General features: G+C 58.0%; 52 protein-coding genes, 1 pseudogene and 1 riboswitch (2 of these 54 only partly in view). Of the genes and pseudogenes, 23 read left to right on the top strand and 30 right to left on the bottom strand.

Annotated features, from left to right (window positions below):
* From ACR2R1_RS14790 to ACR2R1_RS14780, 3 genes and pseudogenes are all read right to left on the bottom strand, one after another.
* Window positions 1-1940, bottom strand: the 5' portion of a protein-coding gene (locus ACR2R1_RS14790; protein ID WP_156879920.1) for an EAL domain-containing protein. 295 nt of this gene lie to the left of the window's left edge; 1940 of the gene's 2235 nt are visible here — the first part of the coding sequence; it begins with the start codon at window positions 1938-1940; its stop codon lies off the left edge, out of view.
* Window positions 1937-2182, bottom strand: coding sequence for a GDCCVxC domain-containing (seleno)protein (locus ACR2R1_RS14785; protein ID WP_086134458.1), 246 nt, complete (start codon window positions 2180-2182; stop codon window positions 1937-1939). The genes ACR2R1_RS14790 and ACR2R1_RS14785 overlap by 4 nt, the downstream gene beginning before the upstream one ends.
* Before the next feature lie 123 nt (window positions 2183-2305).
* Window positions 2306-3139, bottom strand: a pseudogene (locus ACR2R1_RS14780) (TrmH family RNA methyltransferase); the annotation flags it as partial.
* Window positions 3140-3177: 38 nt separating this feature from the next.
* Between ACR2R1_RS14780 and ACR2R1_RS14775 the strand changes: the two are divergent.
* The 3 genes from ACR2R1_RS14775 (at window position 3178) to ACR2R1_RS14765 (ending at window position 4448) form a co-directional block, all read left to right on the top strand.
* On the top strand, window positions 3178-3729 hold the full coding sequence (locus ACR2R1_RS14775; RefSeq protein WP_434110700.1) for an rRNA large subunit pseudouridine synthase E: 552 nt from the start codon (window positions 3178-3180) through the stop codon (window positions 3727-3729).
* Window positions 3730-3845: 116 nt separating this feature from the next.
* Complete coding sequence (locus tag ACR2R1_RS14770; protein WP_086134445.1) at window positions 3846-4220, top strand: 3D domain-containing protein; 375 nt, start codon at window positions 3846-3848, stop codon at window positions 4218-4220.
* A gap of 84 nt (window positions 4221-4304) precedes the next feature.
* Complete coding sequence (locus tag ACR2R1_RS14765; RefSeq protein WP_077728224.1) at window positions 4305-4448, top strand: DUF3309 family protein; 144 nt, start codon at window positions 4305-4307, stop codon at window positions 4446-4448.
* 68 nt (window positions 4449-4516) lie between these two features.
* On the opposite strand, the gene ACR2R1_RS14760 is transcribed toward ACR2R1_RS14765, so the two are convergent.
* The gene (locus ACR2R1_RS14760; protein WP_434110698.1) at window positions 4517-5971 is read right to left on the bottom strand and encodes an amidohydrolase family protein; all 1455 of its coding nucleotides are present in this window, start codon (window positions 5969-5971) and stop codon (window positions 4517-4519) included.
* A gap of 164 nt (window positions 5972-6135) precedes the next feature.
* Here ACR2R1_RS14760 and ACR2R1_RS14755 point away from each other — a divergent pair, with 164 nt between their 5' ends.
* Entirely contained in the window at window positions 6136-6795 is a 660-nt protein-coding gene (locus tag ACR2R1_RS14755; protein ID WP_133716370.1) for a hypothetical protein, read from the top strand.
* 852 nt (window positions 6796-7647) lie between these two features.
* Here the strand turns inward: ACR2R1_RS14755 and ACR2R1_RS14750 are convergent.
* Window positions 7648-7974 carry an RNA recognition motif domain-containing protein gene (locus tag ACR2R1_RS14750; protein ID WP_434110696.1) on the bottom strand — a complete coding sequence of 109 codons (327 nt, stop codon included), beginning with the start codon at window positions 7972-7974 and terminating at the stop codon, window positions 7648-7650.
* Between the two features lie 462 nt (window positions 7975-8436).
* Here ACR2R1_RS14750 and ACR2R1_RS14745 point away from each other — a divergent pair, with 462 nt between their 5' ends.
* On the top strand, window positions 8437-9321 hold the full coding sequence (locus ACR2R1_RS14745; protein WP_434110694.1) for a DMT family transporter: 885 nt from the start codon (window positions 8437-8439) through the stop codon (window positions 9319-9321).
* Here the strand turns inward: ACR2R1_RS14745 and ACR2R1_RS14740 are convergent.
* The 7 genes from ACR2R1_RS14740 to rpmH form a co-directional block, all read right to left on the bottom strand.
* Window positions 9304-12336: a bifunctional diguanylate cyclase/phosphodiesterase gene (locus ACR2R1_RS14740; protein ID WP_434110692.1), complete on the bottom strand. Its 3033-nt coding sequence runs from the start codon at window positions 12334-12336 to the stop codon at window positions 9304-9306. The two genes, ACR2R1_RS14745 and ACR2R1_RS14740, sit on opposite strands and share 18 nt — an antisense overlap.
* Before the next feature lie 124 nt (window positions 12337-12460).
* Window positions 12461-13762 (bottom strand): MFS transporter, encoded by a 1302-nt coding sequence (locus ACR2R1_RS14735; protein ID WP_434110690.1) that lies wholly within the window; start codon window positions 13760-13762, stop codon window positions 12461-12463.
* Between the two features lie 109 nt (window positions 13763-13871).
* Window positions 13872-15218: a tRNA uridine-5-carboxymethylaminomethyl(34) synthesis GTPase MnmE gene (gene mnmE / locus ACR2R1_RS14730; RefSeq protein ID WP_434110688.1), complete on the bottom strand. Its 1347-nt coding sequence runs from the start codon at window positions 15216-15218 to the stop codon at window positions 13872-13874.
* Window positions 15219-15342: 124 nt separating this feature from the next.
* Window positions 15343-16980 carry a membrane protein insertase YidC gene (gene yidC, locus ACR2R1_RS14725; protein ID WP_434110686.1) on the bottom strand — a complete coding sequence of 546 codons (1638 nt, stop codon included), beginning with the start codon at window positions 16978-16980 and terminating at the stop codon, window positions 15343-15345.
* 2 nt (window positions 16981-16982) lie between these two features.
* Entirely contained in the window at window positions 16983-17207 is a 225-nt protein-coding gene (gene yidD / locus ACR2R1_RS14720) for a membrane protein insertion efficiency factor YidD (RefSeq protein WP_077728215.1), read from the bottom strand.
* Window positions 17162-17557: a ribonuclease P protein component gene (gene rnpA / locus ACR2R1_RS14715; protein ID WP_077728214.1), complete on the bottom strand. Its 396-nt coding sequence runs from the start codon at window positions 17555-17557 to the stop codon at window positions 17162-17164. Before rnpA ends, yidD begins: the two co-directional genes overlap by 46 nt.
* A 3-nt stretch (window positions 17558-17560) precedes the next feature.
* The gene (gene rpmH, locus ACR2R1_RS14710) at window positions 17561-17695 is read right to left on the bottom strand and encodes a 50S ribosomal protein L34 (protein WP_077728213.1); all 135 of its coding nucleotides are present in this window, start codon (window positions 17693-17695) and stop codon (window positions 17561-17563) included.
* A 184-nt stretch (window positions 17696-17879) separates the two neighbouring features.
* Between rpmH and dnaA the strand changes: the two genes are divergently transcribed.
* From dnaA to thyA, 6 genes are all read left to right on the top strand, one after another.
* On the top strand, window positions 17880-19205 hold the full coding sequence (gene dnaA, locus ACR2R1_RS14705; protein WP_086134437.1) for a chromosomal replication initiator protein DnaA: 1326 nt from the start codon (window positions 17880-17882) through the stop codon (window positions 19203-19205).
* Window positions 19206-19278: 73 nt separating this feature from the next.
* On the top strand, window positions 19279-20382 hold the full coding sequence (gene dnaN / locus ACR2R1_RS14700; RefSeq protein ID WP_347257533.1) for a DNA polymerase III subunit beta: 1104 nt from the start codon (window positions 19279-19281) through the stop codon (window positions 20380-20382).
* 81 nt (window positions 20383-20463) lie between these two features.
* Window positions 20464-21534: a DNA replication/repair protein RecF gene (gene recF / locus ACR2R1_RS14695; RefSeq protein WP_133716377.1), complete on the top strand. Its 1071-nt coding sequence runs from the start codon at window positions 20464-20466 to the stop codon at window positions 21532-21534.
* A gap of 14 nt (window positions 21535-21548) precedes the next feature.
* Complete coding sequence (gyrB, locus tag ACR2R1_RS14690) at window positions 21549-23966, top strand: DNA topoisomerase (ATP-hydrolyzing) subunit B (protein ID WP_077728344.1); 2418 nt, start codon at window positions 21549-21551, stop codon at window positions 23964-23966.
* Window positions 23967-24283: 317 nt separating this feature from the next.
* Entirely contained in the window at window positions 24284-25093 is an 810-nt protein-coding gene (gene lgt, locus ACR2R1_RS14685; protein ID WP_077728209.1) for a prolipoprotein diacylglyceryl transferase, read from the top strand.
* 57 nt (window positions 25094-25150) lie between these two features.
* Complete coding sequence (thyA, locus tag ACR2R1_RS14680; protein WP_077728208.1) at window positions 25151-26047, top strand: thymidylate synthase; 897 nt, start codon at window positions 25151-25153, stop codon at window positions 26045-26047.
* A 45-nt stretch (window positions 26048-26092) separates the two neighbouring features.
* Here thyA and ACR2R1_RS14675 read toward each other — a convergent pair whose 3' ends face one another.
* On the bottom strand, window positions 26093-27943 hold the full coding sequence (locus ACR2R1_RS14675; RefSeq protein ID WP_168175319.1) for a PAS domain S-box protein: 1851 nt from the start codon (window positions 27941-27943) through the stop codon (window positions 26093-26095).
* 141 nt (window positions 27944-28084) lie between these two features.
* On the opposite strand from ACR2R1_RS14675, the gene ACR2R1_RS14670 reads away from it, so the two are divergent.
* A complete protein-coding gene (locus ACR2R1_RS14670; protein ID WP_168175318.1) occupies window positions 28085-28342 on the top strand; it encodes a hypothetical protein in 258 nt (85 codons plus the stop codon).
* Between the two features lie 9 nt (window positions 28343-28351).
* On the opposite strand, the gene ACR2R1_RS14665 is transcribed toward ACR2R1_RS14670, so the two are convergent.
* Window positions 28352-28987, bottom strand: coding sequence for an MEDS domain-containing protein (locus ACR2R1_RS14665; RefSeq protein WP_077728206.1), 636 nt, complete (start codon window positions 28985-28987; stop codon window positions 28352-28354).
* 211 nt (window positions 28988-29198) lie between these two features.
* Between ACR2R1_RS14665 and ACR2R1_RS14660 the strand changes: the two genes are divergently transcribed.
* Window positions 29199-30362 carry an alkene reductase gene (locus ACR2R1_RS14660; RefSeq protein WP_077728205.1) on the top strand — a complete coding sequence of 388 codons (1164 nt, stop codon included), beginning with the start codon at window positions 29199-29201 and terminating at the stop codon, window positions 30360-30362.
* A 3-nt stretch (window positions 30363-30365) separates the two neighbouring features.
* Complete coding sequence (locus tag ACR2R1_RS14655) at window positions 30366-30854, top strand: dihydrofolate reductase (protein ID WP_077728204.1); 489 nt, start codon at window positions 30366-30368, stop codon at window positions 30852-30854.
* 69 nt (window positions 30855-30923) lie between these two features.
* Here ACR2R1_RS14655 and moaC read toward each other — a convergent pair whose 3' ends face one another.
* Window positions 30924-31406, bottom strand: coding sequence for a cyclic pyranopterin monophosphate synthase MoaC (moaC, locus tag ACR2R1_RS14650; protein WP_077728203.1), 483 nt, complete (start codon window positions 31404-31406; stop codon window positions 30924-30926).
* A gap of 71 nt (window positions 31407-31477) precedes the next feature.
* On the opposite strand from moaC, the gene ACR2R1_RS14645 reads away from it, so the two are divergent.
* Complete coding sequence (locus ACR2R1_RS14645; protein ID WP_077728202.1) at window positions 31478-31975, top strand: flavin reductase family protein; 498 nt, start codon at window positions 31478-31480, stop codon at window positions 31973-31975.
* 22 nt (window positions 31976-31997) lie between these two features.
* On the opposite strand, the gene ACR2R1_RS14640 is transcribed toward ACR2R1_RS14645, so the two are convergent.
* Both ACR2R1_RS14640 and ACR2R1_RS14635 read right to left on the bottom strand, forming a co-directional pair.
* Window positions 31998-32711, bottom strand: coding sequence for a DUF2490 domain-containing protein (locus tag ACR2R1_RS14640; protein ID WP_077728201.1), 714 nt, complete (start codon window positions 32709-32711; stop codon window positions 31998-32000).
* A gap of 77 nt (window positions 32712-32788) precedes the next feature.
* On the bottom strand, window positions 32789-33682 hold the full coding sequence (locus tag ACR2R1_RS14635; protein ID WP_434114246.1) for a phosphoribosylaminoimidazolesuccinocarboxamide synthase: 894 nt from the start codon (window positions 33680-33682) through the stop codon (window positions 32789-32791).
* A gap of 165 nt (window positions 33683-33847) precedes the next feature.
* Here ACR2R1_RS14635 and djlA point away from each other — a divergent pair, with 165 nt between their 5' ends.
* Together djlA and ACR2R1_RS14625 are read left to right on the top strand one after the other, a co-directional pair.
* The gene (gene djlA / locus ACR2R1_RS14630) at window positions 33848-34675 is read left to right on the top strand and encodes a co-chaperone DjlA (protein ID WP_347257688.1); all 828 of its coding nucleotides are present in this window, start codon (window positions 33848-33850) and stop codon (window positions 34673-34675) included.
* Window positions 34676-34717: 42 nt separating this feature from the next.
* Complete coding sequence (locus ACR2R1_RS14625; RefSeq protein WP_347257687.1) at window positions 34718-35200, top strand: YajQ family cyclic di-GMP-binding protein; 483 nt, start codon at window positions 34718-34720, stop codon at window positions 35198-35200.
* A gap of 170 nt (window positions 35201-35370) precedes the next feature.
* On the opposite strand, the gene ACR2R1_RS14620 is transcribed toward ACR2R1_RS14625, so the two are convergent.
* Window positions 35371-37659 (bottom strand): nitric-oxide reductase large subunit, encoded by a 2289-nt coding sequence (locus tag ACR2R1_RS14620; RefSeq protein WP_434110680.1) that lies wholly within the window; start codon window positions 37657-37659, stop codon window positions 35371-35373.
* Complete coding sequence (locus ACR2R1_RS14615; RefSeq protein WP_434110678.1) at window positions 37652-38329, bottom strand: hemerythrin domain-containing protein; 678 nt, start codon at window positions 38327-38329, stop codon at window positions 37652-37654. Before ACR2R1_RS14615 ends, ACR2R1_RS14620 begins: the two co-directional genes overlap by 8 nt.
* 146 nt (window positions 38330-38475) lie before the next feature.
* Between ACR2R1_RS14615 and norR (ACR2R1_RS14610) the strand changes: the two genes are divergently transcribed.
* Window positions 38476-40041 carry a nitric oxide reductase transcriptional regulator NorR gene (norR, locus tag ACR2R1_RS14610; RefSeq protein ID WP_347257685.1) on the top strand — a complete coding sequence of 522 codons (1566 nt, stop codon included), beginning with the start codon at window positions 38476-38478 and terminating at the stop codon, window positions 40039-40041.
* On the opposite strand, the gene ACR2R1_RS14605 is transcribed toward norR (ACR2R1_RS14610), so the two are convergent.
* Window positions 40027-40422, bottom strand: coding sequence for a hypothetical protein (locus tag ACR2R1_RS14605; protein ID WP_077728196.1), 396 nt, complete (start codon window positions 40420-40422; stop codon window positions 40027-40029). The genes norR (ACR2R1_RS14610) and ACR2R1_RS14605 overlap by 15 nt on opposite strands.
* 350 nt (window positions 40423-40772) lie before the next feature.
* Entirely contained in the window at window positions 40773-42347 is a 1575-nt protein-coding gene (locus ACR2R1_RS14600; RefSeq protein ID WP_156879939.1) for an efflux transporter outer membrane subunit, read from the bottom strand.
* A 506-nt stretch (window positions 42348-42853) separates the two neighbouring features.
* Between ACR2R1_RS14600 and norR (ACR2R1_RS14595) the strand changes: the two genes are divergently transcribed.
* Complete coding sequence (gene norR / locus ACR2R1_RS14595) at window positions 42854-44404, top strand: nitric oxide reductase transcriptional regulator NorR (RefSeq protein WP_077728194.1); 1551 nt, start codon at window positions 42854-42856, stop codon at window positions 44402-44404.
* 143 nt (window positions 44405-44547) lie between these two features.
* Here norR (ACR2R1_RS14595) and ACR2R1_RS14590 read toward each other — a convergent pair whose 3' ends face one another.
* Complete coding sequence (locus ACR2R1_RS14590) at window positions 44548-45276, bottom strand: 16S rRNA (uracil(1498)-N(3))-methyltransferase (RefSeq protein WP_434110672.1); 729 nt, start codon at window positions 45274-45276, stop codon at window positions 44548-44550.
* Window positions 45277-45278: 2 nt separating this feature from the next.
* Window positions 45279-46625: an adenosylmethionine--8-amino-7-oxononanoate transaminase gene (locus tag ACR2R1_RS14585; RefSeq protein WP_434110669.1), complete on the bottom strand. Its 1347-nt coding sequence runs from the start codon at window positions 46623-46625 to the stop codon at window positions 45279-45281.
* Window positions 46626-46700: 75 nt separating this feature from the next.
* Here ACR2R1_RS14585 and ACR2R1_RS14580 point away from each other — a divergent pair, with 75 nt between their 5' ends.
* Window positions 46701-47243 carry a Uma2 family endonuclease gene (locus tag ACR2R1_RS14580; RefSeq protein WP_077728191.1) on the top strand — a complete coding sequence of 181 codons (543 nt, stop codon included), beginning with the start codon at window positions 46701-46703 and terminating at the stop codon, window positions 47241-47243.
* 3 nt (window positions 47244-47246) lie between these two features.
* Here ACR2R1_RS14580 and metF read toward each other — a convergent pair whose 3' ends face one another.
* The 4 genes from metF to ACR2R1_RS14560 form a co-directional block, all read right to left on the bottom strand.
* Entirely contained in the window at window positions 47247-48104 is an 858-nt protein-coding gene (gene metF / locus ACR2R1_RS14575) for a methylenetetrahydrofolate reductase [NAD(P)H] (RefSeq protein WP_077728190.1), read from the bottom strand.
* Window positions 48105-48217: 113 nt separating this feature from the next.
* Window positions 48218-49636, bottom strand: coding sequence for an adenosylhomocysteinase (ahcY, locus tag ACR2R1_RS14570; RefSeq protein ID WP_077728189.1), 1419 nt, complete (start codon window positions 49634-49636; stop codon window positions 48218-48220).
* Window positions 49637-49707: 71 nt separating this feature from the next.
* A riboswitch (S-adenosyl-L-homocysteine riboswitch) is annotated at window positions 49708-49784 on the bottom strand.
* 35 nt (window positions 49785-49819) lie between these two features.
* Window positions 49820-50989, bottom strand: coding sequence for a methionine adenosyltransferase (metK, locus tag ACR2R1_RS14565; RefSeq protein ID WP_086134422.1), 1170 nt, complete (start codon window positions 50987-50989; stop codon window positions 49820-49822).
* A 118-nt stretch (window positions 50990-51107) separates the two neighbouring features.
* Complete coding sequence (locus ACR2R1_RS14560; protein WP_139841090.1) at window positions 51108-51593, bottom strand: hypothetical protein; 486 nt, start codon at window positions 51591-51593, stop codon at window positions 51108-51110.
* Between the two features lie 166 nt (window positions 51594-51759).
* On the opposite strand from ACR2R1_RS14560, the gene ppa reads away from it, so the two are divergent.
* Both ppa and ACR2R1_RS14550 read left to right on the top strand, forming a co-directional pair.
* Window positions 51760-52308, top strand: a complete 549-nt coding sequence (gene ppa / locus ACR2R1_RS14555; protein ID WP_077728186.1) for an inorganic diphosphatase — start codon at window positions 51760-51762, stop codon at window positions 52306-52308.
* 46 nt (window positions 52309-52354) lie between these two features.
* On the top strand, window positions 52355-53197 hold the full coding sequence (locus tag ACR2R1_RS14550; RefSeq protein WP_086134420.1) for a 23S rRNA (adenine(2030)-N(6))-methyltransferase RlmJ: 843 nt from the start codon (window positions 52355-52357) through the stop codon (window positions 53195-53197).
* A 117-nt stretch (window positions 53198-53314) separates the two neighbouring features.
* Here ACR2R1_RS14550 and ACR2R1_RS14545 read toward each other — a convergent pair whose 3' ends face one another.
* The 3 genes from ACR2R1_RS14545 to ACR2R1_RS14535 all read right to left on the bottom strand — a co-directional run bounded on the left by ACR2R1_RS14545 (window position 53315) and on the right by ACR2R1_RS14535 (window position 54941).
* A complete protein-coding gene (locus ACR2R1_RS14545) occupies window positions 53315-53620 on the bottom strand; it encodes a HigA family addiction module antitoxin (protein WP_077728184.1) in 306 nt (101 codons plus the stop codon).
* 10 nt (window positions 53621-53630) lie between these two features.
* Window positions 53631-53909, bottom strand: coding sequence for a type II toxin-antitoxin system RelE/ParE family toxin (locus tag ACR2R1_RS14540; RefSeq protein WP_086134419.1), 279 nt, complete (start codon window positions 53907-53909; stop codon window positions 53631-53633).
* Window positions 53910-54092: 183 nt separating this feature from the next.
* Window positions 54093-54941, bottom strand: a complete 849-nt coding sequence (locus ACR2R1_RS14535) for a hypothetical protein (RefSeq protein WP_434110665.1) — start codon at window positions 54939-54941, stop codon at window positions 54093-54095.
* A 568-nt stretch (window positions 54942-55509) separates the two neighbouring features.
* Here ACR2R1_RS14535 and ltrA point away from each other — a divergent pair.
* Window positions 55510-55844: the start of a group II intron reverse transcriptase/maturase gene (gene ltrA, locus ACR2R1_RS14530; protein WP_205780748.1), read on the top strand. It continues 1000 nt past the right edge of the window; only the first 335 of its 1335 coding nucleotides appear in the window; the start codon lies at window positions 55510-55512; its stop codon lies off the right edge, out of view.

Below are 55844 nucleotides of genomic sequence, written 5' to 3'. Positions count from 1 at the left end.
AGATAGGCCAGGGAAGAATATCCGGTCCCGAAATCGTCCAAGGATAAACGCACACCAGCCTCTTTCAGCTGCCGCATCTTCTTCAGCGAGCCTTTGAGATCCTCCATCACGACGTTCTCGGTCAGTTCGAGCGCGATCAGGCGAGGATCGACTCCCTGCTGGGCCAAGATCCGCAAGATCGTCTCCACGAGCTGCGGATGGCGGAACTGCACCGGGCTGAGGTTGACCGACACGGTGCGGATGTCGGCGAGCAGGCCCGTTTGTTCCCAGCAGCGCAGATATGCGGCCGTTTGCCCGACGATCCACTCGCCGATGGGCAGTATCAGGCGGGATTCCTCGGCGAGGGAAATCAAGTCCGATGGGCCGATGAGCCCCCTTTCCGGATGCAGCCAGCGCATCAGCACTTCCGCGCCCGAAGGCCGGCCGCTGTGCAAATCGAATTGCGGCTGGAAGTGCAGGCGCAATTCGAGTCGGTCGATTGCATCTCGGAGCTCCTGCTCGAGCGCAAGTCTTTGCTGAGCGTTTTTGTGCATCTGAGGATTGTAGAACCGGATGGCGTTTCGGCCGTCGTGTTTCGATCGGTACATCGCCATGTCCGCATGCTTGAGCAGATCTTCGCCGTTCCCGTCCGCATCGGGAAAAAGGGCGATGCCTATGCTCGAGGTCACATGATAAGAATGATCCCCCAGCCGATAAGGCTCCTCCAGCGAGGCAAGCACTTTCTCGGCTATTTTCCAGCACTTGTCACGGGCGTTCTCGGGTCTATCCGCCAGCTCGCAGAGCAATATCACGAACTCGTCGCCGCCGTACCGCGCTACGGTGTCCTCGCTGCGAACCAGCGAGACCAGGCGATGGGCTATCTGCTGCAATAGCGTGTCTCCCGCCGAATGGCCCAGCGAGTCATTGATGTTCTTGAAGTTGTCGAGATCCAGAAAGAGCAGCGCGCCGTGCCAGCCGTGCCTTCTCGACGCGGCCAATGCTTGCTCGATCCGAACCTGGACGGAGCGGCGATTCTCCAGCCCGGTAAGCTCATCGAAGAGCGCCAGTCGCTCGGCCTTGGCTTCGGCCGCCATGCGAATCTCGACTTCGTTTTCCGCCTGCCGATAGGTGGAATACATGTTGATCATAAGACCGGTCAGTACACAAACGTAGCTGGCGCATTTGAGCACATGGGCCAGATTGAATTCGAGGTCGAACAGGCCACTCGACAAGGGCATGAAGACGGCTTGGGATTCGAAGCTCACGATCAACGACAGTATCATCCAATGCTCGAAACTGTCGGTCTTCCATCGGCCTTTTCTCAGATAACCGATCAAGGCGAGCAGAAAGAGGATTGCCGGAAAGAATTCCTGAGGGCGAAAAAACGGACTCAACAACACAAAATGATGAGACGGCGGGAGCGGTACGAACGCGAAGAAAAGAAAACTCAGCAACGCGGCCCCGGCAGCCGTCGAATAAACGGTTTTTTCGTCGAATCGGCCGGCTGCGCCGAGTTTCGCCTCGCGGCGCCAAATCCACCCGCTCAACAGCAGCGCCGCAGACAGAAAGAAACGGGATGCCATCCAGCTCCACGGTATCAACGACGATAACGCCGAGGGCAAGCGCTGACTCAGCCACTCCGAGGTCACCAGGGCGTGGTGCCCGTCGAGGAGGCCGGTGCCGAGGAAACCGGTGCCGATAACCAGAAAGGTATTGCTCTTGCGGCTGTAGTAGCGGACCAGGGCCATGGCTCCGACGACGAACGCCAGCAGCGTCGCGACCGTTTCCATAATGGTGTGCAGATGCGCCGAGCCGGTCCACGAATGGCCGCGCAACGCGAGGTAGCCGGCGACGAGAAGCAAGGCCACGAGCCCGTAGCTGAACAGACGGGGCCTGACCGGAATATCGGAGTGGATATTGTTCAAGGCAAAGGACGGTTTAAATTGATTAACTTTAGTCAACTATCGTCGACATGATGGTTCGCCTTGGAGCAACAATCCGGATCGTGGGTTTGTACCGGCGGGCACGGTACGCTGCCGTAGGAGCAGAAGACGCAGCAATCCCCCTGCTTGGGCCTCAGCATCCGTCCGCAGCCGGCGCATTCGTAGAACCACTGGCAGGCATCGACGGGCATTTGTTCCTCCCGCGAAAATCCGCACGCCGGGCAGGTGATGATCGATAAGGTTTTCGGTGGCGTTGTCATAAGTTTTTTCCGCTGGAAACCGCCGACCGGGCGAATCAAGCCGATTTTCTCGGGCGGCTTTTCGGAGTGCCGGCGCCTCTCGATTTTCCACGTGGAGGGTTCGGGCGACGCGTAAGCCAGGATCGCCGCAGTCGCCGACACGTTGAGGGATTGTACCTGGCCGGAGCCCGGCAGGGTCACGACGGCTTCGCAAGCCGCCAGCGTCGCCGTCGGTAGCCCATCTTCCTCGTTGCCGAGAACGACGGCAGCGGGGCGCGGGTCTTGCGTCAGCGTTTCCATGGAAACGCCGCGCCCCAGGGCCGTGCCCACGACGCGGTAATCGCGTCTCAAGCGCTTCAGTGCCTCGGGCAAAGACGTGGCCTTGCGGATTTGCAGGTATTCGAGCCCGCCCTCTGCTACCCGATAGGCCGATTCGGAGAGTCCGGCTTGAGCCGGGTGATCGGAAATCACCAGATTCTGAAATCCGAAAAAAGCCAGCGTGCGGGCGATGGCGCCGAGATTATGAGAATTGCTGACGCCGTCCAGGATGAACAGGGGCTGCCCGCTTTGAGCCCACTGATGGGCTTCCCCGAGATCGAGGGGTGGAATCGGGCGCGGCTCGGCAACCGCGACGATACCGCCGTGCAGCATGGTGCCGGCGATGCGTGCCAACTCCTCGGTGTCGACCATGCGGTAGGGACGACGGAGCCGTGCCATATAGGCGCAGAACTCGCCGACCAGGGGCACCATGTGCTCTTCATAAAAAAACCGCAGTACCCGGTCGGGATCGCGCTTGAATAAGGCGGCAACTGCGGGCAGCCCGGCGATTCTGATCGTCCGCTCGGGCGGGTGGGCGATCGGTTTCTCCAGCTGCGGGCGTTTAGGCGCGCGTGATTGGCGGGGTGAGCGGTCCGAGGGACGCGGCGTTTTCGGTTTGGACACGGAAGGAATTGCATAGTAGTTTCTACGGTTTTCCATTCTACCCATTCCGCACCGTCCGCGGTGAGCCAAGACCCGTGTCCCGCCTGATACTTTTCAATAAGCCCTACGACGTTCTGTCTCAGTTTACCGACCGCGCTCACGACCGCGCGACGCTCGCCGATTACATTCCGCTCAAGAACGTGTACCCCGCCGGTCGGCTGGACCGGGACAGCGAAGGACTTCTCCTGCTGACCGACGACGGCCGCTTGCAGGCGCGCATCGCCGATCCGCGTCATAAGTTGCCTAAGGTTTATTGGGCGCAGGTGGAAGGGGTTCCGGACCAGGCAGCGTTGGAGCGGCTGCGGCGCGGGGTGCTGTTGAAGGACGGTCCGACTCGGCCGGCCAAGGCGCGCGTCATGGAGGAGCCTCCGGGTCTTTGGCCGCGCGATCCTCCGATTCGCTATCGTGCCGCCATTCTGACTTCGTGGATCGAACTGACTTTGCGGGAAGGACGCAATCGTCAGGTACGGCGCATGACCGCGGCGGTTGGATTTCCCACTTTGCGTCTCATTCGCTGGGCAATCGGGCCTTGGACGCTGGGCGACCTCAAGCCGGGAGAATGGCGCGAGGCTGAACCGCCCCGATGAACACAGACCTCGCTTCGATCTTCCCGATCGGCGAGGTGAACCCGAAAGACGAACAAATGTCTACAAGATTATGGCTCCGGAAACGGGCCTGAAGGATTCAATGGAAGATCAACGGTATGGATACGAAGCGCGCATCATTTGGCGCTTTGCTGCTTGTAATAGTGCTATGGCTGGCCGACCCGCTGCAAGCGAAATCCATGACTGTAACTGCCACCGCGTACAATTCCGTCGTTGAGCAAACCGACAGCACACCTCATATCGGCGCCTGTAACAAACCCATTGAATCCAAACGCAACGTCATTGCTGTCTCACGCGATCTTTTCGAGATGGGGCTCAATTGCGGAACGAAGGTTAAAGTCCATGGCATGGGTGAATTCGTCGTGCTGGACCGTATGCACGACAGATGGGAACGGCGAATCGATATTCACATGGGCAAGAAGTTGGGGAAAGCGGTAGCTTGGGGCGAGAGAAAAGTCAGAATCTCGTGGTAGGCTCCGATACCGATCCACGCAAACGAATCCGACCTTCGGCTTTGGCCGTGGAACTTAAGGGATGTTTCTATATGGAGATTTTCGATGGAAACGATTCTACTGATTGTTCTGATCCTGCTGATTTTCGGGCTCCTTCCCACGTGGCCGTACAGTAGAGGATGGGGTTATTACCCGAGCGGCATCGTGGGCATCATTCTGATCATCATCGTATTGATGATTTTGTTGTAATCATCGGACCTTCGGCGAAAAGCGGTACTTGAATCGGGCTTCGGCCGAGCGAGACTCTAAACTGCGGCTCACAACGGTCCTCCCCTGAGCCGCAGCAGGTCGAAAAACTCCCGCCTCGTCTTCGGTCCGTAGCTGGCGAAACTGGGCTCTGGGTGTTCCAGGTACTCTTGCTTGATGCCGGCGACGCGGTCGGAAGCGGTGCGCCTTTTTATTTCCTCCGTCGAGATGCCGTAGGGCTTGGCGGCATTCAAGCCGAACACTTTGGTCCGCAATTCCGCAGTAATCTCCGGATAGCCGTGGCGTTCTCTAAGGGGTTCGCCGATCTGGAACGCACGGAAAGCCTGAATCTGGTCTTGGGGGCTGCCGTACCAGATCGAATCGGTTCCCCACAGCACGTTGTTTTCGCCCACGTATTTGAACAGCTTGCCGAGCACATGGGCGGCCTGGCCGGGGTCTCGCATCAGCAGCTTCCAGGTGCTGCCGAGTTCCGCGTAAACATTGCTGTTCGGCGGAATGCCGTTGTCCTGGACGCTCTTGATGAGCGAATCCACACCTGCCGAAGCGTTATTGGGATCGTAGCGCCCTTCCTTGCGTTTCGGCTCGTAGCCGGAGTGATAGACGATAAAGGCGACGTCCGGAAAGCGTTTGGCCACCACGCCGATGTCGCGGCAGGTGGAATGCGTATAGTCGAGGCCGAACAGGGGAAGCCCTTTGTGTATGCAAATCACTTTCACGCCCAGACTGCGCGCTTTTTCGATGAAGGGAATCCCGACGTTGGGATCGTCCAGCCAATACCCTTTTCCCGAGGGTCCCCACTGGGTATAGGTTTTCCAGGCGGCGACGCCGTATTTTTCCTTTTGCATGGACATCGCATCGATTTCGCCCGGCAGGTTGGGACGGACCAAACCGTGGATCAGCAACCGGTGCGAGCCTTGCAGGGCGTCCACCGTGGTCCGCGTGGCGGCGGCGTCTTCTATGGTCAAGGGATCGTCGCCCGGGGCTGCCGGAACGGCGGAGAGGACCGCCATGGTGGTGTCGCTGTCCAGGAATACTTCGCGGATGAAATGCTCCGCCGAGAAGCACTCGATGGCGCCGTCGCCGCAATCGGATTGCGGAAAGAACCGGAGGCTATACGTCCAGCGATTGGTCGGTCTTCGCCACGGCCCCTTGGGATTCACGTGGTGTCCCTGAATGTCAAAGATGAACTCTTTTCCGCCCAAAGCCGCTTGGGCCAGCTCCGGTTCGTAAGCCGCTTCTACCGGAATTTCGTATCGTCCTCCGGTTCGGCCGAAAGCGGCGAACGCCTGGTTCATGGCCAGCAGCGTCGTCGCTGCGCCCGACACCGATTTAAGAAATGTCCGTCGGCTCATGCCGAGCCGCCGCGACACCGTCGAAACCTGGTCGTGCGCTAATCGCTTCGCCATGAATACCGGTTCGGTCAGCGGCATCGGCAGGTATTCGCCATTGGTGGCGGTATCCAGTTTGACGGGCAAACGTCTACCCTCCGGATCGATAGGCGCCATGAGGTTCTCCTTGCTCGATTCGATTCACCGTTTCGAAATCTATTTATGAGACTTGCGATCAAAATGCTTTGTTTCACCTGAAGGCGATTTCTGCCGTTCGCCCTAAGCTTTGCTTTATCATGCAGAGACAAGTCGAAGATCCATAACGTCCGGGAGACACTTTCATGCCCATCAGATTCACCCTCGCTATCGTCGCGTTGATTCTGCTGCTATTCGGCTGCAGCCGCGACGAGCTTGAATTGAAGTTACAGCTCGACGCGCCGGGCGGTTTGCAGCCGGGAGACGCTGTTGTCATTCGGAACCAGAGCGTGGGCAGGGTCACGGACGTGGAAGCAACAGGGCAAAGCGGTTACGTGGCAAAGCTCGCCATCGAGCCCGGGTTTGCTGCGGAGGTCACTCAGAGCGCCCGTTTCGTAGTGGACGAAGACCCTGATAATTCCGAACGGCGTCGTGTCGAAATTCAGCCGGGGAACGCGGGTGACGCGCCTTTGGCGGATGGTGCCACGGTTCGGGGTTCTGTCAGACAGACGCCGCTTTTTCCTCTGGGGGAAATCTTGCGCGGCTTCACCGAGGGGCTCGGTATTCTTCGCGAGCAGGTGGAGCGCTTCGAGTCCGATATGCGGCGGGTGCCGGAATCGGAGGAGGCACAAAAGCTGCGGGACGAATGGGCACGGTTATTGGGCGAGATACAAAGAGCGCAGGCTGCTACCGAAGAGTCCATCAAGAAGGATTTGTTGCCCAGGCTTCAACAGGAACTACAGCAGCTGGAAGACCAACTGCGGTCTCTTGAAGCAACGCCCGGAAAAAAGCCGCAGACGATATGAGGCCGGAATCACGGTTTTTTAGGGCATTTCCGGAGCGAAGCGACGCAAAAAACGTCTTCGGAATTCCGTTTCTTGCTCCGACTCATGTCTAGCTTTCGTACATACGAAGGCGTACGTATTTGTCTTGGAGCTATATGCGGGTTTAATGAAGCCACCTGAAACCGGGAGCGCAGGGTTTCGGTTTCAGGTCCGGAACAGTGGACGTTCCGGTAGGGATTAGGATGTTGCGAAGGGACTTAGGGATGTCGCGAGGAACAGGATGTTCCGAACGGAATAAGGATATTCCGTGCAGGATTTGGAACGCGAACGGACTTAAGGATATCGCAGTAGGAAAGGGATGTTCCGAACGGACTCGGGATGTTTCGAAGGGAGTCGGGGCATTCTGATCCGGAATTCTTCAGCGGACCAAACTTATTTCTTAGTGACAGCGGATGTCGACCCTGAACAGGGATGTTCCCCCTATGGCTGTCTCGTCGGAAGCGCGCTGGTTTTCCATAAAACGCCGATGCGACTGAGATGTCGCCTATTGTTGGGTTCCTGAGACAACTATAACTGCCGGTCCACCGTATCCCGCGCCGGAGCCGAGGGCCGCTGGTCCGCGGGGATTGTTTTTTCGATCCGACAGTCGACCGACCCTACTCGGCCTGCGTGGTAAGCCGCAAAAGGCTTGGTACGGTCAAGCTTCGATATTTGCTTGATGGCCTAGGGCAACCGACAAGCGAAAACAATGGTACGCAAGCCCGAAACTGTTTCTGAACCGTTTTAGCGGTCGGTAGAAAGCAGTTCGGGCCAGCGTTGCAGAGCAGGCCGCATCGAAACAACCTGCTCTTGAAGATGTTTCTCGGCTACCGGTTAGTAACCGCGACGCTGACCGCCGAAGCCACCACCACCGCCACCACCACCACCGCGACGTTGAGTAGAACCGCCACGGTTGTTTTCGCGGGGACGCGCTTCATTGACGGTAATGGAACGGCCGCCGAATTCGGTCTGATTTAATTTATCAATAGCTTCCTGCCCCCCCCGGCTGTCCATCACGACAAAGCCGAAGCCCTTGGATTGTCCGGTAAAGCGATCGGTGATCAGATTAACCGATTGAACCTCGCCATACTGGGAGAACAGCCCACGAAGCTCGTCTTCCGTGGTCTGGAATGATAAGTTGCCTACATAAATATTCTTCATTTGAAAATAACTCCCGCTCCGACACGCGCCGGAACATCAACAAACAAAACCGGCCTCCAAGGCCGAGGACAAACCTACGAGTTACTTCTTGAGGTATGAGGCGAGGACTTCGGGAACAGAGCGAGAACGACGCCGGATCCAGGAAGGAATTACCAAATGCCGCTGAAGGAACGTGTCAGGTTCCCGAACTCTAGCATGAGGATATGGCTTTGCCTATGGTTATTTCTACGAATCCCGCATCGGGCAAAAGTATGTTTATGCCGGTTATGATTTGATTCGATCCGAGGGAAAATCCGGACGATGATGGTGGATTTGCAATCCGTCCCGGTATCGGGAAACATTCGCTCGATCGAAAGCCTTCATCTCTCATTCGCCCAAGCCCTCGAAACTCTTCCTAAAACAGATCCGCTCTTGATTTCCAACCATCCCCATCGAACCGCCTGTTGCGCGGAAGGCGGCCGTATGTGGCAAGGACGAATGCGCGGACTGGCCTACATGGTCATTGCCGCTTTCCTGTTTTCGGTGATGGGAGTAGGTGTGTACGGCGCGGCCCTAACCGTCCCTCCGGTTGCTGCGCCTATGGTTAGTTTCATTCGGGTGACGGTGAATCTCGTCATCCTCGTGGCGCCGGCACTGTGGTTCAAGCAGGGATGGGCCTTATTCGGCGACCGGCGGGCTTCGCTGTGGTTGCGCGGTCTATTCGGTGCGGTCTCGCTGATGCTCTCGTTCGCGGCTATTCAGCGGATCGGGCCCGGCGAGAGCGCGTTTTTGTCGGCGAGCAGCGGCATGTTCGTGGCTCTGTTGGGGCCCGCCGTTTTATCGCAGCGAAACCCGCTGTCCGTCTGGCTGGCCATATTCGGCTCGCTCGCAGGCCTTTTTCTGCTATTTCAGCCGAGGCTCGGCCCTTCGGACTTTCTCGGGCGGGCTATGGCGCTGGGGTCCGGATTTCTGGCCGCTCTGGCGTACTTGATGGTTGCCCGCGCCGGCCGGAGTAATCCGCCGCAGGCCGTGGTTTTCTATTTCTGCCTGGTCGCTGTGGCGATTCATCTGGTTTATTTCGGAATTTATGGCGTCCTTTGGCCGTCCACGCAGAATGCTTGGGGCTGGGTGATGCTCGCGGGGATTTCCGGCAGCGGTGCCCAGTTGTACATGACGCGAGCCTATCAAATGGCCCCGGCCGCCTTGGTCAGCTCCGTGGGCTACATCGGTCCGGTTATGAGCGTGATTTGGGGCGTGTTGCTGTTCGCGAAGGTCCCCGATCAGAAAGCCCTGGCCGGTTGCATGCTGGTCTTGCTTTGCGGAGTCTTCCTGCCGTTCTCGGCCGTCCGTTCACGTGCCGAGAAATGAGAGGTCGACTGCGTTGGCGGGCACCGGGCGGGGGGCGAAACTGAACTCGGAAGACGGAACCGACTTGCCGAATAAATAACCCTGGCCCAGTTGACACCCTTCTGCGGCGAGAAACGCGTGTTGCGCCGCCGTTTCCACACCCTCTGCGATCAACTCCAGGCGGAGCGAGCGAGCCATTGCCGCAATCGCCCGAATGATCGCGTCATTATTCTCGTGCGGCACATCCATGACGAAGGATTGGTCGATCTTCAGGCGATGTACGGGTAATTGTTTCAAATAACCCAGGCTGGAATAGCCGGTGCCGAAATCGTCGACTGCAAGATTCACGCCGAGTGTGCGCAGGTCTTCGAGAATGCGCAGCGTTTTCTCCATCTGCTGCATGACGACGGTTTCGGTAATCTCGACCTCCAGATATCGTGCGTCGAGACCGGTTTCCGCGAGTGTGCGGGAGACGAGTTCGACCAGATCCGAATCGTGTAATTGCTGACTGGAGACATTGACGGCGATTTGCTGGAAGGAAAACCCGTGATCGAGCCAAGTCTTGGCCTGGCGGCACGCTTCGCGAAGCACGAATTCGCCGATTTGGCAGATGATTCCGCTTTCCTCGGCGAGCGGGATGAATTTGGTGGGCGATACGAGACCGATTTCCGGATGGCACCACCGTACCAGTGCTTCGGCTCCCGATACGGCGCCGTCGAGCAAATTGATTTGGGGTTGATAAAAGACTTCGAGCTCGCCCCGTTTGAGCGCCTGGCGTAATTGGGTTTCCAGCCGGACTTTTTCCAGGATCTCTTGGGTTAGCGATTTGCTGTAGAACTGGAAGCGATTCCGTCCCAGCCGCTTGGCGTGATACATCGCCGCATCGGCATGTCGAATCAGGTCGTCGGTGCCTTTCGCATCGTCCGGATAAATGCTGATGCCGATGCTGGGGGTGATGAACAGCTCGTGTTCGTCGACACGGACCGGCTCGCTGAGCGCGTTGACCAGCACTTCGGCGAGCATTGCCGCGCACGCCGGGGTCTTGATGCGCTCCTGGGCGATGGCGAATTCGTCGCCCCCCAGTCTGGCTACGGTATCGTTCTCGTGGACGGCGGAAGTCAGTCGCGATGCAATCTCGCACAGCAACTGATCGCCCACGGCATGGCCCAGGCTGTCGTTGATGTTCTTGAAACGGTCCAGGTCTATGAAGAGGACGGCTACCCGATGTCCTTCGCGATGGGCGTGAGATAAGGCGTGATCCACCCGATCCGTGAGCAGCAGGCGGTTGGGCAATTGGGTGAGGGCATCGTGGTGCGCGAGTTGGAACAATTGCTTCTCGAATTGCTTGACGCCGCTGATATCCGAAACCACGGCGACATAGTTCAGAATTTGGCCGTCCCGATCGCGAATTGCGCTGACGTTCTCGAGGGCAGGAAAGATTTCGCCGTTCTTGCGCCGGTTCCAGAGCTCGCCGCGCCATTGCCCGGTTGTCCGGATCGCGGCCCAAAGTTCTTTGTAAACAGCGCCGTTGTGTCGCTTGGACTGCCAAAGACGCGGCGTCTTGCCGAGCAAATCGGATTCGGGATAGCCGGTAATCGCGGTAAACGCTCGGTTGACGGCAACGATTCGAGTTTCGGCATCGGTAATGACGATCCCTTCGGTGGTATTTTCGAATGCCGCTTGGGCGAGACGGAGCTCGGTTTCGATCCGTTTTTCCGCGGTTATGTCGCGGGTGATGCCGTCGAGTCGGGTGCGTTCTCCGGCCGCATCGGTGACTGGATAACCCATATCGTGGACCCAACGGATCTCTCCGTCGGCGCGAACGATCCGGTACACGGCATCGAAGTTGGCGCCTTGGAGGAGATCGGCGAATCCGGCATGAACGAACGGGCGGTCGTCCGGGTGGACAACATTCAGCCAGAGTTCCGGATCGGCATAGAATTCCTCCGGTTTGTGGCCGTAAATATTTTCGACGACTTTGTTGACGAACAGCACTTTTCCGCCATCCGGAGAGACGCTCCACACGGCATCTCGCATGTTGATCAGAATGCTCTCCAGATGTTCGCGCTCTTCCTCGAGCTGCCGCGTCGATTCCACGACCCGTTGCTCGAGAAGCTCTCCGCGGTTTCGTAGCATGGACTGCGTGGACTTTTGCTCGGCCACCAACGCCGACATGACGTACGTGGTGCCGCCGACGATGAGTATGAAGGCGTCGAGCAGCAGAAAAGAGGCGTTCGTCGGGTACTGGGAAAATGGCCCGATTCCGTTCGCCGTGCTCGCCGACGCGATCAGAACGTTGAGGGCCAATGTCGAAGCGATGGCGAGCGGGCCGAGGCGGAAAGCCGCCCAAATGAGAGTGGGAATGGTGAAAAAGACCAACGGATAGTGAGCGGTATCCGGATGCAGCCATCCACCGAAGGCATAAAGCGCGGTCAATACTGTCAGCACTGTATGGAGTGCTTGTTCCAAGCTTAAAGCTTCAAGCTTAGAGCGAGCGGCCAACGCCAGAAAAAGCGGGGTCACCACGAGCGCTCCGCATGCATTGCCCAGCCACCAGGTCCACCATAGATCGCAAATCGAGCGGGATGCATCTGGTTCCAACAGCATCACGCTCAAGCTTCCAATGCCGGCGCTGACAAGAGGAGCAGCCAGCACGCCGAACCTCAAAAAGCGAAATACGTTCCGAACCGTACAAAAAATCCGGTCCGAGGGCACGGCGCGGGCGATCAATGTGGCTCCGGCGACGGCCTCGAGCGTGTTGCCGACGGCGATCGGGAATGCGGAAAGCCATGCACCGGTCGTGAGATTGACTGCCAGGGCGCCGAGAAAAACGCCAGGCCACCAGCGCTGGCCGAAGGCGAGACACGCGGCCAGGGCGAGGCCGGTCGGAGGCCAGATGGGAGTGACTTTGACGTGGACTGTCGCCAGCAACAGAGCGGATTTCGCCGTCAGAAAATAGGACGCGGCGAAAATGACCAAGCTGAGCGGATAAGTGAGCCGCCCGCTCGTAAGCTTGGGTCGGGAGACGGATGCCATCGTTTTTGAATGTCAGATGCTAAACGAGCCGCGAGGCGGAGTTATCGGCCGAAGACTTTAAACATAACCCGCGATAAATGAAAGCTCGTTTCGCCCGGAAACCAGATTTGGACTTGCCGGGGACTCAGGGGTGTCGTCGTTTACCGGAACGGCGTTTCGGTTTAATGCTGTTCCTCTTGTCGGAAGACGGTGTTTCGACGATGCGGTGCGGGAAACGATCCATTGTGCGCAAATCGGGAAAGCCGTACATCCAAACTATGGCGACGGCCAGTGTGACCGCTCCCCCGACGATAATGGCGGGAGTGAGGCCGAACCAAGCGGCGGTCAGGCCGGATTCGAATTCGCCCAGTTCGTTCGAAGCGCCGATGAAGACCGAATTGACGGCGCTCACTCGCCCGCGAATCGTGTCGGGCGTTTCGAGCTGGACCAGCATGTGGCGGATGTAAACGCTGACCATGTCACCGGCGCCCAGCAAGAAAAGCGCGGCGAGCGACAAGGGAAAACTCGTCGACAGGCCTAGCACGATGATAGCCGCCCCGAACACAGCGACGCCGCCGAACATCCAGCGTCCGACATGTCGGGAGATGGGCGCGAAGGCGAGCAACATGGCAGTCAGGGCGGCGCCGGCTCCGGGTGCGGTGCGAAGCAGGCCCAACCCGGTCGGGCCTACGTGCAGAATATCGCTGGCATAGGCCGGCAGTAGCGCCGTGGCGCCGCCGAACAGAACGGCGAACAAATCGAGCGAAATGGCGCCGAATACGGTGGGCCGCGAACGTACGAAGTGCAAGCCGTCCAGAACGGTATGCCAGCTCATGGGTTCGCGGCCGTTGGTCCGCCAGGGAAGGCTGCGCATCGACAGAATCAGGATTGCCGAGAGTCCGAGCAGCACCGACACCGTCGTGTAGACAGTCATGGGCCCCGCAAGATATAGGACGCCGCCGAGTGCCGGACCCGTAATCACCGCCAGTTGAAAGCTCGATGAACTGAGCGCTACGGCATTGCTGAAGCTTTCGGCGGGGACCAGATTGATTACGATCGCCTGGCTGGACGGCATCATGAACGCCCGCGCCGATCCGTAGAGCGCCATGACGGCAAATACCGGCCACACGACCTTTAGGCCAGTTAGGGTGAACCCGATCAGCAATAGGCCGCATAGCATTTCCACGGCATAACAGAGCATGATGATGCGGCGCCGGTCGAAGCGGTCCGCCAGTTGGCCGGCTATCAACACGAGCGGCACGAAAGGCGCGAACTGGGCGAGCCCTACAAGTCCGAGATCGAGCGCGTCGCCGGTAAGCGCGTAGACTTGCCAACCCACGGCCACGCTTTGCATTTGCACCGCAACGGCGCCGAGAAATCGGGCGCACAGGTAAAGCACGAAATTGCGATGGCGGAGTGCGGACGTTTTGGTCGTGGATAATGACATGTATTCCGGAGAAAGTTGTCAGCGCGCGTGGATGGTTGGGGTCGAGCTTGCGCCCCGGTGGGCGAGCGGAACGCCTTCCGGAGGTTCGGAGCGCGAACTCGACAGCCCGCTACTTGCCAATGCAAAAACTGGCGAAAATCCGGCCTAAAAGGTCTTCGTTCGTGAATTCGCCGGTGATTTCCGATAAGGCGTTTTGAGCTTCGCGAAGGTCTTCGGCGAGGAGTTCGGCGGCGCGGATTTGGAGTTGCGTTTCGGCGTTCTCGATGAGGCTTTCGGCACGGCTTAGCGCATCGAGATGGCGGCGGCGGGCGATGAAAACATCGTTCGCCTCACTGTCGTAGCCCATCGAGGCTTTGAGGTGTTTACGAAGATGTTCGAGGCCTTCGCCGGTCTTGGCGGATAGATACACGGCGGGACCTTTCCGTTCTTCGATGAAACCGGCCGGTTTTCCGGTGAGATCGATCTTGTTGTAGACGCGGGTGAGCGGGATGTCTGCGGGCAGGCTCTGGAGCAGGGCTTCCCCTTCTTCCGGAGTGCGATCATCGATCAACAGCAATATCCGGTCGGCCTTGTGAATTTCGTCTCGGGCCCGCTTTATGCCTTCGCGTTCGACAATATCCTCGCTCTCCCGCAGACCGGCGGTGTCCACCACGTGCAGGGGCATGCCGTCGATCTGGATATGTTCTCGCAAGGTATCGCGGGTGGTACCTGCGATTTCGGTGACGATGGCGGCTTCACGTCCCGCCAATCGGTTGAGTAGGCTGGATTTTCCGGCATTTGGGCGGCCGGCGATGACAACGGTCATGCCTTCGCGCAATAGACAGCCCTGTTGGGCGGAATGGCGGATATGCCGGAGCGTCGCCGAGAGGTCTGCGAGCTTTTCGGCAATACGGCCTTCGGACAGGAAATCGATGTCTTCGTCGACGAAGTCGATGGACGCTTCCACGTACTGCCTCAGTTCGATCAGGGCTTCGACGAGTTGGTGGATGCGGATCGAGAACTCGCCCTGAAGAGAGCGCTGCGCGGACCGGGCGGCCTGCTCTGTCGTGCTTTCGATCAAATCGGCGATGGCCTCCGCCTGCGCAAGATCGATCTTGTCGTTGAGGAAAGCCCGTTCGCTGAATTCTCCCGGGCGCGCCAGCCGAACGCCTGAGGCCAGGACGCGACGCAGCAGCAAATCGAGGACGACCGGACCGCCGTGCGCGTGCAACTCGAGGACGTCTTCGCCAGTAAAAGAATGGGGTGACGGAAAGTACAGGGCTAATCCGGTATCGAGGACCGAACCATCCAAATCATAGAAATGACCGTAGTGGGCGTAGCGCGGCTCAAGTTCTTTGCGTAGCAGCGCGCGCATCAGTGTGGGGACAGCGTTGCCGGAGATGCGGATTACGCCGATGCCGCCCCGGCCGGGAGGCGTGGCAATGGCGCCTATGGTGTCGCGAGATAATGTGTTCATAGAGTGGATTCCGGAACAAGCATTCGTTCCGGATCAAAGCAGAGAAGCCGGCGTATCGCATCGTCGCAAGGCGAAAGGTGCGCGGCAGGGGTGCGGAGCCAGCCCTGCCGCGCGAGAGATCGCGCTAGGCGTGTACGTTCCTTTCGATCTGCCGGGTGATATGCCACTGCTGGAGGATGGACAGGATGTTGTTGACCACCCAGTAGAGCACGAGTCCGGACGGGAAAAAGGCGAAGAAGCCGGTGAATATGACCGGGAAGAACTGCATCACCTTGGCCTGTACCGGATCGGCCGGTGGCGGATTGAGCTTCTGCTGGATGAACATGGAGACGCCCATGATCAGCGGAAGAATGAAATAGGGGTCCTTGGCGGACAGGTCGTTCAGCCAAAGGGCGAACGGCGCCTGACGCATTTCCACGCTTTCGATGAGAACCCAATACAGGGCGATGAACACGGGGATCTGGACCAGGATCGGCAAACAGCCGCCCAGCGGGTTGACCTTTTCCTTCCGATACAGCTCCATCATCGCCATGTTGAACTTCTGCTTGTCGTCGGCATGACGCTCCTTCAGCTGTTGAAGCTTCGGCTGGAGCTTCCGCATTCTGGCCATGGAGCGATAGCTGGCTTGCGACAGCTTATAGAACAGGGCCTTGAGCGTGATGGTGACGAACACGATTGCCCATCCCCAATTGTTGAAAATTTTGTGGAACTGTTCCAGGAGCCAGAAAATGGGTTTGGCGACAATGGTCAGCCCGCCGTAATCCACCGTCAGGTCCAGGCCCGGTGCCGTTTGCTCCAACACTCGCTGGAGTTTGGGGCCGGCGAACAAATTAGCCTTGAAGACTTTCTCTTCGCCCGGTTTGACCTCGAGCATGGGCGAATAGGTTCCGATGACGAAATGATTGTCGGAGAGGGCTTTGGTGTAAAAACTATGCTCTTCGCCGGCCAGCGGAATCCACGCCGCCAGGAAGTAATGCTGAATCATGGCGATCCAGCCGTCTTTGGCTTTCCGATTCAGGTTCGAATCCGCCATGTCGTCGAACGTGATCTTTTCGTACTTTTCTTCCGGAGTGTATAGTACGCCGCCGGTATAGGTCCGGACGAAAGCGTCCTGATCCTTGCTTTCGGGATTCTTCCGCTGCAACTGAACGTATTGACGCCCTTTCCATTCGGCTCCGGATTGATTGTTGACCTGCTGCTCCAGTTCGATCAGATAGCTGCCTTTGGTGAAGACCAAGGTCTTGATAATCTTGATTCCTTTGTCATTGGTCCACGTGAAAGGTATGCGGAGGGTGTCTTGGCCTTCCGCCAGCGTGTAGATATTGGCTTCAGCTTGCCATGTGCTGTGATGGGTGGGCGACAGGGCCTGTTCTCCCAGGAATCCGCTCTGCGCGATGAAAAAGTTGTTCTCATCGTTGAGCAGCCGTACTGGCTGGTCGGGCTGGTCCTTGCTCTGGGGATACTCGAGCAGATCGAGTATGCGCAGGTCGCCGCCCTTGGTGTCGATCTCTGCTCGTATGACATCCGTGGTGACGGTGACGCGCTGACGCTCGACGCCCGGAGCAGCGGACGGTTCAGGCGTCTTGGCGACGTCGTCGACGTCGCGAGCTGACTCGGGTACGTCGCCTGCGACGTCCGGCGTAGTCGACCCGGATTGCGCCGTGGGCTCGGGCTTAGGCCCGTAATCCAGCTGCCATTGCTGCCACAGCATGAAGCTGAGAAATATAAAGAAGACGAAGAGAACGAACCTTAAATTATCCATTCTTATTTTCCGAATTGTTCTGGGACGGGATCAATACCGCCTTTGTGCCAAGGGTGGCATCTCAGCAGTCGCCTTGCGGCAAGATAGGAGCCCCGCAGAGATCCGAACCGCTGGATGGCGGTCAGGGCATAGCTGGAGCATGTCGGGTGGAAACGGCAATGCTGCCCCACCCAAGGGCTAATCAGGTACTGATAGAGTTTGATGAGGAAGACCAAGATGGCTTGCATCGCCTCACCAGGTTTTCCCAGTGCTTATGCAATGAGCTTCGGATTGTGTCATGGTCTGCCTGAATTGCGGCGCTGCGCGCCATTACCACAAAATCGACTCCGCCGAGCAGCGACTGCTGCAGGCGGAAGCTTTCGCGGATGAGGCGCTTGATGCGGTTGCGATCGGCGGCGTTACGGATTTGTCGTCTGGCGATAGCCAACCCGAGGCGCGGATAATCCCTACCGTTGGTTCGCGCGAGCACGGTTAAGTATTGGTCTGCGGACTTGCAGGGCTGCTCGAAAACGCGCTGGAAATCGGCGGCGGTACTTAAGCGGCGCGTTCGGGGGAAGCCGTAGCTAGGCGACGCCAAACGTCAGACGGTAAGCCGTTTACGACCTTTCGCGCGGCGCGCACTCAAAACCAAACGTCCACCACGGGTTTTCATGCGCGCACGAAAGCCGTGGGTCCGGACACGCTTTATCTTGCTGGGCTGATAGGTTCTTTTCATGGTGTACCTGTTGAATTCCGCAAAGAAAATACAAAGCTGTGCATGCTAATTCACAGGCGATACGGTGTCAATGCTGTGGATAAGTCGGCTGTTGCGGTATGATACTGAATTCCGTTAAAGCGCTCACGCATTTATCGCCTATGCCTTATGTCCTATTCCTCGAGCACAATAAGGGAGCTGCACAATGAGCGCGCTGTGGAATCAGTGCATGAGCAAGCTGGAAGGAGAATTGCCCCCGCAGCAGTTCAATACCTGGATCAGGCCCCTGCAAGCCGTCGAAAATGGTTCGGAGTTGAAGCTCTTGGCTCCCAACCGCTTTGTGCTCGATTGGGTAAAGCAGCATTTTATCGGCAAGATCGAAGAAGTTCTATCTGACCAGAAGATCCAGCCGCCACCCCATGTCGTTCTGGAAATCGGCACGCGAAAGCAGCAAGAAGCGTCTCCCGTCGCGCCGGCGATCAAGAGGCCGGCCGGTGTCAAGAAAGGCCTTCCCAACAATCTCAACACGGCTTTTACCTTCGATAATTTCGTCGAGGGCAAATCCAACCAGCTGGCCAAGGCCGCGTCGATTCAAGTGGCGCAGAACGTCGGACGGGCCTACAACCCCCTCTTTATTTACGGCGGCGTAGGTCTGGGGAAGACCCATCTTATGCACGCTATCGGAAATGAAATTCTAAGGGCGAACTCCTCGGCAAACATCGTCTATTTGCATTCGGAGCGCTTCGTTTCCGACATGGTCAAGGCCTTGCAGCATAATGCGATCGGCGCCTTCAAGGAGTATTACCGGACGGTCGATGCCTTGTTGATCGACGATATTCAGTTTTTTGCCGGCAAGGAACGCTCCCAGGAGGAGTTCTTTCACACATTTAACAGCCTTCTGGAAAACAAGCATCAGGTGGTCCTGACCTGCGACCGCTATCCCAAGGAAATCAAAGGCCTAGAGGAACGGTTAAAGTCGCGTTTCGGGTGGGGGCTTCCGGTAGCCATCGAGCCGCCGGATCTGGAAACCCGCGTGGCCATCCTGATGAGCAAAGCGCAGCACGCCGGCGCCGATCTGTCGCCGGAAGTGGCTTTCTTCATCGGTAAGCGAATTCGCTCGAACATTCGCGAACTGGAAGGCGCTTTGCGGCGCGTCATCGCCAATGCTCACTTCACCGGTAAGCCGATTACGCTGGAGTTTGCGAAAGAGGCCTTGCGCGATTTAATCGCGCTTCAGGACCGGATGATCAACGTCGAGAACATCCAGAAGACGGTTGCGGAATACTACAAGATCCGGGTGGCCGATCTCTTGGCCAACAAACGCACCCGCTCGGTGACGCGTCCTCGTCAAATCGCCATGGCATTGGCCAAGGAGCTGACCAATCACAGTTTGCCGGAAATCGGGCAGCAGTTCGGCGGACGGGACCACACCACGGTCTTGCACGCCTGCCGCAAGGTTCAGGAGTTAAAGGAAAGCGACAGCAAATTCGCCGAAGACTACTCGAATCTCATGCGCACATTATCGAACTAGACTTGATGGATCGGCAGTTTGAGAAGTCGGCTTTTTTCGTTCAACGAGTTCCGCATCAACATATGACCTTACTATGAAGTTCACCATAAGCCGGGAGAATTTGCTGACGCCCTTGCAACAGGTTGTCGGCGTCATCGAGCGACGCCAAACCTTGCCCATTCTGTCCAACGTTCTTTTGAAGCTGTCCGATGAGGCTTTGGAGTTGACGGGCACGGATTTGGAAGTGCAGTTGGTCACCAAGGCCGTGGTTGAAGGCAGCGATTCGGGTTCGGTTACGGTGCCGGCGCGTAAGTTCTTGGATATTTGCCGCCTTTTACCGGAAAAAAGCGTGGTGAACATCGATTGCCGGCAGGAGAAATTCGTTATCCAGTGCGGGTCCAGCCGATTCAACCTGAGTACTCTACCCGCGGAAAACTATCCGGAATTCGATGCGGGAACACCGGAGATAGAGGTCTCCATTCCGCGCAATTGCTTGAGACGCGCGCTCGAAAAGACCCTCTTTGCTATGGCGCAACAGGATGTCCGTTATTATCTGAACGGATTATTGCTGGATTTGGGCGGCCAAGTGCTGCGGGCGGTTTCTTCCGACGGACACCGTCTCGCTTTTTTTGAGCAGTCGCTGGAAAGTGGTCCGGAGGAAGGCCGGCAGATCATCGTTCCGAGAAAAGGCGTTCTGGAATTGAATCGGTTGTTGGGCGAAGGCGAGGAACCGGTAACAGTTCAAGTTGCACCGAACAATCTGCGTGTCGATTTGGGGACGGTCAGCTTTGCGGCCAAGCTGATCGAAGGGAGGTTTCCCGACTATCAGCGTGTCATGCCACGCGAGCTGACGCGAGTCATTTTGGTAGACAAGGCTGCTTTCAAAGGGGCTTTGACGCGCGTCTCGGTATTGTCGAACGAGAAGTACCGGGGCGTTAGCATGGAAGTGAGCGAAGACGGCAATATGTGCCTCAAGGCCCAGAATCCTGAGCATGAAGAAGCGGAAGAAAGGTTCGCCGTCGAACTGGAAGGCAAGGATATTTCGGTCGGTTTCAATGCGTCTTATCTTTTGGACGCTATCAACAACGTGGATTCCGATAACGTTAAATTGTCGTTCACCGAGAGTGCCAACAGCTGCCTAATCGAGGATTGCGAGGATACGCAGTTCAAATTCATCGTTATGCCCATGCGTCTGTAGCGTGGGGCATTTTTCGCTAGCCGGATATGGCGCGATTACGGGCTGATCCGTGCCTCAAGTCGTGGATGAGCGAGGACGCGTATGAGTCTGGTCAAGATTGAGGCCCATGATGTACGCAACATTGAATCCGCTGCGCTAGAGCCATCCCCGCGCCTCAACTTCATCATCGGACCCAATGCCAGCGGAAAGACCTCCTTGCTCGAGGCGGTTTATTTGTTGGGGCGAGCGCGTTCGTTTCGTACGCCCCAAATCAGTCAGGCGATCCGCTTTGGGCGAAGCGGATTAATGGTGACCGGAAAAGTTACGAGCGATACCGGCCACACGATTCCGATCGGAATTCGCATCGCTCGCGATGAGCGGGAGATCCATCTTTCGGGCAGGAAGATCCAATCCAGTGCCGAACTGATCCGTACATTTCCGGTCCTCGTCATTCAGCCTTCGAGCGGCGCTTTATTGGAGGGCGCTCCGAAGCATCGCCGCCAATTTCTCGACTGGGGAGTGTTTCACTTTGAAGAGTCGTATCTCGATTGCTGGCGACGCTACGCCAAGGCGTTGAGCCAGCGCAATATCCTGCTGCGGGAAAGGCGACTTCGCGACATTGAGCTATGGAACCGGGAGCTTGCGCGGTACGGTACAATAATACATGGTGCGCGCGAACGCTATACGGAGAGGCTTATGCCCTATTTTTTTCAAGCTGCCGCGCAGTTTTTTGCGGGCGTTAAGCTTGATTTGCACGTGCAATCGGGGTGGAACAGGAACAAGACTCTGGAAGCGGCGTTGCAGGAGGATGTCGCCTCGGACATTCGCCTCGGACATACTCAATCGGGTCCCCACAAAGCCGACTTCTCCATCGTGCTGGACGGTCGTTCGGCAAAAGCGTATCTCTCCCGCGGTCAAATGAAACTTTTGGTTTACGCGCTTTTGCTGGCCCAGTCCCTTCTGATGGAAGAGAGCGCCGGCATGAGTGCGTGCGTGCTGGTTGATGACGTGGCGTCCGAATTGGACGAAAACAACAAGAATAGACTTCTCGGTTTTTTGAAGGAGCGGCGGACCCAGTTTTTCATTACCGCCACCACGGAGGAAATGATCAAAGAGGCCATCAACGACGCCGCTGTGTTCCACGTGGAACATGGGCAAGTAAAGCAAGCGTGAATTAAGAAATGAGCATGACCAAACTCGCGAAAGATTATGACAGCTCCGCCATTAAGGTCCTGAAAGGTCTTGATGCCGTCCGCAAACGCCCTGGTATGTACATCGGCGATACCGATGACGGTTCGGGGCTTCACCATATGGTATTCGAGGTCGTGGATAATTCGATCGACGAAGCCTTGGCCGGCCACTGCAAGACGGTCCGAGTTATCGTCCACAGCGACGAATCTGTGACCGTGACGGACGATGGCCGAGGAATTCCCGTCGACATCCACGAAGAAGAGGGACGCTCTGCCGCCGAGGTTATCATGACCGTCCTGCATGCCGGAGGAAAATTCGACGACAATGCCTATAAAGTTTCCGGTGGGCTTCACGGTGTCGGCGTATCCGTCGTAAACGCATTGTCTGAGCATCTGGTCCTGGAAATTCAGCGCGGGGGCAAGCGTTACCGACAGGAGTATCGTGACGGCGTGCCGCAGGCTCCGCTGTCCGCTGTCGGCGATGCGAACGGGACCGGCACGACCATCCGCTTCAAGCCCAGCCCCATCATTTTCACCAACATCGAGTTTCATTACGAAGTTCTGGCCAAGCGCCTCCGTGAACTGTCGTTCCTGAATTCCGGAGTTCGGATTTCTCTGGAGGACGAGCGTACGGGGAAGAGCGATGTCTTCGAGTTCGAGGGCGGTATACGCGCCTTTGTCGAACATCTCAACAAGAACAAGACGCCGCTTTTCGATAAGGTGTTCTACTTCCAAACGGAAAAGGACGGTACCGGGGTCGAGGTCGCCATGCAATGGAACGACTCGTACCAGGAAAACATTTTCTGTTTCACTAACAACATTCCGCAGCGAGACGGCGGGACCCATCTCGCGGGCTTCCGCGCAGCGCTTACGCGGACCCTCAATCAATACATCGAAGATCAAGGCTTGCTGAAAAAGCAGAAGATCGCCACCTCGGGCGACGATGCGCGGGAAGGGTTGACGGCGGTACTCTCGGTAAAGGTTCCAGATCCCAAGTTTTCGTCCCAGACTAAGGACAAGCTCGTCTCGTCTGAGGTCAAGCCAGTGGTCGAATCGGCCATGGGTGAAAAGTTTCAGGAATTTCTGCTGGAAAATCCGCCGGTCGCCCGCCTGATCGCAAATAAGATGATCGATGCCGCTCGTGCGCGGGAGGCGGCTCGTAAAGCCAGGGAAATGACGCGAAGGAAAACTGCGCTGGATATCGCGGGACTTCCCGGCAAGCTGGCCGACTGCCAGGAGCGCGATCCGACTTTGTCGGAACTGTTCATCGTCGAGGGCGACTCTGCGGGTGGCTCGGCCAAGCAGGGTCGAGACCGCCGCACGCAGGCGATACTTCCGCTCAAGGGCAAGATTCTCAATGTGGAGCGGGCACGGTTCGACAAAATGCTCTCTTCGGAGGAGGTCGGTACCCTGATCACTGCGCTGGGTTGCGGCATCGGGCGGGAGGAATATGACCCGAACAAGCTGCGTTATCATCGCATCATCATCATGACGGATGCTGACATCGACGGATCTCACATACGGACGCTTCTTTTAACTTTCTTCTATCGTCAAATGCCGGAACTGATCGAGCGCGGCCATATCTACATCGCTCAACCCCCGCTCTACAAGGTCAAGAAAGGCAAACAGGAGCAGTATGTAAAGGACGATACGGAGCTCGATAACTATTTATTGCAATTGGCGCTCGAAAAGACCCGTCTGCATATCGATGAAACGACACCCCCAATACAAGGGCAGGGGTTGGAGCAGCTCGCGAGGGAATACCTGAATGTTCAGGCCCTGATCGAGCGCCTCGCCCATCGCTATGACGAGAGTTTGCTCAATCTTCTAGTTGAATATCCGGTTTTGGACGCCGCGACGATTGCTGATCGCGCGGCGTGCGAGGCGTGGTTTGCCGGTTTGGTCGCACGGTTGAATGCCCGCGATCGCAGTGCAAGTTTTACTATAGATCTGGATTTTGCGAACCAGGCCGACGGGTTTAGGGCGCATGTCAGCAAGCGGCTGCACGGCGTTCACAAGACCTTCGATATCGGCGCAGGATTTTTCAGCGGCGGCGATTACAAGCGTCTCACCACGTTCGGTCAGAAAGTGGACGGACTATTTGGTGAAAATTCGTTTATCGCCAGTGACGACAAACGGGAGCGCGTGCGGAACTTTAAGGAAGCCTTCCAGTGGATGATGACGGAAGCGAAGAGAGGTCAACATATCCAGCGTTATAAAGGACTTGGCGAGATGAATCCCGAGCAGCTTTGGGAGACGACATTGGATTCGAATACTCGCCGTTTGCTTCAGGTGAAGATCGAGGATGCGATAGCGGCCGACGAGGTCTTTTCGACGCTCATGGGCGATCAGGTCGAGCCACGACGCGATTTTATCGAGAAGAACGCGCTGGAAGTCGCGAACTTGGACGTTTGATGCGGATCGTCTTACAGGCTAGAGATCGGAACCCTTCGGCGGTTCGAAAAGGCTCCTAACCAGGAGCCTTTTTTTTGGGATACTGCAATTACTCATTAGAGCCTCGGAAACATCATTCGAGGGAGCTTGATCCGTCCGAGTTAAACAGTTTGTTCCACGTGGAACATAGAAACGAGTTACCTCGCTTTTCCACCGCACCGATGACCTACGATCACGGTATACTTCTACCAGTTATAATCTTCCGATAAGCCTCGATCGCACCTTCTCGAGCTCTAAAGCACGCTTTATCCGGACCCCATCTGCGGAGAGACAGCCAAATGTTGCCATATCCCTCTATCGATCCAGTGGCTATTAGCATCGGTCCTTTGAAAATTCATTGGTACGGGCTGATGTATGTCATCGGTATCGGCGGTGCATGGTGGCTGGCTCGCCAAAGAGCCAAAGAACCCGGTTTCCCGTGGACCCCAGCTCAGGTGGAGGATCTCATCTTTTATACCGCTCTTGGGCTGGTGATCGGCGGCCGGGTGGGATATATGCTCTTCTATAACTTTCCGGCATTCACTCAAGACCCTTTAATGCTGTTTAGAGTATGGGAAGGCGGTATGGCCTTCCACGGCGGATTGTTGGGAGCGTTAGCGGCAATGTGGATCTTTGCTCGAAAGCAGAAAAGCTCGTTTTTTGCGGTGACCGATTTTATCGCGCGGTACGTGCCGATTGGACTTTTTACGGGCCGCATCGGGAATTTCATCAATGGCGAGCTTTGGGGAAAACCAACTGATGTGCCTTGGGCGATGGTATTTCCGGATGCCGGCCCGGAGCCGCGCCATCCTTCCCAGCTCTATGAAGCCTTTCTGGAAGGTATCGTTCTTTTCGTGGCACTACACTTTTTCAGCCGTCGGTCGCCGCCGACAATGGCGGTAAGCGGCTTGTTTCTGCTCCTCTATGGCATGTTCCGCTTCATGGTCGAGTTCGTTCGTCTACCGGACGCTCACATCGGTTACCTGGCCTTCGGCTGGCTCACCATGGGGCAGGTGTTGAGCTTTCCCATGATCATCCTGGGTATGCTGCTTCTCGTTTTGGCCTACCGCCGTCCGATAGCCTCTGGCCTGAGGACTGATGAGTCCTGAAATCGAAGCACCGAACGAAACGGAAGATCGGCTTAAACAACGAAAACGCCAGCCATAATGTCCCATCCCGAAGAGCAATATCTCACTTTACTTCGAAAACTGATAACCGAAGGGGATGAGCGAATCGATCGAACCGGGGTCGGGACGCGCGCTCTGTTCGGCTATACGATGCGATTCGACCTCGCGGCGGGATTCCCGCTGTTCACGACCAAGCAGATTTTTTGGAAGACGGCGTTCAAGGAGCTTTTGTGGATGTTGTCGGGCGGTCGGAATATCCGGGAGCTTCTCGAACAGAACGTGCGTATCTGGACGGATTGGCCCTTGAAAAAATACCGAACTGCGACGGGTGAATCGATAAGCCAAGAGGATTTTGAACGCCGTATCTTGAGCGACGATGAATTCGCCGCCCGCTGGGGCGACCTCGGGCCGGTGTATGGGCATCAATGGCGCCGTTGGCGGGATTACGATGGGAAAGAGATCGACCAGGTGCAGCTATTGGTCGATGGACTGAAGAACGATCCGACCTCACGCCGGCTGCTTTTCGAGGGTTGGAACGTGGCCCAGTTGGACGAGATGGCGCTTCCACCCTGCCACAAAACCTATCAATTCTTTGTTAGCCAGGCTACGAACACTTTGTCGGGAGCCTTGATGCAGCGTTCGGCGGATGCCTATCTGGGGCTGGGTTGGAATGTCGCCAATCTAGCCTTGTTGACCCATCTGCTCGCCGATCATTGCGGGTATACGCCTGGAGAGATCGTTTGGTTCGGTTGCGACGTGCATCTATATCGCAATCATATCCCGCAGGCACAGCTTCAGGTAGAGCGACAGCCGCGTCCATTTCCCCGGTTGCACATCAAACGCAAGGCAGCCGATATATTCGGATATCGAATCGAAGATTTCGAAGTGGAGGGCTATGATCCCCATCCCCACATACCGGCCGAAGTGGCGGTTTGAACGCTCCGACGCGGCGGCACGCGCAGCAGGCGAAAACGAATCGATTTAGTTCCGCACTCGGCCGCCGGGCGCCGTTCGGTTTCCAGGCTGTTCAGGCGTCATTTCCTGCCGAGCATTCATCACGGTGTTGTCTGACAGCGGCAATCTAACTACGAACTCGCTCCCTTTCCCCGGACCGCCGCTCAGGGCCTCGATGCTTCCACCGTGCATTTCGACCAATTTCCGCACCAGAGTCAACCCGATACCGAGCCCACCTTGAGACCGGTCCAATGAGCGTTCGGCCTGCGTAAATAGATCAAATACGTGCGGCAGGAGTTCGGGCGAAATGCCGATACCGTTGTCCTTTACGGACAATATGAGTTCCCGTGCATTTGGGATCGCCGTTAGCTGAATGTGGCCGCCGTGAGGCGTGTATTTGGCCGCATTATTCAAGAGATTGGTAACTACCTGAACCAGCCTGACCGCATCCCCTCTCAGCAACACCGGTTCCTCGGGAGATGAGATAGAAAGTCGATGCTGTTGGGAATCGATAATGGCTTCGGTAGCTTCGACTGCCCGGTCGATGAGGACGGACAGTTCGATAGGTTCGTTCTTGAGCGTAATCTTGCCGCGGGTGATGCGCGATACATCCAGGAGATCATCGACCAAATGAACCAAATGTTTGACCTGGCGATCGATCATGTCTTTAACCCACAGCAATCGCGAATCGGTCAGATTCAGCAGTCCCATCACCTGAACCGCATTGCGAATGGGAGCCAAGGGATTACGCAATTCGTGGGATAGCATTGCCAGGAATTCGTTCTTGCGCCGATCGGCTTCTTCCAAGGCATCCTGAACCCGGACGAGTTCGTCGATGTCGGAGCAGATTCCGAACCACTTGGTGATGCGACTGCTCGCATCACGAATCGGGCGAGCGCGAACCTGAAACCATTGGTAGGATCCGTCGGTCGAGCGAAGACGATACTTGGTTCGGAACGGCTCACCCGTTGTCACCGCATGCTGCCATTGCAGCCTAGTGCGCTCTTCGTCATCCGGATGTATGGCCGCAACCCATTCGGTGCTTTTCGAATCCGGCGGTAAGCCCGAATACTCATAAAATCGGGGGCTGATATAGTCGATAAAACCGCTCGAATCGCTGGTAAACAGGATATCCGGCACCGTCTCGGCCATGGCGCGGAATCGCGCTTCGCTCTCCCTAAGCGCCGTCTCGGCCCACTTGCGCTCGGTAATATCGCGTATGATTCCTGTGAACTTTGTTTGCCCGCCGATCTGCATCTCGCTGACGGTAAGTTCGGCCGGAAAAATAGAGCCGTTTTTGTGTAGTACATCGACATCCCGACGGATGCAGATGATGGTCTTCGTGCCCGTGGCTAGATAACGTTCGATGAAACTGTCATGGCGTTCGCGGTCTGGCGACGGCATGAGAATTCGAATGTTTTTCCCGATAACTTCAGCAGCGGTATAGCCGAATAGCCTTTCCGCAGCGGCGTTGAAAAGCTCGATGTAGCCGCCGCTGTCCGTGGTGATGATCCCATCGACGGCGGTAGTGATAATGCTTTGGAGACGTTCTTCACTGAATTTTAGGGCTGCGGTACGTTCTTCGATTCTCCTTTCCAACTGCTCGTACGCTTCATGCAGCGCCGACTCGGCCGCTTCCCGCCGCTGGATTTCCGCCTCCAGTCGGGCGTTCTTTTCCAACAAATCGGCAGTACGAGCGGCGACTTGATTCTCCAGATCATCTAGCACCTGCTCCAACCGTTCCTTGGTTTCCCGTTTCTCCATTAAAGTCGCCACGAAATTGGCGGTGTTGAGGATATAGGGAGCATAAGGCGTGAACGCCTGCAGGTTTGCGATTCTGAGGATGAGAAAGCCGAACAGCGTCGTGTTCGTGCGCAACGGGATACACTCATGCCCGGCATCGGGAATGGCGCCACAGCGTTTAAGTCCAATGGACGGTGTGGTGTTCGTACAATGATCGCACGTAGAGAGGCCGGCACCTTTCCGCTGTTCGGATACGAATGATCCACAAAAGCAAAAGTGGACATTCTCGACCCCGGGGATGTCACGCAATGCGCGGCAAAGGAAAGCGGCCTGCTCTTCCCTTGCGGACAAAATCCCGAGCGTTTGTTGCACGATCAGCAGTTTCCCCAATATTTCGGGCTGCGGCTGAAGAACGACCGTTACCGGACTCGTCATAACGCTGTTTCCACCTTCAGGTGGATGATGGAGCCAACTCAAGCTCAGGCAGGAGCGCGGAGTATGCAAGGCAAAGCCGAAAAAAAGGCCGTGCGCTAAGGGTAACGATCATCTTGAAGCCCGGAGCCGGGACAGATATTGCTCGGGTGCTTCGTAATAGGGGTTGTGTAGAATTTGCCCCTGAACGATCATCAGAGGATGCACCCTTAGAATTTCGTACAGATTGGCACCGCCCAGTCGGTTGGCATCGTACTGGCAAATGATGCTGCTAAAAGGGACCTCGTTTACAACGATGTTGAGCATCGACTCGTATTCGAACCACCGCTCCAGCCCAGGATGCTCGTTGCTGGTCCAGCCGGTTTCACCAGTGGCGCGTATTCCCAAAAAGCCTTCATCGATACTCTGCCGATACATCGACCGCCAGGTGTCGATCATCCGTTCCGGCAGAAAGGCCCCGTCGGGGCAATACGTCTTTTCAGCTTGGCTCAAAATGAACTGGCCCGGCCGGAGATGCTCGGGTAAATTAATGCCCAGTCTAGCGATATACTGTTCGAGTTCGTCGCCCGATGACACATCCGCCAGATAGGCGACCTTTTCTCCGGATACCAGACCGCTCTCCACGAATTGCGCCATCGTGCGGGAATGCTCTTCTTCATCGGTGTAGATGTAGCAGAGGTGACTGCCTGAAGGGAGATGCTGATCGGTGAAGCCGAACGCCGCATCCTTTTTTTGCGCGTAACACATAAGCTTTTTCAGGAAATTTCTGTCCGATCTAAATCAATGCTAACCCAAGTCATTTGTCAGAAAAAGACCGCGACCATTTTGTACGTACCGAAGTCGAATAGAGCGAATAACCAACTGAGACAGAGTTGACACCGGAAAGCGCCTATATGTTCCCCACCGCGATCGCCCTTTGTGCTCATTCTTCGAACCGTAGCCAGACCGGGGGCGAACCATGAACAACCCAATCTTCGAACCTTACGCATTAGGGCCTTATACACTGAAGAACCGCATGGTCATGGCGCCGCTGACGCGTTCGCGGGCCGGGCAGCCCGGAAATGTTCCCACCGATCTGAACGCACTTTACTATGCCCAACGCGCATCCGCAGGGCTCATCATTTCCGAGGCTACGCAAGTCTCGCAGCAAGGCCAAGGATACGCGTGGACGCCCGGCATACATAGGCCGGATCAGGTCGTCGGTTGGCGTTCGGTTGCGGAAGCCGTACATCGAGCCGGCGGCCTTATTTTTATGCAGCTATGGCACGTGGGCCGCATTTCTCACCCTGCCTTGCAGCCGGATGGGCAGCTTCCGGTCGCGCCTTCAGCGATTCGGCCATCGGGTACGGCCTTCATCGTCAACGAGCGAGGGGAAGGCGAAATGGTTCCGTTCGTCACTCCCAGAGCGATGGCTATCGAGGAAATGCCCTATATCGTGAAGCAATATGCGCACGGTGCGAGCAATGCCCTCCACGCAGGTTTGGATGGCGTCGAGATCCACGCCGCCAACGGCTACCTGTTGGACCAATTTCTCAACACAAGTTCCAACCACCGCACCGATGAGTACGGCGGACCGGTGGAAAACCGCGCCCGGCTGCTAATGGAAGTGGTGGCGGCCGTCTGTCGGGTATGGGGACCGCAGCGTGTCGGTGTCCGTTTGTCGCCGCTGGGCAGTTTCAACGATATGGGTGATGACGACCCGGAAGCGCTTTTCCGTCACGTCGCGGAACAGTTAAACCGCTTCAATCTCGCTTATCTTCACATTGTCGAGCCAGAAATGGCCCGCGATCCTGCCTCCCCGTCGTTTGATCCGCGGGGACCGGCGATGATGAAGCTGATCCGCGCCAAATACAGCGGTACGCTGATCGTTTGCGGCGGATACGATTACCGCAAGGCTGTCGCGTGTCTTGAGGAAGGGCGGGCGGATTTGGTGGCGTTCGGACGCTTGTTCATCGCCAATCCCGACCTCCCGGAGCGCTTTCGACAGAATGCCGAGCTGAACCCGCCGGATGAATCGACTTACTACGGCGGTGGCGCCAAAGGGTATGTGGATTACCCGACGCTCAAGCAGCTAAGAGGGGAAGAGCCGATGACCGCGATCGGCACAGCGGAGAAAAGCTGAGTGATGAAAATTTCTCTTATCGTCGCCATGGGCGAAAACCGGGTGATCGGCGTGGATAACCGGATGCCCTGGCATTTGTCCGCGGACCTCAAGCGTTTCAAACAGATCACCATGGGAAAGCCTTTGGTCATGGGTCGCCGGACTCACGAGTCCATCGGTCGGCCGCTACCGGGCCGGAAAAATATCGTGCTTACTTCCGATCGGGCGTACGTCGCACCGGGCTGTGTGGTGGTGCATACGCTGAGGGATGCACTCGGCGAGGCGGACGCCGACGAAGTCATGGTCATCGGCGGTTCATCTTTGTATGAGACATTATTGCCGAAGGCGGATCGGCTTTATCTCACGCTCATTCACCGCGAGTTCGTGGGAGATACCTTCTTTCCGGAATTCGAATGGAAGGAATGGTCTGAAATTGAGCGCCTCGACGTGACGGACGATCCGGACAGCGGCCTGAGCTACAGTTTCTTGGTGCTCGAAAGGAAAGCACCGTAATCCGAGCGACGAGGGCGTTTGATCGAGTTCTCTTCCTGCATTTTCGCAGAAAGAGTTCTCGGCTCGCGCCTAGCCTTTTTCTCGCTGCCAGTGCCCGGATTTTCCGCCCGCTTTCTCGAGCAGGCGAACCGACTGAATCGTCATTCCGCGATCCACCGCCTTGCACATGTCGTAGATGGTGAGGAGCGCCACTTGCACCGCGGTCAGCGCTTCCATTTCGACTCCGGTTTGCCCGACGGTTTTGACCGTGGCTTCGCAGCGCACACGGTGGCGTTCCGGCTCCGGTTCGAGGATCACGTCCACACTTGTGATCGCGATCGGATGGCATAGCGGGATCAGCTCCGAGGTCTTCTTGCTGGCCATGATGCCGGCGATACGAGCGATCCCCAGCACATCGCCTTTCTTGTGGCCGCCTTGCAGGATCAACGCCAGGGTTTCGGAACGCATCTCGATATAACCTTCGGCGATCGCCACCCGTTGCGTGGCCGGCTTGCCGCCGACGTCGACCATATGGGCGGCGCCCGATTCGTTGAAATGAGTGAGCTTGCTCATGCTGCGGTAGTCTAAAGCCAAGATGACGCTATTATAGAGCCGCGATAAGCCACGGGGGCAAAGAGAGAATCATGAGCCAAGCCATAGCGGATTTATTCAGACGAATCACTTGTGGTGTCTACGTGATCGGTGTCGCCGCCGATGACCGCTACAACGCTTTTACGGCGGCCTGGGTCATGCCCGTATCCTTCGACCCTTTGCTTTTGGCGTTGAGCATCAATCCCCGTCATTCCTCCTATGAACTGCTCAAGCAAGGGAAATCGTTTTCTGTGAACGTGCTGAGCCGGGAGCAGATGGATGTGGCGAGACATTTCGGAAGTCCGGCCAGCATCGATAAACTCGCTTCGGTGGCCTGGCGCAAAGGGCGCGACGGTACGCCGCTATTGATGGATGCCCTAGCCTGGTTCGAGTGCGAGTTAACCGGAGGATGCCCGGCCGGAGATCATGTGCTGGCGCTTGGCCGGGTAATTGATGGAGCTTTGCTGAAGCCGGATGCAGCACCCCTGACGTACCGGGAGACCGGCGATATGGATGGCGCGGCGGCGATTTTTCCGGATCGTTTTTCCTGAAATGACGCCGCGCGCCCGGACATCAGTAATTCAAAAAGAGGCTGACCGACAATACATGGCTGATTCGGTCGGGAGCCTCGGCTCTCCGGATATATTGATTCATGTAGCCGATTTCGGTCCTGATTTCTTTATTGAAGTTGTAGCCCAATCCTACGAAGAGCCGGTTCTGATCAAGCCCATCGTCCCCGCTCCAGTCGGCTTTGTTGATTCTGACAAACACCTCTTCCCAGCCCACCAGGCTGAAGTCCGGTGCGAAGTCGAGCGGGACCGAAAGTTTTACGAATTGCCGGAAGCGCCAGCCGACATCGCTGCCGGTTTCGGCGAAGCGCTGCTCTAGCCGGGATCGGCTGGTGAAAGTGCCGAATGAAGTAGGCTGTGTCCACAGGAATTGCTGCCAGATACGATTTTCGTCGAAGCGCCGCCCGGTAAACGGCCGATCGGTGAAAATCCAGGCATAGCCCAGCCACACGCTTGCATTGTCGTTGAGCGCGTAACCCAGCGCGGGCCTCACCATGCTTTGTGACAAGCGGGAAGTATCCTCGCCGAAACGCCCCTGGCCTTCCAGCCAATAGCGGAAGCTTTTGAACTTCGGATCAATAAACCCGAAGCCGCCGACGGCGGTGACATTGCCCCAGGTTTGGAAATCTTCGAGCGATTCGGCTGAGGTAACGTGCGGCCCGGACAAAAAAATTGCCGGCAACAGCCAGCGGAGGCGCTGATTCGATCGGTATTTCATCGTCTACCCTGTCTCTTGAAAGCAAGTCGGGTATTATCGGGTCAACACTATCTGCGTCAACCCGTTTTCGCGACGACCTACGGCTTGGTCAGACGTTCCTCCGCATCCCGATATTTTTCGGCCGTTTTGGTAATCACTTCAGGCGGCAAATGAGGAGCGGGAGGCTGTTTGTTCCAGGACAGAGTTTCCAAATAATCCCGTACGAATTGTTTGTCGAAGCTGGGCGGGCTGATGCCGACCCGGTACTGATCCACCGGCCAGAAACGGGACGAATCCGGGGTCAGGGCCTCGTCGATAAGATAGAGCTGGCCGGCATTATCCAAACCGAATTCGAATTTGGTGTCGGCAATGATGATGCCCCGGTCGAGGGCGTAGGCCGCCGCTTCCGTGTAAAGCTTAAGGCTGATGCGTTTGACTTGTTCCGCCAGATCTTTTCCGAGCAATTCGACGGTTTTCTGGAAACTGATATTTTCGTCGTGGCTGCCGAATTCCGCCTTGGTAGACGGTGTGAAAATGGCCTCAGGCAGTTTCTCCGCAAGCCGCAATCCGGGCGGTAGCGCGATGCCGCAAACCGCTCCGGTTTTTTGATAATCCTTCCAGCCCGAGCCGATCAGATAACCGCGTACGACGGCTTCCACCGGAAGGGGCTTGAGTTTCTTGACGACGATTCCCCGCCCTTCGACCTGGGCGCGTTCGGCGGGATCGGAAATGACCCAATCCAGCGTCAGGCCGGACAAATGGTTGGGGACGATATGCTTAAGCCTTCCAAACCAGAAATTGGAAACCGAGGTGAGTACCCGGCCTTTTCCGGGAATGGGATCGGGCAGAATGCAATCGAACGCGGACAGGCGGTCGGTCGTGACGATCAACATGTGATCGTCGTCGATGTCATAAATGTCGCGGACTTTGCCGCGGCCGCGGAGGCTCAAGCTTTTCAGCGAGCTTTCGTATAGGGTGTCCGGGGCGTTCATCATTCCTCTTCGGCAACAGTGGTTGAAACGGACTATGGTTAAGACCCAATCGGCGTCTCCGCAGGCCGTCAAGCACGGACTGCGCCAACGTTGTGGGCTTTATGAATAACCGTCAATCATGTAACTTTGTGGCTTTCACTGCAAGAATAAAAGACCCTTTCAATCATGACTTGGCTCGGCAAGGTCGTCGGCGGGACGTTCGGTTTGTTCATGGGTGGACCGTTATTCGCTATTCTGGGCGCTGCCTTGGGGCACCAGTTCGACCGGGTCATGGGCAATGTCGGTCTGCTGCAAACGGATTTCGTTCCCGGTACACAAAATCGCGTGCAGATGGCCTTTTTCACCGTCACCTTTTCGGTGATGGGGCACATCGCCAAAGCCGACGGACGGGTGTCGGAAGCGGAAATCAAATCCGCTCGGGCCATCATGGATCGGATGGAGCTTTCGGAGGACATGCGCAAAACGGCCATCCGGCTGTTTAACGAAGGTAAGCGCTCCGATTTCCCGCTGGATGACACTTTGGATCAATTTCGAAGCGAATGTCGCCGCCGGTCTTCGCTGCTGCGTCTGTTCATCGAGTTCCAACTGGAGGCGGCCTATGCCGATGGCGTCCTTCATTCAGCGGAGGAACAGCTGCTGCTCCGAATCTGCGACCGGCTTCAGTTTTCCCGCTTCGAGTTTCATGCCGTCAAGGCCCGCATGGAAGCGGAACTGCGCTTTGCCCGCACGGGGAGCCAGTACTCTCAGTGGCGCCGAGAACGAGCCGCGGGCGCGCGCCGACCGTCGGCCGCCGATGCCTATGCCGTTCTGGGCATCACCCCGTCGGCCAGCGACCAAGAAATCAGGCGTGCTTACCGGAGGCTGATGAGCCAGCACCATCCCGACAAATTGGTCGCCAACGGCTTGCCCGAGGAAATGGTCAAACTAGCCACCGAAAAAACCCAGCAAATCAGGAGCGCTTATGACGTTATCGCCAAGGCACGCAAGTTCTGAGCGCTCGCGGCACTTTTCAAACACGTTCTGAGAGGACACGTCATGCCATCTTTCGACATCGTATCGGAAGTCAATCTGCACGAAGTGAGCAATGCGGTCGACCAGGCCAACCGCGAAGTCGGCACACGCTTCGATTTCAAGGGTTCCGACGCCCGTTACGATCTCGCGGAAGCCGTCGTGACCCTGCACGCGCAGAACGAATTCCAGCTTCAGCAGATGCTGGACATCCTGCACACCAAGCTGGCCAAGCGCGGGGTCGATATCGCCTGTCTCAAGATCGATCCGCCTCAGGTTTCCGGCAGGGAGGCGCGTCAGACCGTAACCTTGCGCCAGGGGATCGATTCGACGCTGGCCAAGACTATCGTCAAGCTGATCAAGGACAGCAAACTGAAAGTGCAGGCCGCGATTCAGGGCGAACAGGTCCGAGTGACGGGCAAGAAAAGAGACGATCTGCAAGATGTCATCGCACTGCTGCGCGAGGCCAAGCTGGAATTGCCATTGCAGTACGTCAATTTCCGGGATTGACCGGTTTCGGCGTGGCACGGGGACCGCTCCCGCAGCATTCAGCGCTTGTATGCCAGGCGCGGTCGTGCCCAATTCTGATGTGTGCGAGTGAATCTGCGGTTGTTACCGACCGGCAAGGCCGCCTGCCGACGCGCTTCGTCGGCAGGCGGCTTTCGGCAATCCTTTTGGGATCAGCTTCGTTCCGTTGCGAACGCGGGCTCTTCATCCTGCAGCGATAGCTGACTCGATCGCTGCAACAAGCCGCTGACGACCTGCCAGGCGATCGACAACGCGCCGACGATGAAGACGACATCGCCAAACGTGCGCACCCAGCGCAGCGTCTCGAGGACGGGTTGCTGCAGAAAGGCTTCGCTGCGCGCATACCACAGGCCCTGGCTGACGCTGGCATGGAACTGGAACAGTCCGATAGGTAAGAGACTGGTGGCTATCATCAGCACCAGCCCTGCATTGAGCCACCAGAAGCCCGTCTTCATCAGCCGCTCGCTGAACACCAATTCCGGACGGACATAGCGCAGCACCAGCAGCGTGAAGCCCAGCGCGAGGAAGCCGTACACGCCGAACAGTGCGGCATGGGCGTGCACCGGCGTGGTGTTGAGCCCTTGCACATAGTAGAGCGAAATCGGCGGATTGATCATGAAGCCGAATACGCCCGCGCCCAGCATGTTCCAGAAGGCGACGGCGATGAAACACATCAGCGGCCATTTCAGGTTCGTCATCCACGTCGCGCGATCCTTGAGACGCCAGTTCTCCCAGGCCTCGTAACCGAGCACCACCAGCGGAACCACTTCGAGCGCGCTGAAACTCGCGCCCACGGCCATGATCGGCGTGGTCGTGCCGGAGAAATAGAGGTGATGAAACGTGCCGGGCACGCCGCCGAGCATGAACAGCGAGGCCGAGGCCAGGCTGGCGGTCGTCGCCATGCGCACGGAAACGAGGCCCAGCGTGGAGAAGACGAAGGCCAGCGCCGTGGTGGCGAACACTTCGAAGAAACCTTCGACCCAAAGATGCACCACCCACCAGCGCCAGTACTCCATCACCGACAGGTGCGTGCGCTCGCCGTAGAAAAAGCCGGCGCTGTAAAAGAGGCCGATGGCCACGACCGAGGCGGTGAACAGGGCCAGCAGGTTTTTGTCGCCCGCCCGTTTGAATGCCGGCACGATGCCGCGCAGCATCAGCACCAGCCAGAAGGCGACGCCGACAAACTTGCCGATCTGCCACAGCCGGCCGAGATCCACGTACTCGAACCCTTGATGGCCGAGCCAGAAGTTGAGCTCTTTCGGCATCACCTGCGCGATCGCCAGATAGTTGCCGATGAAAGAACCGAGCACCACGATGACCAGCGCCCAGAACAGGATATCGACGCCGGTCTTCTGATAGGCCGGGTCCTTTCCGCCGTTGATGAGCGGCGCGAGAAACAGGCCGGCCGCCAGAAAGCCCGTGGCGATCCAGAACAAGGCGCTCTGGATATGCCAGGTGCGCGCCAATGAATAAGGCAGCCATCTCGAAATATCGAGGCCGTAGAACTCTTGCCCTTCCACCGTGTAATGCGCGGTGAGACCGCCCAAGAGGACCTGGAAAGAGAACAGCGCGACCACCAGGAACAGATATTTCCCCAAGGCCCGTTGCGAGGGCGTGAGCGCGATCAGGGACAGGGGATCGCGCGCCGGGGCTTTCGGGTCGCTTTCATCGTGCTTCCGCAGGAACGCCCAGCCCCAGATCAGGAAGCCGACGCCGGCCATCATGAAGGCAACGCTGGCGATCGACCACACGATGTTCTCGCCGGTGGGCCGGTTGCCGATCAGCGGTTCGTGCGGCCAGTTGTTGGTATAGGTGGCGCTGGAACCGGGGCGCTCGGTTGCGGCGGCCCATGCGGTCCAGAAGAAAAAGGCCGAGAGGTCGCCACGCCGTTCGGCGCTCGGCAGCGTGGCCTCTTTCATGGCATAGCTTTCGCGGGTGCTCCGTAGCTCGGGCGCATCGCCGAACAGCCGGTCGTAATAAGCGGCAGTCCGTGCGATCGCTTCGGCTCGCTGCGCCGAGACAGTCGCGGTGCCGGTCGCTTCATCGAAGGTATTGTGCCGGTATTCATTCTTCAGGCGCGCCGTCAGTATCGCCTGGCGTTCCCCATCAAGGGCGTCGAAGTTCATGCCGTATTCCGCTTGTGCGGCCAGCTCCAGCCAGTTCGACAGTTCGCGGTGCAGCCAGTCGGCGGTCCAGTCCGGCGCCTGATAAGCGCCATGCCCCCAGATCGAGCCCAGCTGCATGCCGCCCACGGACTGCCAGGCGGTCTGTCCGTCGAGAATGCGGTTCTGGGTGTAAAGCGTCCGACCTTCGTGCGTGATGACGCGCTGCGGAATCGGCGGCGCGCTGCGATAGACTTCGGTGCCGTAATAACCGAGCACGGTGAAGGTCACGGCCAGTACGCCGATCAGCGTAAACCAGAGCTTGCGGTAATTACCCATGAGAGGCCTCCGTTTTATGGACTGGTGTGGCGGTTTCGAAAAGGACGTTGTTCTCGAGATAGATGTTTTCCATCAGGTCTACGCACAGCGCAGCCAGTCCCAGATACAGCGCACGCCAGGTATTGCAGGCGCCGGGCGGCGGGGTGAAGCCATCGGTGAGGCCGTTGAGGCGTTTGAGTGCTTCGCCGTAATGGTCATGCTCCATGCGCATGACCAGAATCAGCGTGCGCGCGAAGGCCCCTTCACCGCGAGCCAAAAGAGGGAACAACACCTGCTCCTCCGTCTGTATGTGACTTTCCAGCGCCTGTTCCAACACACTGAGGTGATCGGCCAGTCCACGCGGGCATGAGGGATGCTCGCCGTGCGTCTGCTCGATCCGGCGCGCCAAGTGGATCAACTCCGGCAGTTGTCGGCGATGCCGTTGGTGAAAACGATCGAGGAGATGCGTGATGAGTTCCGCCGGGGACGCATTCTTCCAATCGGTCGTCTCGGAAGTCTGCTGCTCCTCAAGGCTTTCGAGCTTGTTATCGATCTCCTGTGCTCGCCGCCCTTTGGCTCGGGCCGCTTCGCGGAGACTCTGTCCGTCGGGGCGACGGAATTTCGGTGCGTATTGTTGAAAGATCTGCGTTGTTCCGGCGAGACTGCCCGGAGGTTGGTCGAGTGTGTTCATGATCGGCTCCATTGAGAATTCCAATCTTCCCTTAGCAAGCCGTAGGCCACACAATCTCAATAATAAAATCCGTAACTTAAATAACTGAAGGTATTTTTAACCATAGCGTGTTATGGTTGTTACTACCATATACGGTAAATAACACCATGATTGAGAGCATGCTGGTCGCCGACCTGGCGGCCGACTTGCCGCAGGCTATGCGCTTGCAAAGACTGGTAAGCGCCTTGCGGACACAGTTTCGTTGCGGGGCGGTTGCCCTGCTGCGTTTGGAAGAAGCGCATTTGCGTCCGGTCGCCGTCGACGGCTTGGTACGCGATGCCTTGGGCAGGCGCTTTGCGATGAGCGAGCATCCGCGCCTCGCCGCCATTCTTTCGCGTCGCGAGCTCACGTGCTTCGATCACGACAGCACGCTGCCCGATCCGTACGACGGCCTCATCGAGACGCATGTCGGCGAGCCTCTCCCGGTGCATGACTGCATGGGCATCAGTTTGTACGTGGAAGATCAGCCGTGGGGCGCGGTCACGCTGGACGCCCTGGAAGTCGGCGTGTTCGACGATGCCGCGCGGGACTGTCTGCGCCAATACACGGCGTTGATCGAGGCTTCGATACGGGTGACCCGATTGGAAGCGGAAATCCGTGCGTTGCGCCTCGCTCACGATAAGGAACCCTTCTCGGCATCGCCGTTGGAAGACGACGGCGAGATCGTCGGTCAGAGCCAGGCCATCACTCAATTGTTGCGGGAGCTCGATGTCGTGGCCGATTCCGAACTCCCGGTGCTGTTGTTGGGCGAGACCGGCGTAGGCAAGGAATTGTTCGCGCGTAGGCTGCACCGCCTGTCGCGCCGTCGCGCTCAGCCGCTGGTCCACGTCAATTGCGCGGCCTTGCCCGAATCGCTGGCCGAGAGCGAGCTGTTCGGCCATGCCAAGGGAGCGTTCTCGGGGGCGGCGGTCGAGCGTCCGGGTCGCTTCGAGGCCGCCGAGAACGGCACGCTGTTTCTCGACGAGGTGGGCGAATTGCCGCTCGCGGTTCAGGCAAAGCTCTTGCGCACGCTGCAGAACGGAGAGGTTCAGCGCCTCGGCGAGGATCAACCACGGCATGTGAACGTGCGGGTGATCGCCGCGACCAATCGCAAGCTGCGCGACCAAGTACGTGACGGGGCTTTCAGGGCGGACCTTTATCACCGTCTCTCGGTTTATCCGGTGCACATACCGCCCCTGCGCGAGCGCGACAACGACGTGCTGCTATTGGCGGGCCGCTTTATCGAACTCAATCGCGCACGGCTGGGCTTGCGCAGTCTGCGGCTCGCTCCGGAAGCGGAAACTGCTCTCAGGCAATATCGCTGGCCGGGCAATGTGCGCGAACTGGAGCATGCGATCAGCCGTGCCGCCTTGAAGATCATGAGTCGTGGCGTCGATCGAAACGATATCGTCACCCTGCCCGTCGATTTGCTCGATCTCGACCTCGATCAGTTCGAACCTGGTCCCGATGTGGACTCCACGGCTTCGGTTCACGAACCGGCGGTGGTTTTCACGCTGCGTACGGCGGTTGAGGAAAGCCAACGCCGCTGCATACAGCACGCGCTTCGCTTGTGCGGCGGAAACTGGGCCAAGGCCGCGCGCCAGCTGGACGTGGACCCGAGCAATCTGCACAAGCTCGCGAGGCGGCTAGGTTTAAAGCCGGACGACGTACGAACGGGGCTAAGAGAAAAATGAGAACGTCGCGAGCAGAATGGCGCCGGCGATCACCCAATACCTCGGGCGAACCTTGTCGGCCCACTGCCGCGCGGTGACGAGTTCTTTCAGCCACCACGCCTTGGCAGCCGCGACAATCCCGCCGAGGATCGCCGTGATCTTTCTGACGATGAAGGGCGATAGACCCAGAAAAACCACCAGGCCAAACCAGGCGGTGACCATTTGCGCGCTTCGGGTAGATAGCCCGAAGTGTGTTTCCAGCAGGTGTTCGGACGCGAGCTCCACGACCTCCACGAAAAGATGAAGTCCTTCCAATAGGAAGGCAAAAACAGCATCGCCCTGAAACGCGATGACCAACAGAACCAGGGTGATCAGACTTCTGATCTGAATTTCTTTTCCCATGCTTACCTCGGGTGGATCGAGATGCTTCCGTCAGCATTCCCGGCGCGCATCTCCGAGCGACGATGGCTCGCGGAGATTGCCAAACGGTTGACGGTTTTATTGGGGGATAGCATTAGAGGAGTCCGTGATAGCCATACATCACTCGATTGCAGGTTGCCGTCCCGATTCGGCGCGGCTCGGCCGAGCCGTTCCGGAGACGGTTGCTCCGTAGCGGAGAGCCTGGGCGCGGCACGGTTCGCCTCTAACGAATCATTTTTCGGTACCAGATCGGCCATGGTGATTGCCTCTGCTTGTTGCGTTGCTCAACAGGACAGCGTCGGCGCTTGGTTCTCGTTTCTGCCGGCGCGCTCTCAGTCGGCGATCGATTGGGGGCGCGTGATGTCGGCGTTGTTCGTATATCCCCCGCCCAGGGCTTCGATCAGATCGGTCATGGCCACGAGTTGGTTGGTCTCCAGGCTCTTCAGCACATATTCCTGATTCAGAACCGCGTGCCGGCTCTGGAGTACCGTGCGGCGGTCGTCCAGTCCGGCTTGGAGGCGCGTCTGCGCGAGGTCGAGATCTTCCCGCTGTGAAACCAGGAGACGCAGGTGCGCCTCCAATATGTTGCGCGTCTCGCGCCAGCTGCTCAGGCTGTCTGCGACCTCTTGTATCGCCTGCACCAAGGTGTCGTTGTAGAGCTCGACCGCTCCGTCGTACTCTGCCCGCTGCGCCGACAGCTCGCCACGCAGGCGTCCGCCCTCGAACCAGGGCAGCCTGAGCCCCGGCGCGATCCCGTAAGCGAAACTCGAACCCGAGAACAGAACGTTGGCCAGGGAGCTCGCCCCTTTGGTGGTGAGCCTCAGGGCATTCACGCCGACGAAAGCGGTGAGATCGACCGTGGGCAGAAAGCGCGCCTTGGCCTCTTTGATCCTGTGCGCCGCCGCCTCGGTCCGATGGAGGGCGGCAGCCAGGTCCGGCCGATGCGCGAGCAGGCCTATGGGAAGCCGGGTGGGCAGCGGAATTCTTTCCGGGATGGTCACCGGATTGGCGAACAGTTGGCGGGTTTCGTCCGGGCTGGTACCCATCAGCCGGGCCAGTAGATTCCGCTGCACGTCCAATTGATCCTCGGTACCGGCTTCTCGTTTTTGGGCCGTTTCCAGGGCGATGTTCGCCCGCTTCACCGAGCTGGCAGACGTGAGGCCGCTTTCGAAGCGGGTATCGGCGAGCTCGAGCAGCTCATGACGCAGCTCCACCATTTCCCGGGCCAGATCGAGCTGCCGCTTGAGCGCCGCTCCGCGGAAGTAGGCTCGGGCGATGGCGGTCGTCAACTGCAGACGGACTTCCGCCTGTTCGGCCGCGGTCGCTTCCGCCTCGCCCAGCGCCGCTTCCAGCGCCGCTCGATTCTTTCCCCAGAAATCGAATTCGTAGCGGAGACTTACGGGGTTGATGCTGGCGAAAATGACGTTCGCGCCTGCCGCCTCTTCGCGATTGAGCGCGGCGAATACGCCGTTCTCCGAAATCCGTTCGTTGGCGAACTCCACGTCCGCGTCCAGGAAAGGCAAAAGTCTCGCGCCTTCCACTCGGGCCATGGCCTGCGCCTGGCGCAGCCTCGCCGCCGCTGCCTTGAGGCCGGGATTGTCCTTGAGTGCCACCGCCATGAGACGATTCAGTTCGGGACTATCGAACTGCCGCCACCATCGGTCTTCGGGCCATGCTCTCCTCGGCGTCAGGGGCTCCTTCTCGCGGGCTTCGGATAATCCATGCGCCATGTCGGGGGCGGGCATGAACTCCGCGCGCTTTCCGCCGGGCGGAATCCAGGCACACCCTGCGGCAAGGAGTACGCATCCGACGGCGAGCCCGGCCCAAAGGCTTCGACCTCTAGCAAACGCGGGAGTGGACAAGTTGAAGCGCCAGCTATGCAGGCGCCCTGAGAAAATCACTAGCATCCACTGTCCTCGCAGTAAACTTTTATCGGCGCCCCGGTTTGCCGAAATTGCTCGCGGCACCGGGCCTGTTCATTGGTCACCTGAAGCTGGCGTTTGCGCAGGGTCGTTCGACACGCATTCGGAAAAGTCGGCGATGACCGATTGGACGAGACCGGCCGTGAGTACCTGACGGATTCACACGGGTTGCTGCCGATGGTGAAGCATTCCGGATGACGGGGGGCTTCTCGGGAACGCCAGGCATTAGGCTGCAGGCGGCGAACCCTAGGCACCGTTTCGGCCGGTCCTGTCGGCTAGACAGTGGCAGGATCAGTGCCAATTTGTAACTAACTGAACTAAATGAGAAACTTTCAAACGCAATTCTGAGCAAAATTGTCAGATACAGTCATTTTGACTACATGCACTCGTCAGTCATCAGATAAGTTACTGAGCTACAAACAAATCGTACGAGAAAGACTGACCGACTCATCGTTGTCATTTCGCCACACAAAATGATTTGATTAAGAACGATGTCATTTTTACTCGATACGTTTGGCGATTCGCAGAACGCTCTGCTCGACACTGTCCTGGATTTGACCGCGTGCCTGCCGTCGAGAGAGAGATATACCCGGCTCCTCGCCGCGTTGAGCCGGGTGGTTGGGAACGATGCCTGTGCCTTGTTGCGCTGTCAGGGCGATGTCCTGGTGCCTACCGCCTCCCAAGGACTTAACGCCGAAGTCATGGGCCGGCAGTTCCGGCCCGAAGAGCAGCCACGCCTGGCCGCTGCTCTCGCTTCCCGGAAGCCGGTCCGCTTTCCGGCCGACGATTCGCGGCCGGACCCTTACGACGGGCTGCTGCTCAATGATTCCGGAGGGCGATTGCAGGTCCACTCCTGCGTTGGGTGCGCCCTGTATTCCGAAGATGACTTATTCGGTGTATTAACGGTCGACTCCCTGGCGCCCGGCGCCTTCGACGGGATCGAAGACCGGGTATTCGAGATTTTCGCCTCGATAGCCGCCGTGGCGATGCGCTACGAAACCTTCATCAACGCGCTGGAAGCCTTGGCGAATCATCGCGGGCTGGTCAGCCGGGAACTGGTGCGGGAAGCCTTGCTGCGCGGTGGTCGAATGCTGGGCGAAAGCCCGGTCATGCGGGACCTGAACCGAGAGATCGATATCGTCGCACGGTCCGATCTGACGGTTCTTCTGACGGGGGAAACCGGTGTCGGCAAGGAGGTGGTGGCCCGCACTCTCCACGCGCGTTCGCGGCGCGCCGACCAGCCTCTGGTCCATGTCAATTGTGCTGCGCTTCCGGAGACTCTGGCGGAAAGCGAACTGTTCGGACACGTGCGCGGTGCTTTTAGCGGCGCGAACGCCGACCGATCCGGCAAATTCGAACTCGCGGACGGCGGTACCTTGTTCCTGGATGAAATCGGTGAACTGCCGCTCTCGATTCAGGCGAAGCTGCTACGGGTATTGCAGTTCGGAGAGATTCAGCGCCTGGGATCGGACAAGAATCATCGGGCCGATGTCCGCATCATCGCGGCGACCAATCGTCATTTGGCGGAGGAAGTGAAAGCCGGCCGATTCCGAGCCGATCTTTACCATCGGCTGAGCATCTATCCCTTGCATGTACCTCCGCTCCGGGAGCGGATCGAGGACATACCGTTGCTGGCGGGGCATTTTCTGGATCAGGCACGGGTGCGCCTGGGCCTTGATCGGGTGCAGTTGGCGTCTTCGGCCGTCGAGGCCCTGACACGCTATAGCTGGCCGGGAAACATACGGGAACTCGAGCATGTGATCCTCCGGGCAGCGTTGCGCGCTTCCAGCCGGGGGAGTTCGGTGATGCTCCAGGTCGAAGATCTCGCGATTGGGGGCATGTCGGCGCCAAAGCGAGTGCCAGAGGTCGAGTCGGCCAGCGGCACGTCGCGGTCTCTGGCGGAAGCAGTAGCGGACCTTCAGCGGCAGGAGATACGCGCCGCTTTGGACCGCTCCTCTCAAAACTGGTCGGAAGCTGCGCGGCGGCTGGGACTCGACCGCAGCAATCTGTACCGCCTGGCGAGGCGACTGGGAATCAAGTAGGCCAGCCGTGCAATCGGGTGCGTAGCGGCTTCACCCAAACGGTGAGATCGGTAGCAGGTAGGACGGTCACAATTCATACGGCTTTTCTATTCCTTCTAAGCGGTCAACTGCCGTTTCTAGGACGATGTGCTCGCGCGACCGCATCAGCCTAAATCGCCCCAAATCGCTTGTATCGCCGACAGTGCGGCGAGCACGGCGGTTTCCGTCCGGAGGATACGTGGCCCCAGCCGAACCGGGACGAACCCCGCTTCCCGGGCCAGCACCCGCTCCTTCTCGGCGAAGCCGCCTTCGGGCCCTGAAAGGATGCTTACAAAACCTTCCGGCCGCGGCAGGTCCTTCAGGCCGACCGCGCCTTGCGGGTCGAAAAATAGCCGCAAGCCTTCGAGTCCGACAACCCAATCCTTAAGCTCGATCGGTTCCTCGACCTCGGGTACGCGGTTCCGGCCGCATTGCTCGCAGGCGCTGCGCGTCACTCTCTGCCAGTGCTGGCGCCGGTTTCCGCGTCGCGTATCGTCGAGGCGAACCACGCAATGTTCGGTGAACAAGGGCGTAATTCGGCTCACTCCGAGCTCCACCGCTTTCTGGATGGCGAGATCCATGCGTTCGCCGCGCGAGATGCCGAGGCCGAGGTGAGTGGTGAGCGGCGATTCGACTTCGCGGTTTCGCCCGTCGCCGATTTCCACGTGAACCTCATCGCGTCCTATAGCCGAAACCCGAGCCGAATATTCGCGCCCGTCGCCGTTGAACACGGTCAAGTCGGCCCCTTTTTTGAGCCGAAGCACGGTGCGGAGATAGTGGGCGCTTTCCTCGTCCAGCCGAAGGACCGCGCCTTCTTCGAGCGTTTTCTGAAGATAAAGCCTGGAAACACGCATAGCTAATCTTTCGTTGCGATATCGATGGCTTCGCCCGCGACATCCGCCATGAAACGGATTTGGTCGGGGGTGATGACGTATGGCGGCATGAAATAGATGACGTTGCCCAGAGGACGCAACAACACGCCCCTCGTCAGCCCGTGACGATACACGCGAAGCCCGCGCCGTTCCTGCCAGGGGTAAGGTTCGCGATCGGCCTTGTTCCTGACCAGTTCGATGGCCAGAATCATCCCGGTCTGGCGGACTTCGGCGACGTGCGGATGATCCTCGAACGCCGCGGATTCGGCCATGGCCTGTGCCAGCCGTTTGTTGGCCACCAAAGTGTTTTCCCGCTCGAACAGATCCAGCGTCGCCAGCGCTGCTCGGCAAGCGAGAGCGTTTCCGGTATAGCTGTGCGAATGCAGGAATGCCTTGAGCCTGGCATATTCATCGTAAAAGGCGGCGTAGACCGCCTCGGTGGTCAGCACGCAGGACAGCGGCAGGTACCCGCCCGTCAGCCCTTTAGACAGACACATGAAATCCGGCCGGATATCCGCCTGCTCGCAGGCGAAGAAAGTGCCGGTACGTCCGAAGCCGACGGCGATCTCGTCGGCGATCAGGTGCACGCCGTGGCGGTCGCAGGACTCCCGCAAGAGCTTCAGATAAACGGGGTCGTACATGCGCATGCCGCCCGCGCATTGAACCAGGGGCTCGACGATGACCGCGCAGGCCTCCGCCGCGTGAGCCGCGAGTGTCCGTTCCATCTCGGCGAATTTCCGCCGGGAATAATCCGCCCAGGTTTCGCCCGGCTCCCGGTAATGACAGTCGGGACTCTCGACGGTGATGGGTTTCAGCAAGAGCGGCTCGTAAATTTTCTTGTAAAGCGCCACGTCGCCGACGGCCAAGGCGCCAAGGGTCTCGCCATGATAGCTGTTGCTCAAGGCGATGAAGCGGGTCTTCTCCGGTTTTCCGGCATTCCGCCAGAAATGGAAGCTCATTTTGAGCGCCACCTCGACCGCGGACGAGCCGTTGTCGGCATAGAAACAGCGGGATAGTCCTTTCGGCGCAAGGCCGATCAGCCGTTCGGCCAGCCGGACCGCCGGTTCGTGCGTGAATCCGGCCAAGATTACGTGTTCCAGCGTTTCGAGTTGATCCTTGAGCGCGGCCTTGATGTAAGGGTGGCCGTGGCCGAACAGATTCACCCACCAGGAGCTGATGGCGTCGAGATAACGGTTGCCTGCGAAGTCTTCCAGCCACACCCCCTGCCCGCGCTTGATCGGTATCGGCGGCAGGGCTTCGTGGTCCTTCATCTGAGTGCAGGGGTGCCAGAGGACGGCGAGGTCGCGGCTGGACCAGTCGTGGTTGTTCATGGTCGAATACAGGAATCAAGTGAAAATGGCGTTGATCGCATAGGAGATACAGTCGTGAGCCGGCCTCATACTCTGATGACTCCGAATCCTTACGAACGCTTGCTCGCGCTGCCGGAAAACCTGGTGGGCGAAGTGCTCGACGGCGAGCTGTATACCCAGCCCCGCCCCGCCGGGCGCCACGCCGCGGCGGAGTCCGGTCTGCAGAGCAAAATCGGTGGGCCATTCCGCTACGGCGACCCCGGCGGGTGGTGGATCCTGGTGGAACCGGAAGTCCACTTCGTTCGTGACACCGAAGTCGCCGTGCCCGATCTCGCCGGCTGGCGGCGGGAACGGATGCCGACGCTGCCCGAAGACCACCGTTTCGAAGTGGTACCGGACTGGGTGTGCGAAATTCTTTCGCCCTCGACCGAGCAGAAGGACCGTGCCCGAAAGCTGCCATTGTACGCCCGTTACGGGGTTTCCTACGCCTGGCTGGTCGACCCTCTGGTACATACCCTGGAAGCCTTCGCGTTGCGCGAGGAAGGCTGGTTGCTCATCGCAACACTCAAGGACGACGATCCGGTCAAGGTTCCGCCCTTCGACGCTATCACCTTCTCGCTGGCGGATTTGTGGGCGTGAGGCTCAATCCGCCGCAATCCCCATATTCCTCCAAATCCCCAACACCGCCTCGGCACGATTCAGCGTGTAGAAATGCAGTCCTGGCGCGCCCTGCTCCAACAGCCGTCGGCACAGGTCGGTCACCACTTCCAGCCCGAAGGCGCGGATCGATTTGCGGTCATCGCCGAACACCTCGAGCCGTTTCCGTATCCAACGCGGGATATCCGCTCCGCAGGCGTCGGAAAACCGGGCCAGTTGCGTGTAATTGGAGATCGGCATGATGCCGGGCACGATGGGAATGTCGATGCCCATTTTTTCGCAGTCGTCGACGAAGCGGAAATAGGCTTCGGGATTGTAAAAATACTGGGTAATGGCGCTGTCGGCGCCGGCCTCGACCTTGCGCTTGAAGTTGCGCAAATCGGCCTCCATGCTGGCCGCCTGGGGATGCATTTCCGGGTAGGCCGCCACTTCGATGTGGAAGTGATCGCCTGTTTCCCGACGGATGAATTCCACCAGTTCGTTGGCGTAACGGAATTCTCCCGGTGACAGCATGCCGGAGGGCATGTCCCCGCGCAGCGCGACGATATGCCGGATGCCCTGATTTTTATAGGCTTCCAGAACCTCCCGCACGCTAGTCTTGGTGGACGCGATGCACGAGATATGAGGAGCCGCCTCGATGCCGGTATTCCGCTGGATTTCGACCACCGTCTCGAAGGTCTTCTCCCGCGTCGTCCCGCCCGCGCCGAACGTCACAGAACAGAATTTCGGCTTGAGCGCGGCCAGTTTCGCCAGGTTCGTGCGGAAAGCGTCTTCCGCTTCATGATTCTTCGGCGGGAAGAATTCCAGGCTGAAGATTCTCGGATATTTTTTTTGCGATTCCATGGGAGTCATCGTATCTCAGATAGAAGAAATCCTGCACAAGGCAGGATTTCTTCGTGGTCAGAACGGTAAGCGTAGGGCAAACGGTTTTCTACCCTATTTGCTGCCTCGCAGGATCAATACCGGTAATGATCCGGTTTGTACGGACCGTCCACCGGTACGCCGATGTACGCCGCCTGTTCCGGCGTCAACTGCGTGAGCTGTGCGCCGATCTTCTTGAGATGCAGGCGCGCCACGTGCTCGTCCAGATGTTTCGGCAGCACATAAACCTTGTTCTGGTACTTGTTGCCATGGCAGAACAGCTCGATCTGGGCCAAGGTCTGGTTGGTGAACGAGTTCGACATGACGAAGCTCGGATGACCCGTGGCGCAGCCGAGGTTCACCAAGCGCCCTTCGGCCAGCAGGATGATGCGCTTGCCGTCCGGAAAGATGACGTGGTCGACCTGCGGCTTGATGTTTTCCCAGGTGTACTTCCTGAGACTCGCGACCTCGATTTCCGAGTCGAAATGGCCGATGTTGCAGACGATGGCGTTGTTCTTCATCTTTGCCATGTGATCATGGCTGATGACGCCAACGTTGCCGGTGGCGGTGACGAAGATGTCGCCCTTGTCGCACGCGTCGTCCATGGTGACCACGCGGTAGCCTTCCATCGCCGCCTGCAAGGCGCAGATCGGATCGATTTCGGTGACCCATACGGTGGCGCCGAGGCCACGGAACGCTTGGGCGCAGCCCTTGCCCACGTCGCCGTAGCCGAGGACCACGCAGATCTTGCCCGCAATCATCACGTCGGTGGCGCGCTTGATGCCGTCCACCAGCGATTCGCGGCAGCCGTACAAATTGTCGAACTTGGACTTGGTCACCGAATCATTGACGTTGATCGCCGGGAACGGCAAGCGGCCTTCCTGCTCCATCAGGTACAGGCGGTGTACGCCGGTGGTGGTTTCCTCGGTCACGCCCTTGATGTTGGCGAGCACTTTCGAATACCAGCCCGGCTGGGAAGCCAGACGCTTCTTGATGGCGGCGAACAGTACCTCTTCCTCTTCGCACGTCGGCTTGTCCAGGAGCGAGGGGTTCTTTTCGGCGCGAGAACCCAGCGTGATCAGCAGGGTCGCGTCACCGCCGTCGTCGAGAATCATGTTCGGCGTGCCGCCGTCGTGCCACTCGAAGATGCGGTGAGTGAATTCCCAGTATTCTTCCAGGGATTCGCCCTTGTAGGCGAACACCGGGATGCCGGCGGCGGCGATGCCCGCAGCGGCGTGGTCCTGGGTGGAGAAGATATTGCAGGACGCCCAGCGCACTTCCGCGCCCAGAGCCACCAGGGTCTCGATCAATACGGCGGTCTGAATGGTCATGTGCAGACTGCCGGCGACGCGGGCGCCCTTGAGCGGTTGCAGTGCGCGATACTCCTCGCGCACCGCCATCAGGCCCGGCATTTCGGTTTCGGCGATGGCGATTTCCTTGCGGCCCCAGTCGGCCAGGGAAATATCGGCGACGCGATAGTCGTTGGATGAATCAGGATTTGCGACAGCGTTCATGTTTCATGCTCCTCATTGCGTGAATTTCTCCACCGGCCACAAACACTGGTCAGGTGTCCCGACCAGCGGAGATGAACCGAGCGCCGTTGACATAACAGTTGCGCCGACCGAGCCTGGCGGATGTCCCGTCGCAGCGCTCCTCAGCCCGCACAACACCGCCTCACCCGGCGGCCGGGTAAAACATTACAGAGCGGATAAGCCGGCCGCTTCGCGCAGTGCCTCGGCCTTGTCGGTCTTCTCCCAGGTAAACGTGTCCTCGGTGCGGCCGAAATGTCCGTAAGCGGCCGTGGGGCGATAAATCGGCTGCAGAAGATCCAGCATGCGGATCAGCCCCTTCGGCCGCAGATCGAAATACTCGCGCACCAGCTGCACCAGGCGTTCCTCGGCGATGACCCCCGTGCCGAAAGTATTGACGCTGATGGAGGTCGGCTCGGCCACCCCGATGGCATAGGACACCTGAATTTCGCAGCGTTCGGCCAAACCTGCGGCGACGATGTTCTTGGCCACGTAGCGGCCCATGTACGCCGCCGAGCGGTCCACCTTGGACGGGTCCTTGCCGCTGAATGCGCCGCCGCCGTGCCGTGCCATGCCGCCGTAGGAATCGACGATGATCTTGCGGCCGGTCAGTCCGCAGTCGCCGACCGGACCGCCGATGACGAACTTGCCGGTGGGGTTGATGAAGTACTTGGTGTCCTTGTGCAGCCATTCTTTCGGAAGGACGTGGAGGATAATTTCGTCCATCACCGCCTCACGCAGGATTTTCGGATCGATATCCGGTGAGTGTTGGGTGGACAGAACCACGGCATCGATGGCGACCGGCTTGTTGTCCTCGTAGCGGAAGGTCACCTGGCTCTTGGCGTCAGGACGCAGCCAGGGCAGAAATTTCTTTTTTCTCACTTCCGCCTGGCGCTGCACCAGCCGGTGGGCGTAAGTGATGGGAGCCGGCATCAACACATCGGTCTCGTTGGACGCGTAACCGAACATCAGGCCCTGATCGCCGGCTCCTTGTTCGTGGTCGTCGGATTCGTCGACGCCCATGGCGATGTCGGGCGACTGTTTACCGATGGCCGTGAGCACCGCGCAGCTTTCCCAGTCGAACCCGATCGACGGATCGTCGTAGCCGATTTCGCGCACGACCTGGCGTACCAGCGTCTCGGTATCCACCCAGGCCGATGTGGTAACTTCGCCCGCCAAAATCACCATTCCGGTCTTGACCAAGGTTTCGACGGCCACTCTGGCCCTCGGGTCTTGTCTCAGCATTTCGTCCAGAACGGCATCGGAGACTTGATCGGCGATCTTGTCCGGATGGCCTTCGGAAACGGATTCGGAAGTAAAGATAAAGTTGTTGCTCACAGTATGACCTTCCTTAAAAACGGTGATTACGAGCGGGCTTAAAAGCCCGCCATTATAGGGTAATGGGATAGACCGACCAAATTTTTGCGGCAAAAGTCAATGGGCATCCGGCGCAGTCTCAAATCACCCGGAAAACCGCATTCAGCCCGAGCAGCAGAAAGCTAAACGGAATCGATGCTAACAGAAGAAACAAGGAGACGACGAGGCCGGCGCGAATGCCGATCGGTCGTCCAGTCCGATCGAAGCGGACGCCAAAGCCGTAAAGAGCACCGAGCATCTGTGATGCCACCGCGATTACAAAAATCAGGATATACCGTTCTTCCAGGCGAAATGCATGCGCCAGTATGTCGCTCGACACCGTGAGCATCAGCGGTGCGTAAACCACGGCGGACGGCAAGGCGAGGCCGTAAGCGCGGGGGAGCGTCAGGCGGATTCCGACCGTTCGTCGCACCGCGAACCGCAATGCCGCCATCCACGGAAGATTGATGATGAGGTAAATCAGGACCAGCCTGGAAAAATCGTCGACCGAGTACGCGGACGGGCGGAGTACGAGATCGACTGAAAGATACAGTAAAGGGTGAGCCTTAAAAAGCAAAGGGTTCACGGTTTTATGCCCAAAAATTAGACATCATCCAGGAAATAGCCTATTTGATGGCTGATCTTGCCGGGAATGTCGCATCATATCGTCCACAGTTCCTTACCAACCGGCCGACCAGCAAACATTGCTATAATCCCGCAGTTTTACCTCAGCTAAAGGAGTATCCGACCCCATGTCTTTGATGAAAGTCAGTTCCGGCAAGAGCGTTCCGAACGACATCAACGTGGTCATCGAAATCCCGGCGTACAGCGATCCGGTGAAGTATGAGATCGATAAAGAAACCGGAGCGCTTTTCGTCGACCGCTTCATGGGCACGGCGATGCAATATCCCTGCAATTACGGTTACGTTCCGCACACTTTGTCGGAAGACGGCGACCCCGTGGACGTGCTGGTGGTCGCTCCCTGGAAACTATTGAGCGGATCGGTGGTTCGCTGCCGGCCGATCGGTCTATTGAAAATGACCGACGAAGCCGGCGGCGACTGCAAGATTATCGCGGTTCCCCACGACAAATTGACCCCGCTTTACAGCAAGGTCAACTCCTTCCGCGACATTCCCGACAGTCTGCTCGCCCAAATCGCACACTTCTTCGAGCACTATAAGGACCTGGAACCCGGCAAATGGGTCAAGATCGACGGCTGGTACGACGGCGAGGAAGCGAAGCAGGAAATCACCAGCAGCATCGAACGTTACAACTCGGCCAAGAAAAAGCCGAATTTCTGATCAGTCTCCGACCGAGAGCCCGTCCTCCCATCAAACGTCGTAATCCATGCTGAGCTACCGCCACGGCTTTCACGCCGGCAATCATGCCGATGTATTCAAACATCTGGTTTTGACCCTGCTAGTCCGCTCGCTGCTGCGCAAGGAAAAGCCGTTTTTCTATCTGGACACCCATGCCGCGGCCGGGCGTTACGATCTCGGCTCGGCGATAGCCCGCAAGAATCGCGAGTACAAAACCGGCATCGGTCCATTGTGGGAGGTTAAAGACGCGCCCGAGGCGATCCTGAACTATCTCGGAGCCGCGCGAGCTTTGAATTCCGACGGCAAACTTCGCTTTTATCCCGGCTCGCCGCGTATCGTCCGGCACTATCTGCGTCCGGGCGATCGGATGGCGCTTTCCGAACTTCATCCCAACGAAGTCAAGGTACTCGGCGAGGAATTCGCCGGCGACAAGCAAGTCAAGATCCATCATCTCGACGCCTATCAGGCGCTCAAGGCGTTGCTGCCGCCTTCCGAACGGCGGGGCCTGGTGCTGATCGATCCGGCCTTTGAGCTCAAAGACGAGTGGCGGCGTCTGCTGGACGCCGTGAAGGAGGCTTATCGGCGTTGGGCGACCGGTATTTTTGCAGTCTGGTATCCGATCCAGGATCGCGCCACGGCGGACGATTTTCTACGCCGTTTCAAGAAATCCGGCATCCGCAAGGTATTGGTCGCGGAATTCTCGATCCTCGACCCTGACGAAACCCTCCGCCTGAACGGCAGCGGCATGGTCATCATCAACCCGCCCTGGAAACTGGAAGAGGAACTGCGCAGTCTGTTGCCTTGGCTGTGGGAAAAACTGGCGGTGGATGGCCAAGGGACGTGGCGGGTGGAGTGGCTGGTTGGAGAGTGAGCCAAGGGCGAAATATCGTGCACCGTATGCAGACGTTCCATTCGGCGCATTACGTCAACGCTAATGCGTCCTACGCGGTCCATTGGGCGGTCAGGTTGAGGGAAGCGTCAGACCGAATTATGAATCCGGGTGCGTTTCAGCCCAAGGCCGAATATGTGCGAGGGTTTCGGCCATCGTCTCGCGCGCGATCATAGTGTCGTAATGAGCTTGGGCGCGGAGCCAATAACCATCGGACAAGCCGAAAAAACGACACAATCGAAGATCGGTATCCGCGGTAACGGAGCGTTTTCCAGCGACTATTTCTCCGATGCGGCGTTGGGACACGCCGATCTCCTTCGCCAACCTGTACTGGGTGATACCCATCGGATTCAGGAACTCTTCGAGGAGCAGTTCGCCGGGAGAAACAGGAGCAATATCGCGCATAAGTATCCTCTCAATGGTAATCGACTATCTCGACGTCGAAAGCCTTGCCGCTCTCAAAGCGGAAACAAACGCGCCACTGGTCGTTAATGCGAATGCTCCACTGATCCTTTCGGTCACCTTTCAAGGCTTCCAGCCGATTTTGGGGAGGTACTCTCAGGTCCTCCAAGCGCCCCGCGACATCAAGCTGCGTCAGTTTTCGGAGCGCCACTCGTTCGATATTGACGAAACGTGGAACTCGCTCACCTCCGAACAGGGCCTCCGTTTCGCGGCATTTGAACGATTCGATCATGACAACAATGCTGACGAGAGGCGTTAGTATTGTCAAGCGCCACTATTGCTGGGTTGGATCTCGTAAGATTCGTAAGATAAGAGCACCAGTTACCCGGAGCCCGCGTAGGATGTGCCGACGTAGGAGGCGCATCGATCGCGAATTTGAACGATGCGGTTCCTGCGTCACCGCATCCTACACGTGCTAAGGCGCCGAGGGGCGCGCAGCGTCCCCGAGGTCGCTCTTGAGCGCGTGGTTAGAAGCCGCCTTTTCGGATGCACAGCGACCAAACCATTCGCAAAGCACGCCGCGGAATGGTGTGTATGGCTTTTCAGTATGAGCGGCATGAACCTGATCCCAAGGAATAAGGAGAAAGTGATTATCATCGCCTAGAATAAAAATCCCCCTCTCAAACGTGCGAAGAACTCGACCTTTGATTGGACTAGTCGGTTGCCCATTGTCAATAGCAACGCCAACTGGATCGCGGGAAGTCCCATCAATAGCGGCGTTGTAGCCAGAAAAGAAAGCGAGAATCGCTACGATTGGTAGAAATGTGAATGCAATGTGAGCGTCTCTACTACGTCGCATCTGAATCAATGGCGTCGAGTAGCACCATTCAGCAAAAGCCATCCACGTGATGGACAGCATAATCGGTAGCATCGAAGAATAGGCGTCCCCGATGAGGATGTAATTGAGGACAGCCAATGGCGCCACCCACTGAATGAACTTCCCTGGGCCTTCACGAAACGCTTTCAGTTTCGAAGGGCTAGTAGACGCCCCAACAATTTCATCTTCTGTCAGGCCACGCTCGATGCGCTTAAATTGAAACTCAATAGCAAAGTACGCCAAAATGATCGCTAGCAATTTTGGAAACCAGAGCACGCCGGTTCGAAAATGGTCCGATGTCGCAATGGGAATGGTTGAGAAATCCAAATCTAGCGCGTAGAAAAACCCCCAGTCATAAATGACGGACACGACAAATCCAAGAGCTACGGTTAGCGCCACACCTTCCCCAAAGTTGCCGAGCGATATCGTCTTTGTTTCGTCTGACATAGGCTTCTAACGTTTGAATTCGCCGGCCTGCGCGGCTTTTCGCGCAGGTCCGGTTGACCGACGTGTGTACGCCCGACATGGGCATGAACTGATGGGGTGAGAGTCCCCTGTAGGAGTACCTGTAATGCCCATTCTTTGGGCCAATGTAACTACTAGCCGACGGCAAGGGCAACTCCGCGAGGAGTGGTCTGAAGGAAGCCCGAGCGCAAAGGTGCGAGCCGACGAACAGAAACCGCATAGAAGGCTCAGTCTCCGGGTGAGTCAGCACATGATGACGAAACCCGCCGGGTACGGGAGATAGGGTAAATGCGGCGGTTGTGCGCTGAAAGCTCATGTTCTTATTCGGGGAGATCTGTCCGGCGAGCGGCTGGGATAGGTTATGGGAGTCGGACTGAGGTCCAGGGCGAAAGCCTTGGAATAGCCACCGGACCCTACGACCTGTCTTTGGCAGCGCGTTCTGCGGCAACGCAGGGTGTGACCGGGCAGAAGTCAGCAGAGGCCATACTAGCCGCATCGGCCTGGAAGACCGGACGGTGAAGGGCCGAACACAAGAAGACAAGGAGGAGCCGTGAGCGACTCGGTATCGACGATGAACCCGACCGGGGGAGCCGATGTCCGGCGTGGCGTCACGCAGCCAGCCTTGCACGACGATCTGATGGAGCGGGTGTTGGACCGTGCGAACCTGCGACGGGCCTGGAAGCGGGTGAAGGCCAATCGGGGTGCGCCCGGCATGGACGGGATGCGCATCGAGGACTTCGCCGAGTTTGCGCGCTCGCATTGGGCCGAGATTCGCCAGCAACTGGCCGATGGCAGTTATCAACCCCAAGCGGTACGACGGGTGTCGATCCCGAAGCCGGGAGGGGGCGAACGACTGCTGGGTATCCCGACCGTCATGGACCGGGT

It is taken from the genome of Methylocaldum sp. GT1TLB (genome assembly GCF_051027445.1).
Lineage (GTDB): Bacteria > Pseudomonadota > Gammaproteobacteria > Methylococcales > Methylococcaceae > Methylocaldum.
This window is presented reverse-complemented; position numbering and strand designations above follow the sequence as displayed.

What these genes read in the sequence shown, in the direction of transcription:
- ACR2R1_RS14785 (WP_086134458.1), bottom strand. Translation starts at nt 2,182, where the DNA reads ATGACAACGCCACCGAAAACCTTATCGATCATCACCTGCCCGGCGTGC.
- ACR2R1_RS14770 (WP_086134445.1), top strand. Translation starts at nt 3,846, where the DNA reads ATGGATACGAAGCGCGCATCATTTGGCGCTTTGCTGCTTGTAATAGTG.
- ACR2R1_RS14765 (WP_077728224.1), top strand. Translation starts at nt 4,305, where the DNA reads ATGGAAACGATTCTACTGATTGTTCTGATCCTGCTGATTTTCGGGCTC.
- ACR2R1_RS14760 (WP_434110698.1), bottom strand. Translation starts at nt 5,971, where the DNA reads ATGGCGCCTATCGATCCGGAGGGTAGACGTTTGCCCGTCAAACTGGAT.
- ACR2R1_RS14755 (WP_133716370.1), top strand. Translation starts at nt 6,136, where the DNA reads ATGCCCATCAGATTCACCCTCGCTATCGTCGCGTTGATTCTGCTGCTA.
- ACR2R1_RS14750 (WP_434110696.1), bottom strand. Translation starts at nt 7,974, where the DNA reads ATGAAGAATATTTATGTAGGCAACTTATCATTCCAGACCACGGAAGAC.
- ACR2R1_RS14745 (WP_434110694.1), top strand. Translation starts at nt 8,437, where the DNA reads ATGTGGCAAGGACGAATGCGCGGACTGGCCTACATGGTCATTGCCGCT.
- ACR2R1_RS14740 (WP_434110692.1), bottom strand. Translation starts at nt 12,336, where the DNA reads ATGGCATCCGTCTCCCGACCCAAGCTTACGAGCGGGCGGCTCACTTAT.
- ACR2R1_RS14735 (WP_434110690.1), bottom strand. Translation starts at nt 13,762, where the DNA reads ATGTCATTATCCACGACCAAAACGTCCGCACTCCGCCATCGCAATTTC.
- mnmE (WP_434110688.1), bottom strand. Translation starts at nt 15,218, where the DNA reads ATGAACACATTATCTCGCGACACCATAGGCGCCATTGCCACGCCTCCC.
- yidC (WP_434110686.1), bottom strand. Translation starts at nt 16,980, where the DNA reads ATGGATAATTTAAGGTTCGTTCTCTTCGTCTTCTTTATATTTCTCAGC.
- yidD (WP_077728215.1), bottom strand. Translation starts at nt 17,207, where the DNA reads ATGCAAGCCATCTTGGTCTTCCTCATCAAACTCTATCAGTACCTGATT.
- rpmH (WP_077728213.1), bottom strand. Translation starts at nt 17,695, where the DNA reads ATGAAAAGAACCTATCAGCCCAGCAAGATAAAGCGTGTCCGGACCCAC.
- dnaA (WP_086134437.1), top strand. Translation starts at nt 17,880, where the DNA reads ATGAGCGCGCTGTGGAATCAGTGCATGAGCAAGCTGGAAGGAGAATTG.
- dnaN (WP_347257533.1), top strand. Translation starts at nt 19,279, where the DNA reads ATGAAGTTCACCATAAGCCGGGAGAATTTGCTGACGCCCTTGCAACAG.
- recF (WP_133716377.1), top strand. Translation starts at nt 20,464, where the DNA reads ATGAGTCTGGTCAAGATTGAGGCCCATGATGTACGCAACATTGAATCC.
- gyrB (WP_077728344.1), top strand. Translation starts at nt 21,549, where the DNA reads ATGACCAAACTCGCGAAAGATTATGACAGCTCCGCCATTAAGGTCCTG.
- lgt (WP_077728209.1), top strand. Translation starts at nt 24,284, where the DNA reads ATGTTGCCATATCCCTCTATCGATCCAGTGGCTATTAGCATCGGTCCT.
- thyA (WP_077728208.1), top strand. Translation starts at nt 25,151, where the DNA reads ATGTCCCATCCCGAAGAGCAATATCTCACTTTACTTCGAAAACTGATA.
- ACR2R1_RS14665 (WP_077728206.1), bottom strand. Translation starts at nt 28,987, where the DNA reads ATGTGTTACGCGCAAAAAAAGGATGCGGCGTTCGGCTTCACCGATCAG.
- ACR2R1_RS14660 (WP_077728205.1), top strand. Translation starts at nt 29,199, where the DNA reads ATGAACAACCCAATCTTCGAACCTTACGCATTAGGGCCTTATACACTG.
- ACR2R1_RS14655 (WP_077728204.1), top strand. Translation starts at nt 30,366, where the DNA reads ATGAAAATTTCTCTTATCGTCGCCATGGGCGAAAACCGGGTGATCGGC.
- moaC (WP_077728203.1), bottom strand. Translation starts at nt 31,406, where the DNA reads ATGAGCAAGCTCACTCATTTCAACGAATCGGGCGCCGCCCATATGGTC.
- ACR2R1_RS14645 (WP_077728202.1), top strand. Translation starts at nt 31,478, where the DNA reads ATGAGCCAAGCCATAGCGGATTTATTCAGACGAATCACTTGTGGTGTC.
- ACR2R1_RS14640 (WP_077728201.1), bottom strand. Translation starts at nt 32,711, where the DNA reads ATGAAATACCGATCGAATCAGCGCCTCCGCTGGCTGTTGCCGGCAATT.
- ACR2R1_RS14635 (WP_434114246.1), bottom strand. Translation starts at nt 33,682, where the DNA reads ATGAACGCCCCGGACACCCTATACGAAAGCTCGCTGAAAAGCTTGAGC.
- djlA (WP_347257688.1), top strand. Translation starts at nt 33,848, where the DNA reads ATGACTTGGCTCGGCAAGGTCGTCGGCGGGACGTTCGGTTTGTTCATG.
- ACR2R1_RS14625 (WP_347257687.1), top strand. Translation starts at nt 34,718, where the DNA reads ATGCCATCTTTCGACATCGTATCGGAAGTCAATCTGCACGAAGTGAGC.
- ACR2R1_RS14620 (WP_434110680.1), bottom strand. Translation starts at nt 37,659, where the DNA reads ATGGGTAATTACCGCAAGCTCTGGTTTACGCTGATCGGCGTACTGGCC.
- ACR2R1_RS14615 (WP_434110678.1), bottom strand. Translation starts at nt 38,329, where the DNA reads ATGAACACACTCGACCAACCTCCGGGCAGTCTCGCCGGAACAACGCAG.
- norR (WP_347257685.1), top strand. Translation starts at nt 38,476, where the DNA reads ATGATTGAGAGCATGCTGGTCGCCGACCTGGCGGCCGACTTGCCGCAG.
- ACR2R1_RS14605 (WP_077728196.1), bottom strand. Translation starts at nt 40,422, where the DNA reads ATGGGAAAAGAAATTCAGATCAGAAGTCTGATCACCCTGGTTCTGTTG.
- ACR2R1_RS14600 (WP_156879939.1), bottom strand. Translation starts at nt 42,347, where the DNA reads ATGCTAGTGATTTTCTCAGGGCGCCTGCATAGCTGGCGCTTCAACTTG.
- norR (WP_077728194.1), top strand. Translation starts at nt 42,854, where the DNA reads ATGTCATTTTTACTCGATACGTTTGGCGATTCGCAGAACGCTCTGCTC.
- ACR2R1_RS14590 (WP_434110672.1), bottom strand. Translation starts at nt 45,276, where the DNA reads ATGCGTGTTTCCAGGCTTTATCTTCAGAAAACGCTCGAAGAAGGCGCG.
- ACR2R1_RS14585 (WP_434110669.1), bottom strand. Translation starts at nt 46,625, where the DNA reads ATGAACAACCACGACTGGTCCAGCCGCGACCTCGCCGTCCTCTGGCAC.
- ACR2R1_RS14580 (WP_077728191.1), top strand. Translation starts at nt 46,701, where the DNA reads ATGACTCCGAATCCTTACGAACGCTTGCTCGCGCTGCCGGAAAACCTG.
- metF (WP_077728190.1), bottom strand. Translation starts at nt 48,104, where the DNA reads ATGGAATCGCAAAAAAAATATCCGAGAATCTTCAGCCTGGAATTCTTC.
- ahcY (WP_077728189.1), bottom strand. Translation starts at nt 49,636, where the DNA reads ATGAACGCTGTCGCAAATCCTGATTCATCCAACGACTATCGCGTCGCC.
- ppa (WP_077728186.1), top strand. Translation starts at nt 51,760, where the DNA reads ATGTCTTTGATGAAAGTCAGTTCCGGCAAGAGCGTTCCGAACGACATC.
- ACR2R1_RS14550 (WP_086134420.1), top strand. Translation starts at nt 52,355, where the DNA reads ATGCTGAGCTACCGCCACGGCTTTCACGCCGGCAATCATGCCGATGTA.
- ACR2R1_RS14545 (WP_077728184.1), bottom strand. Translation starts at nt 53,620, where the DNA reads ATGCGCGATATTGCTCCTGTTTCTCCCGGCGAACTGCTCCTCGAAGAG.
- ACR2R1_RS14540 (WP_086134419.1), bottom strand. Translation starts at nt 53,909, where the DNA reads ATGATCGAATCGTTCAAATGCCGCGAAACGGAGGCCCTGTTCGGAGGT.
- ACR2R1_RS14535 (WP_434110665.1), bottom strand. Translation starts at nt 54,941, where the DNA reads ATGTCAGACGAAACAAAGACGATATCGCTCGGCAACTTTGGGGAAGGT.